This window comes from Photobacterium lipolyticum, assembly GCF_003026475.1.
Taxonomy (GTDB): domain Bacteria; phylum Pseudomonadota; class Gammaproteobacteria; order Enterobacterales; family Vibrionaceae; genus Photobacterium; species Photobacterium lipolyticum.
Genome location: NZ_PYMC01000024.1, coordinates 1 through 57,671 on the forward strand (window position 1 = coordinate 1; position 57,671 = coordinate 57,671).

General features: G+C 45.0%; 55 protein-coding genes and 1 pseudogene (1 of these 56 running past the window's edge). 28 read left to right on the plus strand and 28 right to left on the minus strand.

All coding sequences use genetic code 11. The features are described from left to right. Window positions 1–251 precede the first annotated feature (251 nt). The 7 genes from fbpC to C9I89_RS20710 form a co-directional block, all read right to left on the minus strand. Window positions 252–1,310 (minus strand): ferric ABC transporter ATP-binding protein, encoded by a 1,059-nt coding sequence (gene fbpC / locus C9I89_RS20680; protein ID WP_107285221.1) that lies wholly within the window; start codon window positions 1,308–1,310, stop codon window positions 252–254. 18 nt (window positions 1,311–1,328) lie between these two features. Next, window positions 1,329–3,425: an ABC transporter permease gene (locus C9I89_RS20685; protein WP_107285222.1), complete on the minus strand. Its 2,097-nt coding sequence runs from the start codon at window positions 3,423–3,425 to the stop codon at window positions 1,329–1,331. A gap of 146 nt (window positions 3,426–3,571) precedes the next feature. Then, on the minus strand, window positions 3,572–4,606 hold the full coding sequence (locus C9I89_RS20690; RefSeq protein WP_107285223.1) for an ABC transporter substrate-binding protein: 1,035 nt from the start codon (window positions 4,604–4,606) through the stop codon (window positions 3,572–3,574). Window positions 4,607–4,706: 100 nt separating this feature from the next. Next, on the minus strand, window positions 4,707–6,032 hold the full coding sequence (gene uhpC / locus C9I89_RS20695; protein WP_107285224.1) for an MFS transporter: 1,326 nt from the start codon (window positions 6,030–6,032) through the stop codon (window positions 4,707–4,709). Window positions 6,033–6,179: 147 nt separating this feature from the next. After that, window positions 6,180–7,793 carry an MASE1 domain-containing sensor histidine kinase gene (locus tag C9I89_RS20700; RefSeq protein WP_107285225.1) on the minus strand — a complete coding sequence of 538 codons (1,614 nt, stop codon included), beginning with the start codon at window positions 7,791–7,793 and terminating at the stop codon, window positions 6,180–6,182. 45 nt (window positions 7,794–7,838) lie between these two features. Then, window positions 7,839–8,465 carry a response regulator gene (locus C9I89_RS20705; protein ID WP_107285226.1) on the minus strand — a complete coding sequence of 209 codons (627 nt, stop codon included), beginning with the start codon at window positions 8,463–8,465 and terminating at the stop codon, window positions 7,839–7,841. A 199-nt stretch (window positions 8,466–8,664) separates the two neighbouring features. Continuing rightward, entirely contained in the window at window positions 8,665–9,339 is a 675-nt protein-coding gene (locus tag C9I89_RS20710; protein WP_107285227.1) for a GntR family transcriptional regulator, read from the minus strand. 214 nt (window positions 9,340–9,553) lie between these two features. On the opposite strand from C9I89_RS20710, the gene C9I89_RS20715 reads away from it, so the two are divergent. The 4 genes from C9I89_RS20715 to C9I89_RS20730 are packed head-to-tail and all read left to right on the plus strand — an operon-like array spanning window position 9,554 to window position 13,896. After that, on the plus strand, window positions 9,554–9,898 hold the full coding sequence (locus tag C9I89_RS20715) for a UxaA family hydrolase (protein WP_245905535.1): 345 nt from the start codon (window positions 9,554–9,556) through the stop codon (window positions 9,896–9,898). A gap of 3 nt (window positions 9,899–9,901) precedes the next feature. After that, complete coding sequence (locus tag C9I89_RS20720; RefSeq protein ID WP_245905536.1) at window positions 9,902–11,077, plus strand: UxaA family hydrolase; 1,176 nt, start codon at window positions 9,902–9,904, stop codon at window positions 11,075–11,077. Window positions 11,078–11,126: 49 nt separating this feature from the next. After that, the gene (locus C9I89_RS20725; protein WP_211315287.1) at window positions 11,127–12,242 is read left to right on the plus strand and encodes a mandelate racemase/muconate lactonizing enzyme family protein; all 1,116 of its coding nucleotides are present in this window, start codon (window positions 11,127–11,129) and stop codon (window positions 12,240–12,242) included. 25 nt (window positions 12,243–12,267) lie between these two features. Further along, on the plus strand, window positions 12,268–13,896 hold the full coding sequence (locus C9I89_RS20730) for a BCCT family transporter (RefSeq protein ID WP_107285230.1): 1,629 nt from the start codon (window positions 12,268–12,270) through the stop codon (window positions 13,894–13,896). Between the two features lie 98 nt (window positions 13,897–13,994). Here the strand turns inward: C9I89_RS20730 and C9I89_RS20735 are convergent, their stop codons facing one another. After that, window positions 13,995–15,203 (minus strand): ammonium transporter, encoded by a 1,209-nt coding sequence (locus C9I89_RS20735; RefSeq protein WP_107285231.1) that lies wholly within the window; start codon window positions 15,201–15,203, stop codon window positions 13,995–13,997. 381 nt (window positions 15,204–15,584) lie between these two features. After that, complete coding sequence (locus tag C9I89_RS20740) at window positions 15,585–15,770, minus strand: hypothetical protein (protein WP_107285232.1); 186 nt, start codon at window positions 15,768–15,770, stop codon at window positions 15,585–15,587. Between the two features lie 668 nt (window positions 15,771–16,438). Between C9I89_RS20740 and C9I89_RS20745 the strand changes: the two genes are divergently transcribed. Next, window positions 16,439–16,723, plus strand: coding sequence for a cold shock domain-containing protein (locus C9I89_RS20745; protein ID WP_245905537.1), 285 nt, complete (start codon window positions 16,439–16,441; stop codon window positions 16,721–16,723). Between the two features lie 111 nt (window positions 16,724–16,834). On the opposite strand, the gene C9I89_RS20750 is transcribed toward C9I89_RS20745, so the two are convergent. Beyond that, window positions 16,835–17,191: a YibL family ribosome-associated protein gene (locus C9I89_RS20750; RefSeq protein WP_107285233.1), complete on the minus strand. Its 357-nt coding sequence runs from the start codon at window positions 17,189–17,191 to the stop codon at window positions 16,835–16,837. A 299-nt stretch (window positions 17,192–17,490) separates the two neighbouring features. On the opposite strand from C9I89_RS20750, the gene C9I89_RS20755 reads away from it, so the two are divergent. From C9I89_RS20755 to C9I89_RS20790, 8 genes are all read left to right on the plus strand, one after another. Beyond that, a complete protein-coding gene (locus C9I89_RS20755; RefSeq protein ID WP_107285234.1) occupies window positions 17,491–18,117 on the plus strand; it encodes a bifunctional 4-hydroxy-2-oxoglutarate aldolase/2-dehydro-3-deoxy-phosphogluconate aldolase in 627 nt (208 codons plus the stop codon). A gap of 488 nt (window positions 18,118–18,605) precedes the next feature. After that, window positions 18,606–18,866 carry a chaperone NapD gene (locus C9I89_RS20760; RefSeq protein WP_107285235.1) on the plus strand — a complete coding sequence of 87 codons (261 nt, stop codon included), beginning with the start codon at window positions 18,606–18,608 and terminating at the stop codon, window positions 18,864–18,866. Window position 18,867: 1 nt separating this feature from the next. Beyond that, window positions 18,868–21,354, plus strand: a complete 2,487-nt coding sequence (napA, locus tag C9I89_RS20765) for a nitrate reductase catalytic subunit NapA (RefSeq protein ID WP_107285236.1) — start codon at window positions 18,868–18,870, stop codon at window positions 21,352–21,354. A 17-nt stretch (window positions 21,355–21,371) separates the two neighbouring features. Further along, window positions 21,372–22,136 (plus strand): ferredoxin-type protein NapG, encoded by a 765-nt coding sequence (gene napG / locus C9I89_RS20770; protein WP_107285237.1) that lies wholly within the window; start codon window positions 21,372–21,374, stop codon window positions 22,134–22,136. Beyond that, complete coding sequence (napH, locus tag C9I89_RS20775; protein WP_107285238.1) at window positions 22,136–23,002, plus strand: quinol dehydrogenase ferredoxin subunit NapH; 867 nt, start codon at window positions 22,136–22,138, stop codon at window positions 23,000–23,002. Before napG ends, napH begins: the two co-directional genes overlap by 1 nt. Further along, window positions 22,992–23,426, plus strand: coding sequence for a nitrate reductase cytochrome c-type subunit (locus tag C9I89_RS20780; RefSeq protein ID WP_107285239.1), 435 nt, complete (start codon window positions 22,992–22,994; stop codon window positions 23,424–23,426). Before napH ends, C9I89_RS20780 begins: the two co-directional genes overlap by 11 nt. A gap of 14 nt (window positions 23,427–23,440) precedes the next feature. Further along, window positions 23,441–24,031 carry a cytochrome c-type protein NapC gene (gene napC, locus C9I89_RS20785; protein ID WP_107285274.1) on the plus strand — a complete coding sequence of 197 codons (591 nt, stop codon included), beginning with the start codon at window positions 23,441–23,443 and terminating at the stop codon, window positions 24,029–24,031. Window positions 24,032–24,183: 152 nt separating this feature from the next. Then, window positions 24,184–24,471: a hypothetical protein gene (locus C9I89_RS20790; RefSeq protein ID WP_107285240.1), complete on the plus strand. Its 288-nt coding sequence runs from the start codon at window positions 24,184–24,186 to the stop codon at window positions 24,469–24,471. Window positions 24,472–24,543: 72 nt separating this feature from the next. Here the strand turns inward: C9I89_RS20790 and C9I89_RS20795 are convergent, their stop codons facing one another. Continuing rightward, entirely contained in the window at window positions 24,544–25,269 is a 726-nt protein-coding gene (locus tag C9I89_RS20795; protein ID WP_107285241.1) for a carbonic anhydrase, read from the minus strand. A 797-nt stretch (window positions 25,270–26,066) separates the two neighbouring features. Here C9I89_RS20795 and C9I89_RS20800 point away from each other — a divergent pair. After that, a complete protein-coding gene (locus tag C9I89_RS20800) occupies window positions 26,067–26,942 on the plus strand; it encodes a VirK/YbjX family protein (RefSeq protein ID WP_107285242.1) in 876 nt (291 codons plus the stop codon). Between the two features lie 1,041 nt (window positions 26,943–27,983). On the opposite strand, the pseudogene C9I89_RS22885 reads toward C9I89_RS20800, so the two are convergent. The 6 genes and pseudogenes from C9I89_RS22885 to C9I89_RS20825 form a co-directional block, all read right to left on the minus strand. Continuing rightward, a pseudogene (locus C9I89_RS22885) lies at window positions 27,984–28,250 on the minus strand (site-specific integrase); the annotation flags it as partial. A gap of 164 nt (window positions 28,251–28,414) precedes the next feature. Continuing rightward, window positions 28,415–29,419, minus strand: a complete 1,005-nt coding sequence (locus C9I89_RS20805) for a hypothetical protein (protein WP_107285243.1) — start codon at window positions 29,417–29,419, stop codon at window positions 28,415–28,417. A gap of 38 nt (window positions 29,420–29,457) precedes the next feature. Then, window positions 29,458–29,664: a hypothetical protein gene (locus C9I89_RS20810; protein ID WP_107285244.1), complete on the minus strand. Its 207-nt coding sequence runs from the start codon at window positions 29,662–29,664 to the stop codon at window positions 29,458–29,460. Window positions 29,665–30,015: 351 nt separating this feature from the next. Then, a complete protein-coding gene (locus C9I89_RS20815; RefSeq protein WP_107285245.1) occupies window positions 30,016–30,366 on the minus strand; it encodes a nucleotide pyrophosphohydrolase in 351 nt (116 codons plus the stop codon). Window positions 30,367–30,469: 103 nt separating this feature from the next. Next, window positions 30,470–32,080 carry a hypothetical protein gene (locus C9I89_RS20820; protein WP_107285246.1) on the minus strand — a complete coding sequence of 537 codons (1,611 nt, stop codon included), beginning with the start codon at window positions 32,078–32,080 and terminating at the stop codon, window positions 30,470–30,472. Then, window positions 32,077–32,664, minus strand: a complete 588-nt coding sequence (locus tag C9I89_RS20825) for a phage repressor protein CI (RefSeq protein WP_170107752.1) — start codon at window positions 32,662–32,664, stop codon at window positions 32,077–32,079. Before C9I89_RS20825 ends, C9I89_RS20820 begins: the two co-directional genes overlap by 4 nt. 104 nt (window positions 32,665–32,768) lie before the next feature. On the opposite strand from C9I89_RS20825, the gene C9I89_RS20830 reads away from it, so the two are divergent. Both C9I89_RS20830 and C9I89_RS20835 read left to right on the plus strand, forming a co-directional pair. Continuing rightward, entirely contained in the window at window positions 32,769–32,984 is a 216-nt protein-coding gene (locus C9I89_RS20830) for a hypothetical protein (RefSeq protein WP_107285248.1), read from the plus strand. Between the two features lie 519 nt (window positions 32,985–33,503). Then, window positions 33,504–33,776 (plus strand): hypothetical protein, encoded by a 273-nt coding sequence (locus C9I89_RS20835; protein WP_107285249.1) that lies wholly within the window; start codon window positions 33,504–33,506, stop codon window positions 33,774–33,776. A gap of 188 nt (window positions 33,777–33,964) precedes the next feature. Here C9I89_RS20835 and C9I89_RS20840 read toward each other — a convergent pair whose 3' ends face one another. After that, window positions 33,965–34,987: a lipase family protein gene (locus C9I89_RS20840; protein WP_107285250.1), complete on the minus strand. Its 1,023-nt coding sequence runs from the start codon at window positions 34,985–34,987 to the stop codon at window positions 33,965–33,967. A 505-nt stretch (window positions 34,988–35,492) separates the two neighbouring features. On the opposite strand from C9I89_RS20840, the gene C9I89_RS20850 reads away from it, so the two are divergent. Both C9I89_RS20850 and C9I89_RS20855 read left to right on the plus strand, forming a co-directional pair. Continuing rightward, window positions 35,493–36,299: a hypothetical protein gene (locus tag C9I89_RS20850; protein WP_107285252.1), complete on the plus strand. Its 807-nt coding sequence runs from the start codon at window positions 35,493–35,495 to the stop codon at window positions 36,297–36,299. Between the two features lie 302 nt (window positions 36,300–36,601). Next, entirely contained in the window at window positions 36,602–36,802 is a 201-nt protein-coding gene (locus tag C9I89_RS20855; protein ID WP_107285253.1) for a hypothetical protein, read from the plus strand. 86 nt (window positions 36,803–36,888) lie between these two features. On the opposite strand, the gene C9I89_RS20860 is transcribed toward C9I89_RS20855, so the two are convergent. Both C9I89_RS20860 and C9I89_RS20865 read right to left on the minus strand, forming a co-directional pair. Further along, window positions 36,889–37,311, minus strand: a complete 423-nt coding sequence (locus C9I89_RS20860) for a hypothetical protein (RefSeq protein WP_107285254.1) — start codon at window positions 37,309–37,311, stop codon at window positions 36,889–36,891. 389 nt (window positions 37,312–37,700) lie between these two features. Then, complete coding sequence (locus tag C9I89_RS20865; RefSeq protein ID WP_107285255.1) at window positions 37,701–38,744, minus strand: GMP reductase; 1,044 nt, start codon at window positions 38,742–38,744, stop codon at window positions 37,701–37,703. A 346-nt stretch (window positions 38,745–39,090) separates the two neighbouring features. On the opposite strand from C9I89_RS20865, the gene C9I89_RS20870 reads away from it, so the two are divergent. After that, window positions 39,091–39,453 carry a hypothetical protein gene (locus C9I89_RS20870; protein ID WP_211315288.1) on the plus strand — a complete coding sequence of 121 codons (363 nt, stop codon included), beginning with the start codon at window positions 39,091–39,093 and terminating at the stop codon, window positions 39,451–39,453. 207 nt (window positions 39,454–39,660) lie between these two features. Then, complete coding sequence (locus C9I89_RS20875) at window positions 39,661–40,134, plus strand: hypothetical protein (RefSeq protein ID WP_107285256.1); 474 nt, start codon at window positions 39,661–39,663, stop codon at window positions 40,132–40,134. A gap of 71 nt (window positions 40,135–40,205) precedes the next feature. Here C9I89_RS20875 and C9I89_RS20880 read toward each other — a convergent pair whose 3' ends face one another. Next, window positions 40,206–41,225 carry an AraC family transcriptional regulator gene (locus tag C9I89_RS20880; protein WP_107285257.1) on the minus strand — a complete coding sequence of 340 codons (1,020 nt, stop codon included), beginning with the start codon at window positions 41,223–41,225 and terminating at the stop codon, window positions 40,206–40,208. A gap of 158 nt (window positions 41,226–41,383) precedes the next feature. Here C9I89_RS20880 and C9I89_RS20885 point away from each other — a divergent pair, with 158 nt between their 5' ends. The 4 genes from C9I89_RS20885 (at window position 41,384) to C9I89_RS20900 (ending at window position 44,055) form a co-directional block, all read left to right on the plus strand. Beyond that, window positions 41,384–41,818, plus strand: coding sequence for an MFS transporter (locus C9I89_RS20885; RefSeq protein ID WP_245905539.1), 435 nt, complete (start codon window positions 41,384–41,386; stop codon window positions 41,816–41,818). Further along, window positions 41,811–43,034 carry an HlyD family secretion protein gene (locus C9I89_RS20890; RefSeq protein WP_107285258.1) on the plus strand — a complete coding sequence of 408 codons (1,224 nt, stop codon included), beginning with the start codon at window positions 41,811–41,813 and terminating at the stop codon, window positions 43,032–43,034. The genes C9I89_RS20885 and C9I89_RS20890 overlap by 8 nt, the downstream gene beginning before the upstream one ends. Before the next feature lie 272 nt (window positions 43,035–43,306). Further along, window positions 43,307–43,648 (plus strand): hypothetical protein, encoded by a 342-nt coding sequence (locus C9I89_RS20895; protein ID WP_245905540.1) that lies wholly within the window; start codon window positions 43,307–43,309, stop codon window positions 43,646–43,648. Window positions 43,649–43,857: 209 nt separating this feature from the next. Further along, window positions 43,858–44,055, plus strand: a complete 198-nt coding sequence (locus C9I89_RS20900; protein ID WP_107285260.1) for a hypothetical protein — start codon at window positions 43,858–43,860, stop codon at window positions 44,053–44,055. 111 nt (window positions 44,056–44,166) lie between these two features. On the opposite strand, the gene sstT is transcribed toward C9I89_RS20900, so the two are convergent. The 7 genes from sstT to C9I89_RS20935 form a co-directional block, all read right to left on the minus strand. Beyond that, entirely contained in the window at window positions 44,167–45,414 is a 1,248-nt protein-coding gene (gene sstT / locus C9I89_RS20905; RefSeq protein ID WP_107285261.1) for a serine/threonine transporter SstT, read from the minus strand. A gap of 275 nt (window positions 45,415–45,689) precedes the next feature. Then, entirely contained in the window at window positions 45,690–47,417 is a 1,728-nt protein-coding gene (locus tag C9I89_RS20910) for a BatD family protein (protein WP_107285262.1), read from the minus strand. Window positions 47,418–47,421: 4 nt separating this feature from the next. After that, the gene (locus C9I89_RS20915; RefSeq protein WP_107285263.1) at window positions 47,422–49,236 is read right to left on the minus strand and encodes a VWA domain-containing protein; all 1,815 of its coding nucleotides are present in this window, start codon (window positions 49,234–49,236) and stop codon (window positions 47,422–47,424) included. Continuing rightward, window positions 49,229–50,194, minus strand: coding sequence for a vWA domain-containing protein (locus tag C9I89_RS20920; protein WP_107285264.1), 966 nt, complete (start codon window positions 50,192–50,194; stop codon window positions 49,229–49,231). Before C9I89_RS20920 ends, C9I89_RS20915 begins: the two co-directional genes overlap by 8 nt. Then, a complete protein-coding gene (locus C9I89_RS20925) occupies window positions 50,187–50,732 on the minus strand; it encodes a DUF4381 domain-containing protein (RefSeq protein ID WP_107285265.1) in 546 nt (181 codons plus the stop codon). Before C9I89_RS20925 ends, C9I89_RS20920 begins: the two co-directional genes overlap by 8 nt. Continuing rightward, window positions 50,725–51,711: a DUF58 domain-containing protein gene (locus C9I89_RS20930; protein ID WP_107285266.1), complete on the minus strand. Its 987-nt coding sequence runs from the start codon at window positions 51,709–51,711 to the stop codon at window positions 50,725–50,727. Before C9I89_RS20930 ends, C9I89_RS20925 begins: the two co-directional genes overlap by 8 nt. Further along, window positions 51,708–52,664: an AAA family ATPase gene (locus C9I89_RS20935; protein WP_107285267.1), complete on the minus strand. Its 957-nt coding sequence runs from the start codon at window positions 52,662–52,664 to the stop codon at window positions 51,708–51,710. Before C9I89_RS20935 ends, C9I89_RS20930 begins: the two co-directional genes overlap by 4 nt. A gap of 736 nt (window positions 52,665–53,400) precedes the next feature. Here C9I89_RS20935 and C9I89_RS20945 point away from each other — a divergent pair. From C9I89_RS20945 to phaC, 4 genes are all read left to right on the plus strand, one after another. Then, window positions 53,401–54,141, plus strand: a complete 741-nt coding sequence (locus C9I89_RS20945) for an SDR family oxidoreductase (protein WP_107285269.1) — start codon at window positions 53,401–53,403, stop codon at window positions 54,139–54,141. A gap of 40 nt (window positions 54,142–54,181) precedes the next feature. After that, on the plus strand, window positions 54,182–55,387 hold the full coding sequence (locus C9I89_RS20950) for an acetyl-CoA C-acetyltransferase (protein ID WP_107285270.1): 1,206 nt from the start codon (window positions 54,182–54,184) through the stop codon (window positions 55,385–55,387). A 117-nt stretch (window positions 55,388–55,504) separates the two neighbouring features. Further along, window positions 55,505–55,852 carry a phasin family protein gene (locus tag C9I89_RS20955; protein ID WP_107285271.1) on the plus strand — a complete coding sequence of 116 codons (348 nt, stop codon included), beginning with the start codon at window positions 55,505–55,507 and terminating at the stop codon, window positions 55,850–55,852. A gap of 68 nt (window positions 55,853–55,920) precedes the next feature. Continuing rightward, window positions 55,921–57,671, plus strand: the 5' portion of a protein-coding gene (phaC, locus tag C9I89_RS20960) for a class I poly(R)-hydroxyalkanoic acid synthase (RefSeq protein WP_107285276.1). The gene runs 31 nt beyond the window's last position; the window shows 1,751 of its 1,782 coding nt (coding positions 1–1,751); it begins with the start codon at window positions 55,921–55,923; its stop codon lies off the right edge, out of view.

Sequence of the window (57,671 nt, forward strand, 5' to 3'; positions counted from 1 at the left end):
TTGAGCATGTAAGGACAGGGTATGTGTTCAGCGCAGAGCTGAACATGGGTATGCAGGAGCCGTATACGAGGTCCGTACGTACGGTTCTGTGAGAGGGCTGAGGCGGTAACGCCTCACCCTACTCGATACAGTGTAAATTCGATATACCGTTTGGCATTTATGGCCAACGGTTATGAATGTAATGATTATGGTACTACGGAGCGCCCCTGCGCTAGCAGGGACGGAGTAAAGGAACGTTACTTAGTCAGATATTAACGGGCATCAGCTGGCAGCAGGAAGAGGCCGGTCGGGTTGATCGTCAGGTAGGCATGGTCTGACAGACCGGCATCAAACTGCGAAGAGTTCAGTTGCAGCAATAATTCCTGATCATGCCACATTACTGCCACTTCATACATTGAGCCCATATACACGACATTTTCAACGATACACTGCTGACAAGGCTCGCCCTCGTGTGCCAGTAAAATAGCTTCCGGACGTACACCGATCTGATAATCGCCAGCGGGATTTCCACGGATCACTTCCGGATCCGCCGCAATACGATAGCCATTAATATTCAGCTGTTCGCCGTCGAAACTGCCAGAGAAGATGTTGGCATCCCCCATGAAGTTTGCCATGAACATCGATGCCGGCGACTGGTAGAGATCGCCCGGTGAGCCTTGCTGCATGATCTCGCCATCATTCATTACAATAACGGTATCAGAGACCGCAAACGCTTCGGTCTGATCATGGGTAACGTACAGTGACGTGATATTAAAACGTTGCTGCAACTCACGAATGGTTTCGCGCATACTCCGGCGTAAGTTGGCATCAAGGTTACTCAGCGGTTCATCGAAAAGCAGTACTTTAGGTTTAAGCACCAATGCTCGCGCCAGTGCCACACGCTGCTGCTGCCCACCAGAGATCTGATCAACAAAGCGATCGCCCATGCCTTCCATATCAACCAGCTTTAATGCTTCATCGACCCGGTGCTTAATTTCTGCAGCAGATAGTTTTAGCATTTTCAGGCCATAGCCCACATTGTCATGCAGCGACAGGTGGGGGAACAGTGCATAAGATTGGAATACCATACAAATATCACGCTGCTGGATCGAGGTATTGGTAACATCTTCACCATCAATGAAAATTTGACCGCTGGAAGGCTTTTCCAGCCCTGCTACTAGGCGCAGCACCGTGGTTTTCCCGCAGCCGGATGGCCCTAACAGCGTCACCAAGCTGCCTTTTTTGATCTCCAGATCAAGGTCGCCAATAACCGTATTGTCACCAAAGCGCTTGCAGACATTTTTCAGAACTACAAAGTTGTCGTTTGCCATAAGAATTATCTCCAATCGTTAGTCTTGGTTGTTGGCTCTTGAACGGGATACGCGGGCTTCGCCCACAAGGGAATCGAAAATCAAAATAATGGCCAGCATGACAAAGATCAGTACGGAACCATAGGCGATAGCAATACCGTATTCACCATCTTCAACGCGGTTTAAGATGTACGATGTTGCTACTCGGGTTTCAGGCGTAACCAAGAATATGATGGCACTTACCGTGGTCATTGCGCGGACAAAACTGTAGATCAGCGTTGACAATATTGCCGGGCGCAGCAATGGGATCAGAATATGAGTAATGGTTCTAAAGGAATTGGCACGTAAGCTTAACGATGCTTCATCAAGCGACTTATCTAGCTGGCCTAAGCCCGCGACACCGGCACGAATACCGACGGGCACGTTACGCATTACCATCGAAATAACGACGATAGCGGCAGTACCTGTCAGGTAAACCGGCGCATCGTTGAAGGCAAGAATGTAAGACACACCGGCAACGGTTCCCGGTACGGCAAAACAAAGCATGGTGGCAAATTCGATCACTTTCTTGCCATGGAATTGCTGTCTGACAACGATGTAGGCAATCAATAAGCCGAAGAACGCGGTAAGAGGGGCGGCAACACCTGCATAGGTCATGGTGGTGAGCAGCGACGGCCAAGCGCCTTCACCCATGCCCATCCCGAAGAGGTTAATGTAGTTATCCAGCGTCAGGGTGTAATCGACCCCCCAGTTTACGGTAAAGCTACCGAAGACGATGCTTCCGTAAAGCAAGATGTTGAATGCCATCCATAAATACAACACCCCCGAGACACCATGTTTGAGTGATGGCGGCAACGGCTGAACATCACCCCGGTATGATTTACCTGAAATCGTGACGTAAGAACGCTTACCAATCCAGACATACTGGATAACGAAAATAGCCAGAGAGAACAATAGCAGCACCGCACCTAAAGTACTTGCTGATGCATAATCGAGTTGCGCGCCAGCGATGTAGAAATAGATTTGGGTTGCCAGTACGTCAAAGCTGCCACCCAGAACCAGCGGGTTACTGAAGTCAGCCAGTGACTGAACAAAGATGATCAGAAATGAGTTTGCCAGTGCGGGTTTAAGCAGCGGCATCACGATCTTGAAAAAGGTCTGGTAACGGTTGGCGCGTAAGGTGTATGACGCTTCTTCCAGTGACGGATGCAGTGATTTCATTGCACCATCGAGGATCATAAAAGACATTGGCGAGAATGCCAGTACTTGTGCCATCCAGATCCCGGTGAAACCGTATAACCAGTTGGTGTGTTGTAAACCAAACCAGTCAACCATCAGCTCGGTCATATAACCCGAGCGGCCGAGCATTAAGGTGACCCCTAAACCGACCACAAATGGTGGCGTAACAATCGGTAATATTGAGAAAATCCGGGCAATAAACGCAGAGCGTTTAGCAATGCGGGTGGTGTAAATCGCGAAGACCAAACCAAAGAAGGTCGCGGTAATACCCACTGAGGTACCTAGTGTGATGGAGTTGAGGATGATCTGAACGATCTGAGATCGCGTCAGAATATCGACAAACTGCCACATCACAAAATTACCCATATCATCTTGGAACATCGGCACGAAAATGGCGATGCTTGGGTAAATAATGAAGATGGTGATCAGTGAGACAATACTGACCAGCGCGCCGATGACAAAGACGTCGCCACCTAAGTATTCAAGGCGAGCCAGTGCCAGGGTCATCACACAGCCAAGGGCAATGAATAAGATAATGCTGGCGTAGCCTAAGCCTTGCTCCGTATACCAGGATGAGATCAAGGTAAACAACATGCAAAAACCGGCATAGCTGATATCAAAGTGATGGCGCTGTCTGGCGTATTTGTCTTGTGCCTGAAAAGATCTGATTAATAACACCAGGGGCATGGAAAACCATAGCCACGAAATGTTCATGCTACTCCAGCCCATCGCGTCTTTAAATTCTTGAGACGTCGACTCGAAAACACCGTAATCGAGGGAGAAGGAGGGCAATAACACAAAGGCTCCGAGCAACGCGATGATCCAGTAAAAAATAGGGTCTCGTTGCTCTGAACTTTGGAGCTGTCTTGAGGCTGATTCAGCTGCTAAGTCATTCATTGTTAATTACCAAAATCGAGTTATATATTAATGTATCTACTAATTTCAGGGTGCAGGATGCCCCAAGAAAATTCTTGTTCTATTTAGTATTGCTAGCGTCGGAAATATTGAGCAGCGCCAGGCACTGCTCAATGATTACAGGGGGATTATTCGCCCATCTTAACCACGTTGACCCACTTGTTGATCAGACGCTTACGCTCGTCAGATGAACCATAGGTTTCCATGTCGTAGTTAATTAGTGTCAGTTTGGTTGGATCGAGCGCGTTAGGTGATTGCTCGGCCTGAGTATTGGTCAATATCTGGAAAGACTGGCCTTTTTGCCATGCTAGCTGCTGGCCTTCTTTCGACAGTACCCAGTCAACAAACAGCTTGGCGTTGTCAATATTGCGCGCGCCTTTAATGATGCTGACACCACCAATTTCGTAGCCCGTACCTTCACAAGGTGAGATCAGTTCCAGTGGTGCACCTTTTGATTGCTCCAGAGAATAATCGTGTAAGAAGCCGATACCGATAGCGATTTCGCCACGGGCAGAGTTACGGGAAGGCGTCACACCTGACTTGGTGTATTGAGAAATATTTTTATCAAGATCTTTGAAGTAATTAAATGCCTTATCTTCATCCCAAAGCTGGATGAAAGTAGCGAGTGCGGTATAAGCCGTACCGGAACTTTGTGGATCGGCGATTTGAATTTCTTCTTTGTATTCCGGCTTGGTTAAATCACTCCAGCAACGTGGAATTTCTAAGCCTTTTTCTTCTAAACGCTGGGTATTGACCCCAAAGCCTAAAATTCCCATATAGACCGCAGAAGAATAGTTGCCTTTACGCTTGGCTGGATCTTTGAAGTTTTCCATGATGTTTGAAAGCTGCGGTGATTGATATGCCTGAAGCAAATCCATTTCTCCCGCCTGCGATTGGGGATCTAATGTACCGCCATACCAGACATCAGCACGAGGATTTTTCTTTTCAGCTTCGATTTTCGCAAATGTACTGCCCGAACCGTTGCGAACAAATGAGGTTTTTACATCGTATTTTTCAGAAAAGGCGGTGGTTTCAGCTTCACACATGGCGTTAGTGGCACTGCAATAAACAACCAGGCGTCCTTCTGCCATTACTTGTGGAGCAGCAAATGCCGAGCCGAGTATACAGGCAGCTAACAGACTGCGTTGAGTTCTAGCTTTCATTGTTATTTCCTCTGCTTTTTATTATGAACTCAATGCCGAGATCGATGGTAGGAGGCATTGAGCTATTACCGCAACCCTGCGGTAAATTTATATTCAGTACTTATGCGACAGATACACTGCGCTGTTGTGCTTTAACAAAAGGCAAGATCAGCAGGCCAATCGAGGCCGCGGCGAAGGTAATAATGCTGAAGAAGCCTTCCCAGCTAAATTGTTCGATAACCAGTGACATCGGGTAACTTGCCAGTGCCGCGCCCAAATAACCAAACAGACCGACAAATCCGGTGGCGGTCCCGGCGACATCTTTGTGCGAGCATTCGGCTGCAGCCATGCCAATCATCATCTGTGGCCCGAACACAAAGAAACCGATAGAGAAAAAACAGCCTGATAACACCGCAATATTATCCATTGGGGTGAGCCATAGTGCCGCGACGGAAATAAAGATACCCAGCGCAAAAATCAGGTTCATCGGGGCGCGGTTACCGTGAAAAAATCGGTCGGAGCCCCAGCCGCCAAATAACGACCCGAGAAAACCACCCACTTCAAACATCGACACCGCGGCATTGGCCGAGAACAGACTAAAGCCATGGCGTTCGGTTAAATAAAGGTTGCCCCAGTCGTTAATGGCAATTCGCACCACATACACCAACAAATACGAACTGCAAAGCAGCCAGATGTATTTATTGCCGATGACATACGTTCTTAATATTTGGCGGAACGAAAGCCCGTATCCTTCCTGCTCCTGCATCAGCTCTAATTCATCGTTGCGCCATTGCCCGACCGTCGGTAACCCCATGGTGGAAGGTTTGTCTCGCATCCGAAAGCACAAGATCAAACCGACGAAAATGCCAACTGTGCCCGGGATAATAAAGCCGTACCGCCAGCCCCATGTCATGGTGGCAAAACCGATGATCAGCGGCACTAATGCGCCACCTAAGTTATGGCAGGTATTCCAAATTGACCACCAGAATCCACGTTCAGAACGGGAATACCATGTGGTGAGCAACTTTGCGCAGGGTGGCCAGCCCCAACCCTGAAAAAAAGCATTCAATGTCCACAATACGGCGAACATTGTGAGTGATGAACTTAAGCCAAAAGCAATATTGATGATCCCTGTGGTTATCAAGCCCAATCCCATAAAGTAACTCGGGTTGGACTGGTCGCTGACCATGCCAGAGACAAACTTGGATATACCATAGGTGATATAGAACAGGGTGCCGAGAAACCCGATGTCTGAATGCTCTAAGCCAAGATCGGCCAACATAGCTGGCATGGCAAAGTTAAGACTTTTACGGGTGAAATAAAAAACGCCATAGCCGATATACATCGAAAACATCAAATGCAGTCGCCAGTGTTTATACGTGGCATCTATCTGCTGTTGATCGGTAATCGCTTTTACAGGTTGTTCTGATACTAGAAAACCCATCATTCGGCGCAGTCTCCCTGTTGCAGTATACCCAAGTGACCTCACTCTGAATCCTGTATCTTGAGGCTACTTGGGTATAGATAGTACGGTAAGAATTGGCAGAAAGAATGAGACTGGTTTTTAAATGACTAGGAAAATTTCCTAGTTTGGCTAACTGGGGGTTATTTTTGTGGGCAAGGTAACAATAATACGCGTGCCTTTGTTTGTATTAAGTTCGCTTCCAGCCCGGATATGGGCGTTGTCATTGCTTTCTATTGAAAGATGGCCACCCAGTGCACTGACGCGTTCTTCAATGCCTTTCAAGCCTTGCCCTTTGGTGCGCCAATTTACAGGCAAGCCGCAACCATTGTCACGTAATTCAAGGCTGAAGCTTGTACCGGGCATCAGACTTAGCTGCACTTCGGTTGCCTGTGAGTGTTTAGTGACATTGTTCAGTAGCTCTTGCACGATGCGATACAGGGTGACGGCGGTAATGTCATCAAGCTTATCGGCGGCAATGCCGATATTGATCTTAAAATCGACCTGACGCTCTGCAAACTTCATTTCATGTGCAAGCTGCCGTAGCGCATTTTCTAACCCCAGCTCATCAAGAATATGCGGTCGTAATTGGGTTAATAGCTGCTTGGTTGCGCTGTGTATTCGCATTGATAATGTATTGATGGTATCGGCAATGGTTTTGGTGTTTTCTTCCTGGGTGGTGCGATCGGCCAGCATGGCCTGGATCTGAATCGCGGTAATATTCTGGCCAATTTCATCGTGTAATTCACGAGCGACAGATTTACGAATATCTTCTTCAACCTGAACCAGCTGCCGGGCGAGATCCTGTTTGTTAGTGAGCTCTGCGGCGAGATCCTGATTCGCTTGCTGTAATTTCTGTGCCAGCAAATACTGACGGCTGATAGCGATCCCCAGCCCAAGCCCGACCAGTGCTTGCGTGGTCATGAATATTTGTAGTTCTTGGTCGGTAGCAAACGAGCCCGAGATCTGACGGGCGGTGGTCAGCAAAATACTGTTCATTACGGTGGCTAATACGCCCCCTTGCCAGCCATATTTATAGGCCATGAAAATGTTCGGTAGCAGTATGATCAACAAACCTAAAGGTTCCATTTGATCAAGCAACGTCAGCTCGGCAACCAGTCCGATTGTGAAAAAAGTGATGGCCCACAGTAATGCCGAAGGACGAAGCGTGACTTCCTGGCGTATCAATGCCGGGCTTAGCGGCACCCAGACTTTATGGTGGAGGTAGTCGTAAAGCAGATATAAGAAGGGCGTCAGCAATACTCCGCCAGTAATCGCGGCAATAGCACTGGAAAATGCGTAGTTAAGAGGGAGATCCAGCGGCTTGATCAACAGTAATATCATGCCTCCCAGCAGGATCCCATGCACCAATACCAATGACACCAGCGCCAGTAATTTTTGCCAATAGGTTTTCAGCTGTTGCCAGATATCCGCAAAGGGAATGGCGAGCAGATAGCTTAGAAAAGGGCACAATAAAAGCAAGATGTCTTGTTGTTGATCCCCTATCAGGTAGATCAGCCAACCCGAGATGATCAATTCACTGATGACAAACAATTTCCAGTAACGGCGTGCTGTCAGTACTAATACCGCGAGCTTAAGTCCGGTCGGCAGAAATAACCCGGCTAGCAATAAGTCGGGCGACAGGTAGCTGCTGATGCTCCACAGGCAGAACCAGCTGATGCTGTAGATGACAAGACTAAAGGCATACGGGAAATAGCTGCCGGCAAAAGGGTTGGCTTTATCCATTAGTAATGGAGGCTCTATTCACCGGCCTGATGGAAGCGGTATTCATCATTCTGCCAGTAACTTATGTTGAATGGCGAAGCGGATCAGATCGACGTTATTGGATAGTTCCAGCTTACTGAGAATATTGGCGCGATGAACATGAATGGTTTTATGACTAATGGAAAGCTCGACCCCGACTTCTTTGACATCTTTACCCTGGATTAAGTAGTTGAAGACTTCTTGTTCCCGTTTGGTGAGTGCATTGAGGGCTTGCGGTTGGCTAGGGGCATTACTGAGGTTAAACAAGGCATCGGCACAGAGATAACGATCGCCTCGGGCGACGGTGCGAATAGCGGTCACCAGCTCGCCGGGGCCACATCGCTTTGACAGGTAACCGCATGCTCCAGCTTCGATGGCTTTACTGACAAAAGAGGCCGAATCGTAAATACTCAGGATAATGGCGCGAAAGGCCGGTTTTGATTTGCGGAGTTTTTCTAATAATACCAGACCGCTTTCATCAGGCATGGAGATATCAATGACGGCAACATCAACGTCTGATGTTGACAGTGCGGCAAACGCCTCGCTGGCACAACCGAACTCCCCTCTGACTTCAATGTCATGCTCGACGTTAAGTAACTGAGCAAAACCTGAACGTACCATGATGTGGTCGTCGACTAAGGCTACTGAAATCATTTTTACATCCTATGCTGGTATATCCGCATCGTCGCAAAACTGGCTGCAGCATTCAATTTACTCATGACATGATGTGATGACAATCGCGAAATTTATCAATTACTTTTCTGACAGGGGGCGCGCTGCGCTAAAAGCTACGCCATCCCGGAATCGAGATACGAGATATCCGGGATCCATTATATTCTTAAGCGTTACTTTGCTAGCTAATGTCTAAGCGATCTAAGTGCTGTTGCTTAAATTTATGTCCGATCACCGAATAGGTTGTAATATTTTCATTAGCCAGTTTTGAGGCGGCGGCACTGTTGCCGCTGCAGATAGCGTCAACCAGGGGAAGGTGGCTTCGTGCACTTTCCTCTGGATCATAGTCAGCATGATCAATATTAAAGTAGATCAGCATTTGGTTTGCGACATTGCGATAGATTTGGTGCAGACGCATATTGCCACTAAGTTCGATAATTAATGTGTGCAGCTCCAACTCCAGTTTACTGATCTCCTGACAAGTCACCGCTTCATTCCGGCCAACCTCCAGGTAATAGTCCATCAGATCGTGTAGTCGCGATTTACCTTCATCAGTGATGTTCTCTGCGGCAAGCCATGCAGACCGGGTTTCCAGAGCAACGCGTAAATGATACAGCTCCCATAAATCATTTTCGGTAATATTAATGACCTGCCAGCCCACATAAGGTTTTTGTATCACTAACCCCTCATGGGCCAGAGTATTGAGGGCCATACGTACTGTACTGCGCGATAATTCTAAATCTTTGGCCAACGCACTTTCTACCAGTTTTTCGCCCATCCCATACTTACCATCCAGGATCAGCTTTCGCAGATATGCCGCTGCTTGTTCTTCTAAGCTCTGTTTTACGATTTTCATTATCTTTCCACTTATCCGTAAGTCACGGACTACCTTCTTTGGCTCAATTCTAACGGATTGAGCAACAATTATCATAATGAATAAAGCGTGATGGTTGTCAGACAATCATACAAAAAATCGATAAAAAAGGAAGGGTGTGATTTGCGTCGCATTTATCTTTGGATGACTCATTAGAATTGCCGATTGTCCGACAATGAACAATTACTGAGGATTTATGGACAGACCTTTGATCAAGGCAATTTTACTGTCGCCTGAAGACAACGTGGCAACGCTTCTGGCCGATGCCGCCAAGGGACAGGAAGTGGAAATTATTGATGATACGAATTGCTCTCTGGGCAAAGTGGTCACCCAGCAAGCGATTACTTTTGGCAACAAAATCGCCTTAGCTGCGATTGCAGAGCAAGAGAAGATAAGCAAGGGCAGCTACCCGATTGGAATAACCATTAAAGCGATACCAAAGGGGGAGTTGGTACATGTACAAAATGTTCGCAGTACCCGAGTTGATATCCCTGAGCCGATCATTAAACAGATCATTGAAACCATGCAGATCGAGGAATAACTGATGCAGCACTTTTTAGGTTTTCGTCGCCCTGATGGCCGAGCGGGGATCAGAAACCATGTTCTTATTCTGGCTATTGACGAATGCGCTGAGGGTATTGCCCGTGCCATCAGCCAAAAAGTCCCGGGTACTGTGGTTGTGACCAATTACAACACCTGCATGTATGGCGGCAATGAAGAATTAGTCAGCACTATGGTTGGTGCCGTCCTTAACCCAAATGTCGCAGGGGCCTTGCTGTTGAATATGGGCTGCGGAAGTATCGATCCTGAAGTGCTGGCCAAGCCTATTCGCCATTCAGGAAAACCGGTGCATAGCCTTCCGATCATCAAATCACGGGGAACACGCAGCACGATAAAAATGGGAACGGAATTAGCCAAGGCGCTGACTTTCTATGCAAACAAGATCATTCCCGAGCCAGTTCCAATCAGCGAGCTTGTCGTTGGGATCAAATGCGGCGGCTCTGATACCAGTTCCGGTATTGCCTCTAATCCAACGGTAGGTCGCGTGGCCGATCTGCTGGTTGATAAGGGGGCTACCTGTATTGCCGGCGAATTAATCGAACTGATTGGTTGTGAAGATATCCTGCGCAGCCGTGCCGTTACACCAGTGGTCGCCGATAAGATAGAACGGCTGATCAGCGAAGAAGAAAAACGCTGGCATATCGAGGGTACCAATGTTGAAACCATGAGCATTGGTAACAGTGTCGGCGGACTGACAACCCTTGAAGAAAAAGCGCTGGGTGCACTGCATAAAACGGGAACCCGTCCGATTCAGGATGTACTCAGAATTAACGCAAAAATGACTGAGCGACCGGTAGAACCTGGTATGTATCTTTCTGAGACGACGCATTTATGCGGTGGTTCAGGTATGCATTTCGCCTCGCTTGGTGCGCAGGTGATCCTCTGGACAACCGGAGGGGCTGGTTTTAACAACCCTATCGTGCCTGTTATTCGCGTCAGCGGTAATGCATCCCAAATAACGGAAGATATCGATGTCGATGTCAGCGGGATCATGAATGGTACCGACAGCATTTACTCTAGCGCTACGCGTATTCTTAGCACCTTAGACGAGGTCGTTAATGGTGAGGCCACGGCGATAGAAGATATTGGTTTTGCTTATTGCACCCTCTATCAAAAAGATCAGCGGTTAGAAAAACTCATTTGTATCGAGCCTCAATAATTAAGGGAGCGAGCAGCAACGAACCTCTGGTCACTGCTCATAGTTCATCATGCGTATTACAGATATTGAAGTCATTTGTTTAAGAGTGCCAGCGCCGGATCAGCCGTGCGAATGGGGCGAAGATGCCGTATTGGTCAAAGTCCACACCGATGCGGGGATCACCGGCATTGGCGAAGCAGACAGTTCGCCAGCCGTTGTAAAAGCGTGCATTGAAACTCCGCACTCCAACCTCTATTGCTACGGTTTGCGCGAGTTGCTGATCGGCGAAAGTCCGTTAGAAATTGAACGCTTGTGGAACAAAATGTACTGGGCGTCTAATTATATGGGCCGCCGCGGTGCCGGTATCCATGCCATCAGCGCGATTGATATCGCCCTGTGGGATATTGCAGGCCAATTTTACGGTGTGCCTGTTCATACCTTACTGGGGGGGAAATACCGGGATCAAATCCGTGCCTACGGCACTTTTATTCCGGCTGCACAGCCCGAAAAAAACCGTGAGATTGCCCAAAACCTAGTTAAGCAGGGCTTTACCAGCATTAAATTTGGTGGCGGCGTCTTTGGTGACGATCCTGAGACGGATTACCAGATTGTACGCCATGTCCGTGAAGCCGTAGGCGATGATATAGAGGTTCAGATTGACCTTGCATCGAAATGGCGCACGACCGGCCACGCGGCTCAGATGTGCAAACGGCTAGAAGACTTTAACTTAAACTGGGTTGAAGAGCCTGTGCTGGCTGATGATATGACGGGGTACGCCAAACTATCCCGGCAAATTCAGCCGAAGCTTGCTGGTGGCGAGTCATTGACCACCCGCTATGAATTCAAATCCTTCCTAGAGACGTCGCAAGTCGACATTATCCAGCCTGATATTACTCGTTGCGGTGGTATTACTGAGATGAAGAAGATTTACGATCTTGCCCAATTAAATGGTACTCAGCTCGTTCCTCACGGGTTTAGCACCGGCATATTGCTTGCCGCATCAGTTCATTTTCTTGCTGCATGCGAACACGGTACGTTAATGGAGTATTCACAAAGCAGCAGCCCCCTGTTTACGGATTTGGTAAGCAACCGCTTGTTATTTTCAGAAGGCTATGTACCTGTTCCTGACGCTCCGGGGCTGGGTATCGAGCTCAATCAAGACGTGATCAATAAATATCAAATATAAAGATATAGAAGACGGAATTTTAATTATGAACAGTGAAAGAAAGATAGATAAACCCTTAATGGCAATAAGCATCTCGGTCATACTATTTGTGGTTGTTGGCTTGTCGCTTTATCCGGAACAAGGGAATGCCATTGCCAGTCAACTTTTTAGCACATTAACCAATCAGTTTGGTGAGGTTTTCTTATTATTCGGATTTTTTAGTGTCATATTTCTTGCCAAGATAGCGCTGGGAAAATACGGTGAAATTAAATTAGGCAACGTAGCCCCCGAGTATTCCTCATTTACTTATTTGGCCATGATGGTATGTGCCGGTTTAGGCTCGGCGACGGTGTACTGGGCATTTGTTGAGTGGGGCTATTATTATATGACGCCGCCATTTGATGTTGAACCCTATTCACCAATGGCTGCTGAGTGGGCAACAAGTTATAACATGTTCCACTGGGGGATTTCAGCCTGGTCACTTTACTGTATTGCTTCTTTGCCGGTTGCTTACTCATTCCATGTTAAGAAGAATCCGCAGCTTAAATTAAGCGCCGTCTGTGAAAGCATTCTGGGGCGCTATTACAACCCTGTCGTGGGCAAAATGATTGACACGATTTTCATCTTTAGCTGCGTTGGCGCGATGGGTATCACCTTGGGATTGAGTGTTCCTATGGTTACCGAAGGGCTTGCCTATTTATTCGGTGTTGAAAGCAGTTTTGCCATGAATGTCGGGCTGATGTTGTTCATTACCGCGATATTCTCAATCAGTTCTTATGTCGGGATTGAAAAAGGAATGGCAAAACTCAGTGATATGAACACCAAGTTAGCGATAATCTTCGTCTTGCTGATCCTGATCGTTGGCCCGACGTCATTCATCATTAACCAAATGACCAATGGTTACGGCTTAATGCTGCAGAACTTTATCCGCATGAGTTTATGGACAGATCCGGTTGAAGGTGGTTCATTCCCAACGTCGTGGACAGTCTTTTACTGGGCATACTGGATGACCTATGTTCCGTTTATGGCGCTGTTTGTAACCAAGGTTTCAAAAGGCCGTAAACTAAAAGAAGTTATCGGCAGTATGGTTATTGGTGGCAGTGCCGGTTGCTTTATTTTCTTTGGTGTTCTGGGCAGCTTCAGCATGAATGTTCACCTTACCGAAGTCATTGATGTTACCCGTTCCATTACCGAATATGGTGGCTCAGCTACCGTTATTGCCATACTTGATACGTTGCCTTTAAGCTGGCTGTTTGTCGTAATCTTTGCTGTTATGTCAACCTTGTTCCTGGCAACAACACTTGATTCAGCTTCATTTACCCTGGCCGCGACAGCGTCAAACCAGCTTGATGAAAATGCCAACCCGCCAACAGCACTGCGTTTATTCTGGTGTTTGATTCTGGCTGCCGTACCACTGGCAATGATGTTCATCGATGCGCCGCTAAATACGGTACAGACACTCGCTATAGTGACTTCGCTGCCTCTGATGGTTGTGATCTTTATCATGCTATATGGCTTCAACAAATGGTTAAAAGAAGATTTTGGTAACGAGTCTGCTGCAGCGATTTCGGCTGGAACGGTCAGTCAACCTGTTGCGAGCACAGAAAGCGATGCTAATCATGCGGAAGAATTAGTTGATATGGCCAAGTCGGCGACTGAAGCTTCGCTGAGCTAATCATGATGTAACGTAACCAACATTTGTCTATATAAAAAGCCGCGCGGTAATGCGCGGCTTTCTTTTTCGGGCTCTTTATAAGGAGCGGTCAGCGATTATTAATCTTCGCTGGTCGAGCCAATTTGGTGGATAGACAAATCAGCCCCGTTATATTCTTCTTCGGCAGTTAATCGCAGGCCGACGGTTTGCTTAATCACGCCATAGACAATGAAGGCGCCAACCAACGCAACAATGATACCTGCGATGGTTCCGACTACCTGGCTGGCTAAACTCACACCGCCTAATCCGCCAAAAGCCGAACTACCAAAAATACCGGCTGCAATTCCGCCCCAGGCACCGCAGACCCCGTGTAGTGGCCAGACACCCAGTACATCATCGAGGTGTAATTTGTTTTGAATATAGGTAAAGAGCCAGACAAAGAGCGCACCCGCAATGGCACCGGTGATAAGCGCACCAATTGGGTGCATTAGATCGGAACCCGCACAGACCGCAACCAGGCCAGCCAAAGGACCGTTGTGAATAAAGCCTGGGTCGTTTTTACCGACAAACAGTGACGCGACAATACCGCCGACCATCGCCATTAAGCTGTTGACCGCCACAAGACCGCTGATCCCATCTATGGTTTGTGCCGACATAACGTTGAAGCCAAACCAGCCAATGGTCAGGATCCATGCACCCAGCGCAAGAAACGGAATATTGGACGGGGCAAAAGCAACCAGACGTCCGCCGCGATAACGACCATGACGTAATCCCAGCATGATCACGGCAACCAGCGCTATCCAGCCCCCCACTGCGTGGACAACAACGGATCCTGCGAAATCATGGAAAGGAGCACCAAAAGTGGCGGTTAACCAGTCTTGAAAGCCATAGTTGCTGTTCCATATCACGCCTTCAAAGAACGGATAGACAAGGCCAACAATAAAGAAAGAGGCAACCAGCATAGGGTAGAAGCGGGCACGTTCGGCAATACCGCCCGATACGATGGCGGGGATGGCTGCGGCAAAGGTCATTAGAAAGAAAAATTTAACCAGTTCATAGCCATTGTTGGCACTTAGCTGCTCGGCACTGGCAAAAAAGGTGGTGTCATAGGCGACCCAGTAACCAAAGAAAAAGTAGGCAATGGCTGAAAAGCCAAAGTCAGCAATGATCTTAACCAGCGCATTGACCTGGTTTTTTTGCCGGACGGTACCGACCTCGAGAAAAGCAAAACCGGCATGCATCGCCAGTACCATAATGGCACCCAATAGAATAAATAGGGTGTTTGAACTCTGAATTAATGTTTCTACTGCACTGTTAATGTTTTCCACAAACGTCTCCACATCCTTGGATATATACCAATCACGTTAAATTATTTGCCATTTCAACTTGGCATTATTCCTGTGTGGCAAAGGTAAAGCAGCTTTTATGCCATTGTGACCAATATTGGGGGCAGTGATGGTGCAAATCGATTTATATGCTTTTAGTATATTGTTTTATAAGGTTTTGTAATATTGCATGTTGCACGGTTTTTGTGCGGCAGAAGATGGCGTTTCTATTCAATCGGCGTAGGCTGGAAAGCCTTGAGATATTTTGGTGCAACGGATAATAAGGTTGCACCGATTTAGTGCTTAATAATTAGAGGCTGTTGATCTTTCGACATAAAACCAATGTTGAAAGATAAACAGACCCGACTACAACAGGTAACCATATTATAATGAAGAGACAATTGTGCTCAGATAATTTTCAAGTTCAGCTTCAGTGGTTGGTTGCGCACCCAGCTCAAATGTTATCGGGCTACCGCCATTTAGCATAAACACCGACGTATCACCGTGATCATAGTGAAACCACTTTCCGTTTACGCAAAGATCTGTGTAGCAGTTAGGTAATAATTCCATACATTCACCTCTAACCTGGTTCGCCTTGTTTCGACGGTTTATGTATTGCTGATATCTTGTATCGGCTTATCAAATGCCCTCGGACATCTTTATAAAACCCCAGCTTGAAAAAGCAGACTTTGATCTAGATCAAATGCCGCGTGATGTAATGTAATTTCATTGCTTGTTATTGCATTTCACGAGATGTTATTTTTCGGTGAAAGAATAACCGTAAAATACCCTTCATTGAGTCGTCGGTAGGATGTAAGAGAGTACTTGAAGGTGATTTTTATTTTATCTTTGGGTGTGTGACTTTAACTAATATTGTTAATAATCAGACTAATAGCTGTGTTAACCGTCATTTGAGTGATGGGTGGCAGGTGTTTTCGAAAAAAAAAGTATTTACAGAAAGGCGGTTAGCGTTTACTGTCCACATGTCTGCAACTCAGACCTGATTATATGATTTTTGTAAGAACCCTTCGCACTTCCTGCTTCTCGCCAAAGCCTGCTGTAAAGAAGAACCCCAAAAAATCATGGAAGAGATTTCTTTCCATTGCTTTGTTGTTATAAAAGAAAAACGATATTAAGCAATGAAGAGCTATTGAGTTTAGGTGATCACTCATAGTTGTGAAGAGATAAAGGTCAATGAGTTAAAAAGATACTTGCCATAAAAAGTGACACTCACTGTTATGGCCGGAAATAAACTATTTACTCAATTTGATAGCCACAAACCTACCGCACAAGATGCATGGTTTGGGCATAAGGAAAAAACTATGACTTCAGAAACCGGAATTATCCGTTGTTTTAACCCTAAAGAAAAAAAGGGTTTGATTACCAGCGATTTAGGCGGTGACATTTGCTTTGATATATCTAGTATTAGCAGCAATAACCAGCCAGTATCAGGCAGCCTTGTTGAATTCATCATGGATGACTCATCAAATAAGCTACAAGCGGTTAAAGTTCGCTTTATCTAAATCGGTGTTTAGAAATAGCGGCGTAGAGGAAAGAGAAAAATCATTCGCTTTTATTTGTCAGCCGCTATTTCAAAGCTAAATAACCATTAATCGGTATTTAGCTTTGCGTGATTAAAAGGCTTTCGGAGCAAAACCTGTCACTTTCTTGATACCCATTTGACGACCAAGTGCTGTCATCGGGTGTACAACAACCAATCCTTTGACTGATTTTTTCAACTTACCCATATCAGCCTGCTCGGCTTTAGTCAGCTCACGCTTAAAGGGCAGTGATTTTAGATCCGCGCCTTGGTCGTTCATCTGACGAGTTTGCTGATTTTTCATACTTGCGATCAGCTTAGTCGTTTTTGCTATCTCCAGCTTAGCTTGTCCCGCGATAGCCTTGTCACCACGCTCTTCCGCACCGGCCAATTTACGACGGAACTTATCTAGTTTGTTATTTAGCTGCTGAAGTTCTTGCTTTAAATTCATGTTGTTACCTTAAAATACACGCTCACAACACCGATAGACTCCGACATCATCCGTCGGCGTACTGTGTTGACCTGCCGTTATTATAACAGAAAGTCTATCGCTCTCGTTACTGCAACATGATGTCATCTGGGGGTATTTAGACTTTTATATGATTATTTCGTGTATCCCCAACCCCCTTGAAAGCTGAATCACGTATTTTGAAATTCACTGTATTGGGGTTGATTATGATGGAACGAGAAGGCACAGTGCTCTTGGGCTAGCTTGGGTATACAACATCAAATTAAAAAGGAAGTGATACAATGAGTACCATATCAGAACAACTGGCAGTCATTAAAATTATTCCTGTCATTGCGATTGACCATGCAGAAGATATCATTCCTTTAGGCAAGGCGCTGGCAGATAACGGCTTGCCTGCGGCTGAAATTACCTTTCGCTCAGATGCCGCAGCCGAAGCTATTCGCTTACTTCGCGAAGCTCAGCCAGAAATGCTGATTGGTGCCGGTACAGTGTTAAATCGTGAGCAGGCTATTGCCGCTAAAGATGCCGGGGCAACTTTCATAGTATCGCCCGGTTTCAACCCAAATACAGTCAAGGCCTGCCAAGAAATCGGTATTGATATCATACCGGGGGTGAATAACCCTTCTACTGTTGAAGCAGCCCTGGAAATGGGGCTGACTACGCTAAAATTCTTCCCTGCTGAAGCCTCTGGTGGCATCAACATGTTGAAATCGCTGCTTGCGCCATATACACAGGTTCAGTTCATGCCTACAGGCGGCGTGAATAGTCAAAATGTGAAGGATTACCTGGCGATTGATCGTGTTTTCGCTTGCGGTGGTACATGGATGGTTGATAAGAAGCTCATCAATGAAGGGCGCTGGGATGAAATCGGCCGCTTAGCACGAGAAGCAGCAGACTTGGTCAACTGAATTCGTACACTACGATAGGGCTTCCAGATGGAAGCCTTTTTTTTTCCTCAAAATATATGCCCCTAAATATCAAGAATCGGCTGTTCACTAATGAATATCCCTGATCTTTGTAGCCAAATAGTCAATTAACAACCCTCTCTACTATATGTGTATTCCGCTTAAGCGTTAATTGGATTTATTTACAGAACGCAATACTTTGATATATGGCGACGTTGAAAAATGTGAGCCAGGTGTTGCTTGTTTTTTGATCTATCTCAATTTGGTATTGCATTACTCCTTTCGGGGTATGCATCTTATGGATTATAGGCATAGATTGAGAGTATCCCTATAAAGTATGCGTGGTTAAGTGGCCGGATCGTATTTTGCTTGTGCTTGCTTCATGTATCGACATGTTTTTAGGGAAGTTAGTCTCTTAACTCATGTTTTAAAAAAAGAGGAACGGCTCTTAAAAATAGGAGCCCGCGATGTCTGTTTGGGAGGGCTCATAGATGAGCGATTACCATGTCTGTAGCTTGATTGTGCACGCGTTAGCTGATCAGACTGAATCTGTTAAAAAAGCAATAGAAAATCTGGAAGGGGCAGAAGTACCTGTAAGCAATGAAGTCGGAAAGATGGTGGTGGTGCTCGAAGGTGATAGCAGAGACGGGTTGGTAGGACGTTTCGAAAAAATAAAAACATTGCCCGGCGTGCTGGCTGTGACCTTGGTGTACCACCATATGGATGAGCAATCTGATCTTAAGGAAGCGTAAAATGACAGTCAGTAGACGTAGTTTCTTAAAGGCTAATGCAGCAGCAGCGGCAGCTGCGGCGGCAGGCTTAACCTTACCTGTTTCTATTGCCCAAGCTGCCGGTGAAGACAAGGAAGTCAAGTGGGATAAGGCACCTTGCCGCTTTTGTGGTACAGGCTGTAGCGTACTTGTCGGTACTCAAAATGGCCGGGTAGTGGCATCCCAGGGCGATCCGGACGCGCCGGTTAATAGAGGATTAAACTGTATTAAAGGCTATTTCCTGCCCAAGATCATGTACGGGAAAGATCGTCTTACCCAGCCGCTACTGCGCAAAACCGATGGGGTTTACGATAAAGAGGGTGAGTTCACGCCAGTGAGCTGGGATGAAGCCTTTGATGTCATGGCGGATAAATATAAGCAGGCATTGAAGGAAAAAGGGCCGACGTCTGTCGGAATGTTCGGCTCAGGCCAGTGGACCGTCTGGGAAGGGTATGCGGCTGCCAAGCTGTTTAAAGCCGGTTTCCGTTCAAACAATATTGATCCCAATGCCCGCCACTGTATGGCTTCTGCTGTAGTTGGCTTCGCCCGCACCTTCGGCATGGACGAACCGATGGGTTGCTATGACGATTTAGAGCAAGCCGATGCGTTTGTGCTGTGGGGCTCAAACATGGCAGAGATGCACCCCATCTTGTGGACACGTCTCACCGATCGCCGGTTGTCGTCCGACAAAGTGAAAGTGGCCGTGCTTTCCACCTTTACCCACCGCAGTTATGAGCTGGCTGATAACCCGATCATCTTCACGCCGCAGACGGATCTGGCGATTCTAAACTTTATAGCCCATTACATTATTTCCAACGACAAGGTCAATAAAGCGTTTCTTGGAAAGCATGTCAATATCCGCAAAGGTGAAACGGATATCGGCTATGGCTTGCGTCCGACTCATCCGCTGGAAAAGGCGGCTAAGAATCCGGGCAGCAAAGAATCAACGCCGATGAGTTTTGAAGAGTACGCCACGTTTGTGTCGACATATACCGCCGAATATACCTCAGAATTGTCTGGTGTACCGATCGATCAGCTCAATGAGCTAGCCGAGATGTATGCGGATCCTGACATTAAAGTCGTCTCTTACTGGACCATGGGGTTCAACCAGCACACCCGCGGCGTTTGGGCCAATAACCTGGTTTATAACATTCACCTGTTAACTGGCAAAATATCGAAGCCCGGTTGTGGTCCCTTCTCCCTGACGGGGCAGCCATCGGCATGTGGTACTGCGCGTGAAGTGGGTACCTTTGCCCACCGCCTTCCGGCGGATATGGTGGTGATGAATCCCAAGCACCGTGAAATATGTGAAACCAAGTGGAATATTCCGGCTGGCACCATTCCGCCGAAACCGGGTTACCATGCTGTTCTCCAGGACAGGATGCTAAAGGATCGCAAGCTCAATGCCTATTGGGTGATGTGTAACAACAATATGCAGGCCGGACCGAATCTTAATGAAGATCGCCTGCCGGGCTACCGCGATCCTGCGAACTTTATTGTCACCTCCGAACCGTATCCCACGGTAACGGCCATGGCTTCAGATCTGATTTTACCGACAGCAATGTGGGTTGAAAAAGAAGGTGCCTATGGTAATGCCGAGCGCCGTACCCAGTTCTGGCGACAGCAAATCTCCCCGCCGGGAGAAGCGAAATCAGATCTTTGGCAGCTGATGGAATTTTCCAAGCGTTTCAAGGTAGAGGAAGTCTGGCCGGCAGAGCTGATCGCCAAAAAGCCTGAGCTTAAAGGCAAAACGTTGTTCGATGTGCTGTATAAAAATGGCAATGTCGATGAGTTCAGCCTTGATGAAATTCCAGCCGATCAGCTGAACGATGAGTCCCGTGATTTTGGCTTCTATGTGCAAAAGGGGCTGTTTGAAGAGTATGCCTACTTTGGTCGGGGCCATGCCCATGATCTGGCTCCGTTTGATATGTACCACCAGGCACGTGGCTTACGCTGGCCTGTGGTTGATGGCAAAGAAACCTTATGGCGCTATTCAGAAGGTTACGACCCTTATGTGAACAAAGGAGAGGAATTCGCTTTCTATGGCAAGCCGGATAAAAAAGCAGTGATTTTTGCTCTGCCTTACGAGCCCGCTGCCGAATCACCGGATGATGAATATGATCTCTGGCTATCGACCGGGCGGGTACTTGAACACTGGCATACCGGTTCAATGACGCGCCGGGTGCCTGAACTCTATCGTTCATTCCCAGATGCCGTCGTTTACATGCATCCACTTGATGCGAAAAAACGCGGTCTGCGCCGTGGTGATGCGGTCAAGTTAGTGTCGCGCCGTGGTGAAGTTCTGAGCCACATCGAGACACGCGGCCGAAACAGAGTGCCACAGGGGTTGGTCTTTATGCCATTTTTTGATGCCGGCCAGTTAACCAACAAGTTAACCCTCGATGCAACGGATCCACTTTCAAAAGAAACCGACTTTAAGAAATGTGCGGTGAAAGTGGTTAAGGCATAACTGACGAGTACAGAACGATGAAGACTCCGCGCTTTAGAACTTCTGACAGTCGCAGGCGTTTCTTGCGAGATGCCATGCGAACGGCCATCGGTGCCGGCACTGCAGCAACGGTACTGGGTTTGCAAACCAGGCAAAGCCAGGCTGATGTGGGAGTACCAATACGTCCGCCGGGTGCATTAGACGAGCCTGATTTTCTTCAGGCTTGCCTGCGCTGCGGTTTGTGCGTGCAAGCCTGCCCGTATAACACATTGAAACTGGCGACGTTGGTGTCGCCGGTGGCTACCGGAACACCGTATTTCACGGCCCGGCAGATACCGTGCGAGATGTGTGAAGACATCCCCTGTGTTGTGGCTTGCCCAAGTGGTGCACTCGACCCTGCTATGACCGATATTTATCAGTCAAGGATGGGGACAGCCGTTCTGATCGATCATGAGAACTGCCTGAACTGGCAGGGTCTGCGTTGTGATGTTTGTCATCGCGTGTGCCCGCTGATTGATGAGGCAATTACCTTAGAGGCTATTCGTAATCAGCGAACCGGCTACCACGCCAAGTTTATTCCAACTGTGCATACTGACGCCTGTACCGGTTGTGGTAAATGCGAGGAAGCCTGCGTGCTCGACGAAGCGGCGATCAAGGTGGTTCCGACGGTACTGGCGAAAGGTCTGATGGGGCAGCATTACCGGTTAGGCTGGGAAGAAAAGGCGGAGCACGGTGGCAGTTTGATCTCTGACGATCTGACGTTGCCTGTCCGTAAACCCGACAACGCAGGGGGAGGCCAGTAATGGCGAAACTCTTTGTGAAAAACCATGCGAAAGATGCCGGACAAGCAGCGGTAAAGACGCTGGGCTGGTGGAAAGCACATCGCTTTTTGCTGTTGCGTCGTTGTTGTCAGCTGCTGATCATCGGCTTGTTTATGGTTGGGCCGACACTTGGTGTGTTACGGGGTAACTTATCATCAAGTACGTTGTTTGACACCATACCGATGACCGATCCGCTGATCTTGCTGCAAACCCTGATGGCCGGACATCTGCCAGAGCTTACCGCTCTGCTCGGTGCGCTTATCGTGGTGGTGTTTTACGCCGTGATCGGGCCGCGTGTGTTCTGCGGCTGGGTTTGCCCCATGAATATAGTGACAGATGCTGCCGCATGGCTAAGGCGAAAACTGGGACTTAAGGTCAGTTACAGCTGGCCATCCAGCTTGCGTTACTGGCTGTTGGCGATTCTGCTGCTTGGCAGTGCGATTTCGGGCACTGTGCTATGGAGCTGGGTTGATCCGGTTGCAGCCTTGCACCGCGGATTAATCTTCGGCATGGGAGCCGGTTGGATCCTGATCGCCTTAGTGTTTGTGCTTGATCTACTTCTGGTTGAACACGGCTGGTGTGGTCATTTATGTCCGCTGGGGGCGGCTTACGGGGTGATTGGCCGTAAGAGCTTGCTCCGGGTGACGGCAACTAACCGTGAAGCATGCAACAAGTGTATGGACTGCTTTAACGTGTGTCCGGAGCCTGAAGTATTGCGACAGCCACTAAAAGAAGGCGATCGCCGGGTAATGAGTCAAGACTGTATCAGTTGTGGGCGCTGCATCGATGTCTGTTCTGAAAGGGTATTGGAATTTAAAACAAGAATTGGAGCCAAATATGAAGGGTAAGATTGTTGTGTCTGCACTGCTTGCAGCATTTGTTAGCACAGCGGCATTCGCCGAAGTTACCTCGCTGCGCGGCGATCAAAAAATTGGCGAGAGCAATGAGGTTGTTACTATCAAGCAAGTGCCGAAAAAACAGGATCGTCTGGCGCTTGATTTTGTTAACCAGCCGCCTTTAATCCCGCACTCCACGGATCAGGTTCAGCTAAACCCGAGTAATAACGGATGTTTAGAGTGCCATGATGTGAATAAGTACCGTAAATCAGGGGCGCCTCGCGTGAGTGCGACTCACTATATGGATCGTGATAATAAGGTTTTGGGAGACGTTGCACCACGTCGTTACTTCTGTTTGCAATGCCATGTTACACAGGTTGATGCAACACCATTGGTTGAAAATACCTTTCAGCCTGCTGGTAAATTTGGCGAATAGGAGGTTGTATGGGGATTAAGCTGCCCGGTTTTATTCAGCGCTTCTGGATATGGTTCAGAAAACCTAGCCATTTCGCGATAGGGAGCATACTGACAGTGGGTATTCTGGTTGGGATCATTTTCTGGGGCGGGTTCAATACCGCAATGGAAATGAGCAACCAGGAAGATTTCTGTATCAGCTGCCATGAAATGGAAAACAATGTCTACCAGGAGTATGTAGGTACCATTCACTACAACAACCGCAGTGGTGTGCGGGCAACCTGCCCTGACTGCCATGTGCCGAAAGAGTGGGCACCGAAAATGGTTCGTAAGATCCAGGCAAGTAAGGAGCTGTATGCTAAGGCATTCGGCATTGTAGATACACCGAAGAAGTTTGAAGAGCATAGATTTGAAATGGCATCCCGCGAGTGGGAGAGAATGAAGGCAAATGATTCACAGGAATGTCGCAATTGCCATAATTTCGAATATATGGATTTCACCACCCAGAAGCCGGTTGCTGCCAGGATCCACGATGATGGGGAAAATGAAGGCAAAACATGTATCGACTGCCATAAAGGAATTGCGCATCAGCTACCGAAGGGGCACAAGATTGACAAAGCGATCTAGTTACGTTTGCTGAAACACCAATCCCCAATTGAGTCATCAGTTGGGGTTTTTTCGATGGCATATTTTTTTGTGTGTGATATCTCATGATTTCTTATGTGAAATGGAGGATAATCCACCGGTTTTTTACTTGAAATTATTCTTTAGAGAGAGTCATGAGCAATAATAATTTTGTTAAAATTTGCTTGAAGAATGGCGTTAAAGACCTTTTTGAAACGCCCGAGGCTGAGGTTGAAGACCTTTTCGAAATACCTGCGCGTGGGATTGAATACAATTCAAGTCGAGAGGCTTACATAGATAAAAGTAAGCTTGTTTGGTTTAAGATTGATGAAGTAAAAATGACAATCGCAATGAGCTTTGGTGACATTTGGTCGACGTTACAATTCCCCGATCACGGTAGTGAATTTCAGCGAATCAAAAGCGAGCTTACAAGACCGTCGTAAATGCTGTTTTATATGCTTGATATAGCTCCCTCATCAACGGAGCTATATCATGACTTACGAAGGTTGCAGACGTTATTTCTCGACTACCACACGTGCATTTAACGGTTGTAGTGGACGGTTGTTAGCTCCCATCGCCTCTTTTAGCATTGAAATTCGTTTTGTCGAAGCAGCCACTGGCTCTTGTAGAACAAACCAGCGTACACCCTCACTGCATGGTGGTGTAGTTAAAGAACCATTGAAACGGTAGTAATAATCAGTACTCGGCAACAATTCGCTTGGCTTAACTTCGACATCCAGCTCTACTTCATCGTGTTCCGAAGGAATTTCGGCCAGCAAGTTAGATAAGCTCTTATTGAAGGCAGGATCTGCTTCAAACATTACCGCCACTACAGCCAGGTTACCTTGCTCATTGGCATGAACAAAGTGCGCTTCAAGTGGGTACTGTTTGTTTTTAATATAGTTCTCTGATGGCGTATGGAAATGGAATTGCTTCAGCTCGAAAGACTTCCCATCAACTAACAGCGTGTTTAGCCCTTTAACATTCGCCTGTACAGTATGGCCATTGTTGATCAATTCCGTCACTTCACCCTGATATTGGATATTTAGTGGCGCAAGGTCTACTTCAAGAGGTTGGGTAATGTTAATTGGAGATTGGTTACTTCCCGCTGCACATGTCGGGTAAGTATCTCCCCAGTGCTCTACACCATGCTCGCCTGTATAGCCCCACTTACCTTCAGCCAAGGCCGAAGAAGAGAGCAGAAAACCTAACGCTGCAATAGCCAATTGTGTCTTTTTCATTTTTATACCTTAAGAGTTCAATGTTAAAGCTCATTATAAACTATGAAAAAAAATGCACCTGTCAACAGATTCCATGCAGCAGCTAGGGGTTTCTTCCATTCAGGCTATATTGTAGCCATTGCTTCAGTGTAAGTGGGGGTTCTTACTCATCTAGCGATTGAGAGGGTTGAAGGTAAAAGGCAGCAGCTCACCGACATCAACGGGTGAACTTTTCGCACATGCTTTGTAAATCAATGCTACCAATCGCGTAAATTGGACAAACGTCGTGATGTGGATTCAATATGCGCCTAGCTTATGAAGGTGATTTATTTGGCATTGAAGAACAAGGCTTTTTCTTCAACCGTACCTATGACGTCACTGTGGGTTCATTTTATCTAGCTGCTTCATATAAGTTCTGATCATTTATCAGAACCACTTTTTGGAAACACAAAGAAGGCTATCTGAAGATAGCCTTCTTTGTTATTACTTCCTTAGCGGTGGACTGACTTAGTAACCACTGATAAAAGGAGTTCACGATGTGCTTTGACGGTTTAGCCATTAAGGTGTTGAAAGAGCAGTTTGCTCGGAAAATTCCAAATTAGTCGTTAGGATTTTAATGGAATCAAGAGCTTGAATTGCATAACTATTCATGGCTTCCAATGGGAAGGTCGGTTCTTCGGTCTGAAAATCGTTGTGTATATTACGAACGTTATAATAAATAGACGTCTAAAAAGACAATTAAGAGTCAATTCATACCGCTATTGAACACCGTTCTTTATTAATGTATCCTCTTTTTTTTTTATAAACATATACCTACCATGAATATAGTTAGTACAGCTTTTGAAGCCAACAGTCATAAAAACAAAGGAAAGTCAAAAGCTATAGTTAAGTGCATCATTCGAACTTTGTTACATTATCCATACATAAAAAAGATGGATGAAAATTTTGCTCGTGATGAACGGAAAATGCTATTTAAAAAGCAGCCAAATTTCTTAACAAAGTGCATAACGCCTTACTTACGTAATGGTTTCAGTAGAAAAGAAATTATTGAAATTTTAATTGGGCACTATGACTGGTTTGAAAACAAATTTTCAACGGATGCGCGTCACCAGATCTATGATGATGTATTGACACTCTACAGACTGGAAATTGACGAACAAGACTACCTAATTAACCTGAGTTTTGAGAGAAATTCGAGAAAAGAAGGTGAGCTGACACTTACGCTTACAGACTCGGAAAATAATAAATATTATGTGCTCGCGTTTACTGTTATTGATAACGACATTTATGTTGGTTGTATGCAAGGCGGTGCGAATGATAATGGCTTTAGTCGATTATTTACCAAAGCATTTTATGGCTTGCGTCCAAAATCCTTCATGGTTGAAACATTACGTTTACTTGCTGTTAGTTTAGATATAAAGAATATTTATGCAGTTAAAAATTCAGCGCATGTATATACTGCAAAACGTTATGGCAAAAAGAGCAAAACGATTAACCTAGATTATGATCGTCTGTGGGAAGAGCATAATGCGGAGTCTCATGATGATTATTTCTACATGCTGCCGCTTAAATCTGAACGCAGGGCAATGGAAGATATCAAGCGTCCAAAGCGTAAGATGTACCGCGAACGCTACGCTTGGTTAGATAACTATGACAAAGCGCTTAAGAATACGCTTGATTGCATCTGTAAGTAAAAAAGGCAGTAATGCGAACACTGCCGTTTATAGCAACCATGTGACGTGTAGAAAGCATAAACCGCAAGGAAGCGGTATATAAAGTTGCAAAGATCTCCCTCCGTTTTCGGTTCTGTTTTTTTGTATTCGTGAACAATACGAATGATCCACATATAACGACGAATAGTAGTAATGAGTAGCATCTGAAATCAAGCAACCCCTTTATATTGCACAATCTCAGCATGTTGTAGGTTTTTGCTGGATATGTTACGCAAATTTTAGCATCAAAGTTGGAATTAAAGATCTTAGCTGCTTCTATTTATAGAAAGATAAGGAGGGCATATGTGCAAACTACTCATACAATTTAGCCGCCGACGTACCGAGTGGCTTGTTCAAGAAGATGGCATGCTTTGGATTAGCATGGATGGTAAAGCCATTTTACTGGCATAAGCATTGGTCGTGATTTTTCTGAGTATTGTGGATTTCGTCTAGGCTGTTCAAAACATAATTTTTTCTAATTATCCTACGAGATTGATGAAAATCATCTAGTTATCATGTTTGATTTGCGGGTCAATAAGCGCGGCGTAGAATGAAATAGAGACTTAGGCGATACTCTCATGTATTGCTTTTGGGAGTATCGCTTGCTTTCAAATCCTTGAAAGGTTAGCTACGATACCCAAATTAGCGCTAGTAACAAAATTACTGATGAAGTCGATAGAATCATTGTTGCAAGAGTTGCAATTTCGCCTAGAGTAGAAGGTTTTGACGCTTTTTTTACTTCAGTGGTTTTTTCAGTGTCCAATATTGATAGGAGTGCTGAATTCATTTTCTCTACCTCATGTAATTAAACTTCAAGATACAGAGCGGATCTTACTCTTTATGTGATAAAGATCAAATAAAGTTGGTAACTTAATTACATGATTTTCCGGGGGCTAGTTTGGAAAATCTGATTTGTATGTAAGGAGCCTATTAGTCGTACATCCATCGCTATTGAAACAATAATCCCTTCATTTGACAAATTGGTGGGGTAATCATCGCAGAAAATGCTTATAACAAGGCGTTTAGATGAAGCACCTTGTTCCCGATAACGTCGCCCTTGCCTAAGCTGATGCCATAGAGTGAATACCACAGCTGAAGCAGATCAGTAAGACGCCGGTTATCCCCTTTCTCACCAAGTCACGGCTTATCCTCAATTTCACGCATGGTGAAGCGCTCAAGGGCTAAGGCTTCACCCTTGGTTGCAAACTTTTTACGTAGACGTTTGCCTTGCCGCCCTTGGGGGTAGCATTCGCAAAACCACGTTCCATCTGTTTGTTTTCTAACTGACATAACCAATCATAACTGTATGTTTATACAGTTATTATGTAGGTAATATGAAGTAAATCAATGTTTATTGAAGGGAATAGAAACATCACAGGGAAACAACACGGCATCATCAAATTGCTGCTAGTGGGCAGTGACTGAAGCCTCACCAGCAGCTGGTGTAGTATTTCTTAGAACCAGTTGAGGATATCGGAACTCCAATCAAAAGTTCCATCTCCATCGGTATCGGCTGTAACTTGGAATGTGTCGGCTGTCAGCGCCACCAACGAAGCCTTGGTCTCGCCCGTGCCCGTGATGATAAGTTCGCCGGAGGACGGACCAACGTCGTCATAATATTGCATAAACGGCGTGGTTGATTCGACCTCCACGTAGCCGTAATCGGGGTGATAATACTGGCCCGAAGAACAAGTCATTTCAACCCAAGTTGCTCCTTCAAGCATAGATACAACATAATTTGCTACTTTATACACCTTGCCCGTATCGTTGTCCCGGATCAGGTCGTTTAATGTCAGTGACAGGGTGGAGGAAGAGAAATTAACGTTGGTTGTACCGCTCATTGTGACCGAACTGCTACTCGTCTCCATGGATAGCTGGCTGTAAGACATCTCCATAGCAATAATTTCAAGTGTCGAAAGGTTAACAGAACCTGATATATTGATAGTGCCGTGAACTGTCTCGCCATCTTCACAAAATTGGTCATACTGTTGAGTACCGGTCAAATTGCCGTTTGTATCGTCGAGATTGAGAGTTATAGTTAAGAGGCCTCCACAGTTACCGTCAAATGTTTCTGTTTCCGTGTGAATGGTCCGTGGTTCAGGTGTCGTCTCTGCAGAGGTTGTGAACTTTTCGAACCCTTTCATCATCCGCCAAAAGGACAATAACGCGCTACTTTGTAAGAAGCTCTCCTCTTCATCACTACTGGCAACATCCGTTCTACTCGCTGAGGTGATCTTTATCGCCGGGCCACCCATTAAGGCGCCTATCGTCAACACGGTAGCGTTGTCGGCATTGATGACTGCCATTTCTGTCAAGCCGGTATAGATTATACTTCCGCTATCATCACCGTCTCCACCGCCACCACCGCCACAACTAATAAACGTGACAAGGCCGATGACGAAAATGAATCCAGTTATAAGGTAACGAAGCGGTTGTCTCACCATATTATTCAGTTTCATCTTTACAACTCCTTTTTTCGTGTTATTTGATACGTTTGCTATGCAGCAAAAGCGCCGAAAAGTGTTGCAAGTAGATCAAGTGGGTCAAAGGCTCCAAGCAAATCGTAATCTGGGGAGTAGGAATAAGAAAACAGAGCGAAAAGGTAGATACTTTCTGCTGGCCGCTCTAATAGATAGACCATCAGTCCCCCTAACAAGGCGGATAGCGCGGCTGCCAGTTGATATGTTTTCGCTTTACATGGCATTTTCCATCGCTCTTTTTGTTATTCCACAGCAGTCATACCAGTACACCGTGCGAAGTCTTATCTATGACACACTTAGCAGCCTCTAACTTCTCCGAGGGGGCAGTGTATGAGCAGGATAGACTTCTTCATCCTGTATAACTATGCGGCTTCTTTCTATAACTAGCCAAACTAATAAGTATCATTCATTTGTAACTATAGACCACTCGTTTTGTAAGGTTATAGGGCGTGTATTTATGGCGGGGGGGGGGTAGTTGTTAGCGAGGCTACATAATGGGGGCGAAATGAGAAAGATAAGAGCCGAATTCTGATGATATCGGCAGTAGAGTAATAGCATCAAACCACCACGGTTTTTCACTTAAACTCAGTGTACTTCTTTGCATTCCCAAAGCACTTTTCTATGGGGTACTTCAGAGCATTTTTTTGAAGCTTTTCTTCTGAGGCCTTAAGAAGGTCGACACCAGTGACATCAGCAAGGCGAATGAGATATAAGAAGACATCAGCAAGTTCTTCGTTTAGTGCTGAGGTTTGCTTATTGTTTAAGTTAAAACTTTGCTCATCAGTAAGCCACTGAAATATTTCAGTTAGTTCACCTACTTCACCGGATAGGGCCATGGTTAAGTTCTTTGGTGTATGGAACTGCTCCCAGTCTTGCTCTTTCGCAAATTCAGCTAGTTTAAGCTGCAGCTCTTTTATCTGACTCATTTAGTATACCTCCTTGTGATTGGCCTTTGTAGATGGCATAGATTTCAGATTGCCGGTGACAAATTTGACCTATCTCGAACATATCTTCATGAGCCCTAAATTATTAAATTATCATTGCAGCAGCTTGAGTAAGTAACCCAAACAAGATGTTTCCACTCACACCATACATTGAGTTTGTCGCTAGTTCTTTCAACGCATCAATTGTTTGCGGTGAATCATTTTGTATTAATTCGATGGAATTTTTAAGTTTCTCAATGTCAGAATTACTAATGTTAGAGTTTAACTTACCTTCAATAAATCGGATGGCTTGAATAACATCTTGCTTGCCATCAGCTAGTGTTATTAGCTTATCAAACTGATTAACGCAGCCCAATGCAAGCTGGTTGGTTGTTAATAATTGCTGACTAAGAGTATCTCTAAGGAATTGAATTTCTTCTTTAAGTGAGAGTGTTTCTCTTAAATGCTCTTGCTTATTCGTGTTATTTTGCTCTTTATGTAACTCAAGAAATTCTTTTGTATTCATTACTTCTATGGCTGCATGGCGAAGCTTCATTTCTAATTCTTTTATTTTTAACTTATCGTTAAATAATATTTCTGGGCTTTCTTGTTGGCTAAGAACTAATGAATAATCATTTAAGGTTTTTTCTATGATTTCCTTAGTACCATCTTCGCACTCAATTTCAAGTCTAACAATATTTCCATCTTGATGGATTGAAATGGAATTTGTAATATTTGGGTATTTGTCATTTAGAACTTTTCCGAAATAAGATAGAACTCCAATACCCGCTTGACATTGCTCTTGTGAAAATTTGACAACACGTTTTATTTTTTCATTGTCGATAGTTCTTGATAATTCATCAATATTTAAGAATAGGTTGTCAACAAGTGTTTTAACGTTTTCTGTTAATTCATCCAATGCAAAGTTAATAAGGATGTCATTTCCATGCTCATCAATATTTCTTTCTTCAAAATGAATGTCACTAATATCTGAAACTGATGAAATGATTTTGTCAGATAATTCTGCAACCTTGCCGAAGTTATCATTACACTTCAAAATAATCGTTAGATATGAAGAGATTATTGAATCATCATTAAAAATGTAAAGGAAACGTAAGCTATAATTATTTCTGTTGACTGTAAATGTGATATCTTGCTCAGAATTAACAATGTCAATTTCTTTGTAATCAGAAAGAAGGTTCAAAATTTCATTAAATTGACTTTTGTTTACTATTACATCATCTTTAGTTGAGCTCTTGTCAAAGCCAATTTTATTACAAAGAATATCAAGGCGTTCGCCATCGATATATATACTTTCAATACTATCAAAAAGAAACGTATCAAAGCTTAGATCTAAGTTTGTGTAAGGGATGAATTCGGTCTTAATATTATCCCAATTTGATTGAGTCGCATTTTCTTTGATTTTTCTAAGTGTGCTGAATGTTTTATTATCATAGAACCATGAATGTGAATGCTGATTTACATTCATACTTTTTAGCAATTCTATGAAGGATACAATTTTTTCTTCATATTTCAAGAGGTGTTCAATTTGTATATCAACTTTATCGTCAAACTTAAAATCTAATTTTTTTTCACCAGGTGTGATTCCTGAATTTTCATTAATTTTTTCTATGACAATATGATTGGTATATACTAATAATGTAATTAATTCCTTTATGGCAATTGTGAAATTTATTTCTATATTATTTTTCATCATATAACCATACCTAATACATTTATTTTCTCTATTTCGATATCCCGTTCAAATCCGTTAAAAATTGAAACTACTTTATCACCAGGTATGCGATGCAACTCATTTACAGTCGAGAGGCCATCAAACGAAACAAGGTATTTCCCACTAATCACTTTCTTATTACTCGTATCAACAAACAACTTCTGGCCTTCGTGCTCAACCAGCATCAAGTGCTCAGCCTCTGGCATTCCTTCCAAAAACTTAGCATCAAAGAACATCTTGCCGTTATCAATCAAATCACCGTTCTTTAGCTCGAAGTAGGGCAGTTCGACTTTTCCACTCTCAACACTAGGTTTTCCACTCTCATACATCTCACCTTCACCTAATAATATCCATTTGAGTGATACTCCAGTTGCTAAGTGCACACGAACCACTATTTCAAAAGGGGTTTGGTTTCTCTGATGCCAAGTGGAAATTGTTGCCTTGCTTATACCAAGCGCACTAGCAAGCCCCATGTTCCCTTTAGTATTCAATACTTTTTCAAGTCTTTGAGTGACATCTTTACCACCCTGATATGCAAAAGGGTGAATTTCATGTTGACTGTTCATATCTGAGTGATCTACCATTATTCGACATTCAAAAGGGTGATAATGGTTGGTCGGAAAGGTATCACCCTGATACGAAAGCAAAGTTAACTGTCAAGGATACCACTATGGATACAACATCAATAGTCTTCAATGCTCCACTTTCGCCTTTTGTCACAGTTGAAAAGTTCTCTGAAATAACAGGCATTAAGAAGGCGCAAGTGGAAAAAATGCTCCACGAACGAAAATTACCTATCCGGCCTAAAACGCCGGGCAGGCCAAGAGAAAAACCGCTAATCAATATGGTTGCTCTTATGAAGGAAGCTAACGGTTTGGCTTATTGAGTAAGTCATTTGAATATGGCCCAAGGGGTGGGAGTTCGCAATGTTTGCAAAAGAATGACCTAACGCTGAATTCGTTCGAGATGCGCAAATGCTGTGCAATTAACCGAATAATTGACAAGAGGCAGGCTACTGTAACTTGGTCACTTGGGGGTGAAGGTTTAGCGCTAGTATTGGCAATGGCTCAAGCCCCGACACTTCGCATGATGCCGTATCACTTCTAAGCCAACATTCGATGAAACTGATCAGGTCATCTATAGCGAAGTGTTTTGGGGATCGTCGCGTGAGTACAGCCAGTATGGATGCTAACAATACAAGCCTACGACAATAGTGAAGAAATGCCAGAACATGCTACCGTCAAGCGGTCACTTGGGTATAGACGGTTTGGTCATTAAGGCGTTGAAGGTTCAGTTCAGGGAAATGCTAACCGTTCGGTTTTTATTTGATGGCATATACTTGATTTGTAAGCGAATGATAATTCCAGTAAGTCTTTGCTTGTAATATATTCTTTAGGAGGAAGTTATGATTAACAATAATATTGTAAAAATTAATTTAAAGGACGGGATTAAAGATCTTTTAGAAACGTATAGGGACGGCATTTTCGAAATGTCTGGAGGAGGGATTGAATACAGTTCAAGTCGTGAGGCTTATATAAATAAAAGTCAGCTTGTTTGGTTCAATATTGACGAAGAGAAAATGACAATAGCAATGAGCTTTGGTGATGTTAGATCGACATTACAATTCCCAGACCATGGCGGTGAATTTCAGCGAATCAAAAGAGAGCTTACAAGGTAGTTGATAATGCAGTCTTTTATTAATGATAAGGCCACCGATTATGGTGGCCTTATCATCGCACTTCTCCTCTCCACCTGAGACGCTTTAAAAAGTGAATTTTTCAGTTCTAAAGATCAGGTTGAACGTATAATCACCTGCTGACTTACGCCTGAAGCCAGGCAGCGTTTTTTGTCTGAAAATGAAATGCTTTATAACAAACCCGCGATCGCATCTTCGAATATGTCTGTTAAAGGAATATCATCCATCATACCCATTAATTCTGGGTAACCGACGACATGCTGATATGCTGCCTGCACAAGGTATTCAATAAGAATAGGATTAATGTTGCCTTCTAATGGTGGTGTTTCCGCCTTAATTTGCTTGTATTTTTTACCTTTAGTTTCTGCGATCATTGCACGGATTAAAGCGCGTTGATATAGAAGCGGTTTAACTGATGCTTGTTCAGAAATATATATAGATTTAAGTTTTTTTAATGAATTTGTATTCCAGGCATAAGGCACAATATCTAACGAGTTGGCAATGCGGGTGCATTGATCACCAAGACAATCATCAAAGTAATCGGCAAAGTCAGCATTACCGGCTGTTGGTCCGGCAAACGGAATCGTTGAGATATCGATGTTTTGCGAGAGTTTTACTCCTTGGATGTCCTTCAACCACAGTGCCAGAGTGGAAGACAAGGCGCCGCCTTTACTGTGGCCTGTTACACAGATTTTTGCTTTACCCTCTGGGCCTATCTTTTCATTCAGGAACTGCAGAATCGTTTTATTTTCGCCGGGGATATGGGATTTTGGCTTCAATTTCTGTAAGGTTTTCAGTCCGTAGCTGGTACTTTCGGATATTTTGAGTATGCGGCCTTCAACGGATGCGTAAGGCCACTTCTTCATTGCGCTGACCATGAAATCATTAAACAGCCAGTCTGAAATTGATACTGGATTGGTGCCGCGAATGGCTATCACGTATTCCCCTTCAGCACCTTTCTTCTGTATGACATACATCATGGCATCGTTGAAGATTGTGAAAGGCATGGTATAAACCGCAGGACCCCAGACGACTTCCCAGTCATCTTCCTGAAAAGGCTTCCATGTTTTCAAGGCTTCTTTCATTTTTTTAAGGATGAGCTCAGCATTTTTTTTTGCTGAACCTGTGTGAGTGATGCCATAGTAGCTCATATAGCTGAATGCCAACATGAGTTGTTCTTTTGTATAAGACATAATTCCACCTTTGAATCACATTAGATAAAAACGATTAATTTTTATTGATCGAGAAATTAAGGTATTTGTGATTTGTGTTGGAAAATAGCGTAATTGATAATCTGATATATTCAGATTAATCATTGGCGTAAATAAATATACACAATCACATGTAACCAATATTAGATTTGTTTTCAGGCTAAAAAAAACAGAGTGTTATTTCTGTGATCCGTGGTAACTTAATTTTGAAAATACGGTAAGGAAAAAGGTGTTCAAGATCAAATTAAAAATCGTGGCGCTCATGCCAGTACCTAAAACCTGTTTTGTTTTTCCTTTGATGGTGATCGAGAAGCGGATCTCGCGTGGAGTATGTCAGTACGCGAACAATACGAAAAATCTTACGAGATTCAGACTGGTTGGGGTGATAGTGTGCATATTACTCTGTGAGGCGGCATACATTAAATGGTGTGAAGAATTGATACTATGAATGATTGCTTGAAATAATCTTAAACACGTCAAAGGACTCATGAAGAAACTTACAGCTATTCTGACAATTCTCTCAATTATGTTTATTACCGCATGTAGTTATAAATTGGATGAGAGTAGCATCCCTTCCGAATCTCAGGATGCAATAGATTACATGCAATTGCTCATTGATGATGATATTGAAAAATTTAGAAGTAACTTCAATTCAGAACTTTTTAGTATAGTTACCGAAGAGGATCTACATAGGGTTACTGCATTCATTCCAGGTGGAGAAGTGCTTTCGACCAAGGTAATTAGTTGGAATATTCGCACAGTCAACTCTGTTTGGCATGGAAATTTCGTGCTTGAATATCAGTTCACAAGTGGGTGGGCGGTAGCACAAGTTTCTTTGGGTCGTATAGGTGATAATACGGTTTTAAATGCGTTTAGCTTTACTCCCACAAAGGCATCTCAGGAAGAGTTGAACTCCTTCTTAGCGGTTACTCCAACATTAGATCGTATTCTTATTGTAGTACTCACTTTTGCATCACTAATCTTTATGGTGATCACATGTTATAGCGTTTACAAAACCCCAATGCCTGTAAAAAAATGGAAATGGTATTTACTATCATTCCTAGGCTTTGGTGCTGTTACTATGAATTGGACAACTGGTGTGATCAATTTTCAATTATTAACAGTTCAGTTAGTAGGTTTCGGTGCAGGAACTGGAACTCAATATGCGCCCTGGATGTTTAAATTTACAGTTCCGGTTAGTGCTATGATTTTTTGGATGAGAAGAAAAAAGTACATCGAGCAAGCCAAGGCTTACACTACAAAACAATCGACTGAAGAACAGTCTGCTGATTGATGCGTTAGCCCTAGTTCAACAAATCATTTGTAAAACACTGCACGCTCACGTCTGGGCGTGCACTCTTCACAACGCCATATCTTTTGAGGCTTCCCCAAATCCGCCTGCAGCCACGAAAACGTTGCGCCCAAAAATTGAATACACGGCCTGATATGCCTACAACTATCGCAAAGCTCTAGCCTTGGTGTTTTGACTAACTCTTTATCCGTATCAGTTACTGGCATCACTTTTTTCTCGTTATTGCTGCACATTGATTAATTTACTGTGTGTTCATACAGTAATTTGCGCAAGGAGTACTGTAAATGGCGCATACAATCAACTGGCAAGCCATTGATTTTACAGTTGAAGAACTTGCTGCAAGTACATACGGCGAAGACCGTACTGAAGTAGGGGGGTATTTGGTGGAAATGGTAATGAAAGAGAATAAAGGGCCGCTAGATGCAGAGCCGTTGAAGATGGTTAGAACCCTGCTGGCTGAAGCCGAGATGGCTGGTCGTGAATGAAGTTGAAATGAGAAGGCCAATTAATGGTTGGCCTTTCGATTTTTGGTATGTGTTACGGACGTTATAGTAAATGCGAACAAATTTACTTAGCTTTCTTCTGACTGCCTCAATTTAGTACAAGTTTCTTTGCTAACTACATCTGTAACAAAACCACCATTACCTAGGTACCAAAAACGAACACCAAGATCATTATTTATCTCTTGACTAAACGTTTTGCATGCATATGGGAACATGTCTTTCTCGGCATAAGGCTTGTTTATATCCCAGTACCAATGAGGGTTGGGTAAACGGAACACAATGGTTAACAACGATCTTTCTGCGTCAAATTGGAAGGTTTGGACACCACCACGGAAAGGAGTTGAAGGTACATCATTCAGTGTATTCAATTCTGTCTTATAAACTTCAGGTAAATTCCCTTGGTAATCACTTGGTGGTGGGGTTAATTTAGTCGAGATACAACCACTGAGTAATACTGATGCTGCAGCCAACGATACAATACGGTAAATCATTATTGTCTCTTATTTTTTGTTATTGAACGGCGTGTTATTAAACGGCAAAAACATACACTTAGCAAGTGCGATTTGTTGCATTGACATGTGAGTTCTGTAAATAATCACAAATCTGATGTTGCCAGTACATGATGTCCAATTGATAAAGTTATGAAAAAGGCACATACAAAGACTTGAATTGTTCTGCGTCATTAATTGTCCAGAGAGTGCAGTAGTAGACGAAATTCAACAGAACACAGAGGTGGATTTAAGCAGCGGTAAAGTGAGTTAACCATGCACACCTATAACGGACACGTTTTTTGTCTGTCGCCATTTTGTCGCCACTGGCCGTTTTCAGGCACAAAAAAGGCCACTAAAAAGTGGCCTCTAATTGCTCGGAAATACCGAGTTTACTCTTTACCGTATACGTTGTTTTCCTGCTCCAAAACACGGATGAAAGTCGCTCGCTTCGTAAGCTCTTTCAAGTGCGCCGCGCCAACGTAGGTGCAGGTTGAGCGGATGCCGCCCATGATATCCTGGATGGTATTGTCAACTTCACCACGGAAAGGCAATAGCACGGTTTTACCTTCAGCTGCACGGTAGTTAGCCACACCGCCTGAGTGCTTGTCCATCGCGCTCTGAGATGACATTCCGTAGAATTTCATGAAAGCTTTGCCGTCTTGATGAATAATTTCGCCGCCACTTTCTACATGGCCCGCCAGCATACCGCCGAGCATAACGAAGTCAGCACCGCCACCAAAGGCTTTAGCAACATCGCCGGCACATGCACAACCACCGTCACCGATGATACGGCCGCCCAGTCCGTGTGCTGCATCAGCACATTCAATGATGGCTGAAAGCTGCGGGTAACCAACACCTGTTTTAACACGAGTCGTACAGACAGAGCCCGGACCGATACCGACTTTTACAATATCTGCACCAGCAAGGATCAGTTCTTCAACCATGTCACCAGTTACTACGTTACCCGCGCTGATCACTTTGTCCGGGAATTCAGCACGTACTTTTTGTACGTACTCAACAAGGTGCTCAGAATACCCATTAGCAATATCAATACAGATGAAGATTAAGTCATCTGTCAGTGCCATGATGTCTTTGGTTTTTTGGAAATCGGCTTCTGATGTGCCGGTAGAGACCATTGCATTGTTTAGCACGGTAGCTTCATTGGATTCGATGAAACCAGCCCAGTCTTCAACGGTATAGTGCTTATGTACGGCCGTCATTACCCCGTGTTTCGCAAGGGAAGCGGCCATTTCGAAGCTACCGACTGAATCCATATTTGCAGCAATAATTGGTACGCCAGACCATTGACGACCGCTATGCTTGAATGTAAAATCGCGGGTTAATTCGACTTGAGAGCGGCTTTTCAGGGTTGAACGTTTTGGACGAAACAGTACATCTTTAAAACCCAATTTCAAGTCTTGTTCGATACGCATAGTATTTCCTTAGTATTATCGAATATTGCTCTCAGCCTTCCGGTTATTGGCAGATAACCGATTGCGTCAGATGAGCAGGCACAAAAAAACCGGAGCGTTGGCAGACGCTCCGGTTTTCAGCATTATAGGCCCAGAAAGTTAATTAACAAGTCTAATAATGTATTTTTTTTTGTGCTATTCTCCCTAAGATTGAATCCGCAGCACACTGACTTTTTTGTAAAAATTCCTTCTTTCTCTTCCTGTACTCTTCCATTCTTGCTGGAACATTGCATAATTCCCCCTACCAATAGTATTAAATAATGAAATGGTCGATTTTTTGATCTGATTGGCATCAAGAGCTTGCTAAGTGGATAGGTTTACCTTGTTAAGCAAAAGAAAAATTAAAAAGATATTCCCGCTTGATTTTTACGGGGAAGACGGAAGTTGGCGCTTCATAATTCGGGCCGAACAGCCTGGTGAAATCATCGATGCCATGTATTGGCGGGCATATATTTCATGCCACCGGAAGGATTTTGATTTGTTGCATATAGCAACGGATAAATTTAACTATAAGTACAATTATTCGTCATCCGACTCATCAGAACTTCACTATGGTTTAGGCGGCGCACCGATGCGGGTGAACATGATGGGGCCGATTGTGCCGATCTCAGTGATCTTAAAGAAAATGGCGGTAAAAACAGCCCCGGTTTCGTTTAGAGTAAGTGCTTAGCCAGACGCTGTTCGAGATGGTAATGTAAAGAAATAAAACATAAAAAACGGAGTGTCCGACTTGTGGTCACTCCGTTTTTTATGCTGGCTATAGTCAAGTGGCGATACTCAAACCACTTCAAGATGCAGAAATACAATGATTGAGTTCGCTGTGCAAGTTAAGCTATTGTTAGCAGAATGTACGTGCAGAGACCAAGAGGACATAGGAATGAAGCAAGGACTTATACTGGCTGCAGGGTTAATGTTTCCGGCTATGGCTATGTCATCTTCATTGCCTGACATGGTAGGGCTGTGGCAGTGCGTACCGGAAAAGGTTGCTGCTGCGGGTGAACAAAGCTGGGTGAGGTATGATTTCCGTCCGGATGGCACGATAAAGTCGCAAGAATGGATTCGCTATCAGGAAGAGAAACAGACGAAGTTGGAATATAACCTTTTCGTCGATTACCGCTATAAGCAAACAGGTCAGGATTATGTGCTCAAGCCTGTGCAATTGAGCCGTAAAATTATCACTGATACCTACAATACCAATCCATTTGATTATGATCAGCGTCGTGATGTAACCGGCTACCGTATTTTCTTTAAACCGATCTTACAGAGCGAAAACAAGGCGCAGTTTGATATGTGGTATCACATTACGCCTGCTGAGCATTTTACTATGCAGTGTCAGCGGCAAATAAGCTGAAATCACGGACTAGCTGATTGAATCAAAGAATAGGTCAATTCATCAGCTATCCATACGTTTTAATCAGCCGCTTATGTGCGGCTGCGTTCCAAAAGCCTCTGCTGGTATTGGGCTGGGGTATTTCCGCGATTGCGCTGAAATGCTTTATTAAAACTCTGTACATTGCTGTAACCGAGTGCAGCAGCAATCTCGGTAATGGGCATACCTTCCATCATGTATTTAATCGCGCTGTTGCAAAGCACATAACTGGTGATGCTGGTGAAGTTCCAACCGTATTGATGTAGCCGACGTTGCAGTTGCTGACGGGAAAGTCCAACCCGATCAGCGACAAAATCGATATTGGGTACACCATAGTACCGTGAGTAGTTGACCATTTCGAACATGACTTTTGCCAAATCGTGCGGTTGCGGCATATTGAGGAAATCATCGAGCTGCAGGTTTGACATCAACATGGGGCGGGTGACGTTAAACGCTTTGTTGTTACCATGTTCTAAGATGGATATGTCGACCCAGACTTTGGTCATTGGCGCATTCCATTGTATTTCTGTTCCAAAATAGGATTCAATCAGGCCGTTGCCACAAGGAGGCCCGCTTATTTCCACATTAATAGGCACGTAGTTATCACCCATGTAATGCTTTAAAGCATGGTTGAACATGATGGCCATACGCAAGCTGTCATGAAGCCGGGCACGACCTTTGGCGTAGCGGGTACTGTAACTCCATTTAATGATATTTCCTGATTGCTCTCCGTGAAAAGTGGCACCTGACTGCAAGCAGGAAGTGCCGTAGTTAATGCGGCGAAATGCCAGCGCCAAATCCGGGCTCGATAGAAACCATTCTCCCAAATACCCCATTTTGTCGAATTTTATTTCATTGGCAATATTGATCATGAACGCCGGGTTGCCGGTTAACTTTTCAACGTGTTCCAGCCAGCCGACGACCTCGGAAAAAGGAATGAGAGACATCGGCTCTTTTAAAATTCGAGCGGGAATGCCTAATTGTTCATGATTAATTCCATAGTGTTTTTCCAGCCCGGTTAACAATGGCTGAAGAAAGACTGTTCGGATAAAAGAAATATCAAGTGCTGCCATCATCTACATCTTTTCATGTTTACCACGACTACGGATGATAACGGCGTGGATGGTTTTAATCAAAAAATTGATGATATTGATTTAATCTATCTCATTGTGATGCGAGATATTCCTTTTTAAACACAATGCACCCAATCAAAACTTTGGAGTTGTTCAATTTGAGTCTGGTAAGCATGCCGTTTGTAAATTCAGGGGTAGATACTGCTTTGCATATCGTCGCAGCGGTCGTTTTATTAGGAACGATAGCAGCAGCAGCGATAGGCTTTTGGAAGATCCACGAGTTACCTATTCATAAAGCCTCAACAAAACAACATCATCAGATAGGGTTGATCACTGCACTCACCTGGATCGGATTCGTCTGGCATTGGGTATGGGTGATCGCAGTATTTATCGCCTTTGTGGATGGTGAACAGGCATTACGTCGTATCAGGGATATCTGGAAGGGGGATGATGAGTCAGTCGTTTCGCCGTATTCGCAGCCAGATGATACGACCGAACCTGTTTTGGTTCAGTCAGGCAATGCGGAGCCGTCAGTAAAATCGGCTAAGTCTGTCACAACGCTCAAAGCGAAAGAGGAGGCTGAACATGCTTGAAGGTTTAGCGGTATGGGCACTGTTCATCTCATTATTACGTTTGGTGGGCATGCCGTGGAATAAATTTACCAAAGCATTTGCCTACCTTGGTGGCCTAAGCTGGTTGTTATTTGTCTGGGTCGGGCTTATCACCTTTGCCCCGATGGATCTGTCGGGGGGCTCTGTAGTGCAATCGCCCCATATCCAGTTGCGTCCGGGATCCAGCAGTATTAAAGGGCATGTAAGAGCGATACACGTCAGCCCTAATGAGAAAGTCGCAAAAGATCAGCTGATCTATGAGCTGGATGATGAGCCGTATGTCATTGCGCTGAATAAGGCGGAAGCCAAGTTGGACTCGGTCAATGTTGCACTAATAATTGCACAAGAAGATGTTCGCATCTCTAAAGCGTCTTATGAAGCCGCATTAAAAGATATTGAAATATCGAAGAATCAACTTGTGGCTGCAGAAGAAGATCTGAAATGGAAAAAAACGACGCTGAATCGCTATGCCGAGCAAAATAGAGTGGTGATGCACACCATCACAGAAAGCATGATGGATGAGCAACGCACTGCGGTTGAGGTGGCTAAAGCTCAGCAAACCACACTGGTTTCTCAGTATGAAAAAGCCATGCTGGCAGCGAATAAAGCTAACTTGGCGTTTGAGAAGTCACAGCTTGTGGTTAACAGCCGTGCGGTCGATGTAACCAGCGAGAAAGAGAATGTTGCTCAGGCGCAATGGAATGTTGATCACACCAAGGTTTATGCCCCAACAGACGGTTACCTGACGAACTTTATTATGCGTGAAGGCCAATATGTGGGGGTGATGCCGCGTATTCAGATGTACACCAACGAAAAGTATGTATTGATGCGAGTTAATCACCAGGCGATCCGTCATGTGAAAGCGGGCCAGATGGCGGAGTTCACCTCTGCGGTATACCCGGGCAAGGTGTTCAGTGCTGAAGTGGAAGGTGTTATTGAGGCAACGGGGGAAGCGCAGGGTAACTTGTTAGCTCGTGACGATAATGTTCGTCAGACTACCGGGGTGAACGCTGCAAATAAACACCACTTCGTACGCTTAAAACTTGATGAATCAATGGACTATGACATTCCGGTAGGCTCGGTTGGTTTAGCCTGGATCAGTGCGGAGAAGCCTATTCCCTTCTTTAACTTCCTGGATATTATTCGCGGAATTATCATTCGTATGAAGTCTCAAATCTACTACGTTTGGTCTATGTGATTTCTGTAACCGTTACCTGATAATAAGGCGGCTATCCTGCCGCCTGCTTTTTCTCGGGGATCAGTCTTGACGCTGGCTGCTAGCCATCGAAATCGTTCAGCATACATCCCACATCCTACGAATCGGACTCTTTAAAGGATAATACCGTTCTGGTTAATAAGCCGGATAGCTCAGTATGGTTGATAGATTTGACAGACTGCTGACCCAAATCTGACATAGCCAGAATACTCAAAGATACAATGTTCACTATCAATAACAACACAAAGCAGCTTATGAAATTACTAATCTCTTGTTTATTAATGGTGTCATTTGTTCTGCCTTCGTTTGCCTGGGCAAAGAAAGGCCATCACGGCGGTCATCATCATGATGTCGTTATCGTGAAGCACAAAAAGAAGCGTCACCATCACGACGATCATCACCATCACGACGATCACCACTATCATCAGAATGTTGTTGTGGTAAATCAACCTCAACACCATTATCACCGCTCTCGGTTACCTGAGATTGCAACTTTTGCGGTGATCGCGGGGGTTTCTTATGCCATTGTTGAAAATGTGTTTTATAAGAAATCGGGCGATAATTACGTTTACACAGAGAGACCCGCAAATCGCTAGCATCGACTAATCATGATGGCTGTTTCTCTATGTGAAACCATGTTTGCAAAGGCGGCAATGTCTTGTTCCAGTAACGAGTACATCCGCCTTTTTTTCAGCTGGCCTTATCGATCGGCCAATAAATTGTTAGTTTTGAGACAGATGGCAGTATGCCGCTTCACCCGTTTCCGATAGTATGAATCATTAAGAAACTTATAAGAGATGAATCGGTGTTGAAATATATAGTTACAGTACTGTTCGGCATCTGCATTGGGATTTACATCGGTGTGGCTTATAAAGATCAGATCGTAGACGCGATTAACTCCAGTCCAAGAGAACAGATTCTAGATTTGTTCGAAGGTGTTAAAGGACAAGTATCTGACACAGCGGATGAACTAGCCGAGAAACTGGAAGAGCTGCAGAGTTAAATGTTCGAGTAATACCAATTTTAAGCTGAGTGATAATATCGTATAAAAAAAAGCGGCAACCGATTGGTTGCCGCTTTAAATATTAGGGGGGAATAGTGCTAACCAGAGAATTTAAACTCTAGTTTGCGCCGTTTGTGCCGTTACCATTTTTGCTTCAGCGGCCTTACAGGCAGCTGCAGTGAAGATAACATCTGTAGAGCTGTTAAGAGCTGTTTCAGCTGAATCTTGAATTACACCAATGATGAAGCCAACCGCTACAACCTGCATTGCAACTTCGTTTGGAATACCAAACAGGCTACAAGCTAGTGGAATAAGTAACAGAGAGCCACCGGCAACGCCAGATGCACCGCACGCTGATACTGCTGCAACAACACTTAGTAATACCGCAGTCGCGATATCGACCTGAACACCCATAGTATGTACTGCAGCAAGAGTCAGTACGGTAATGGTGATTGCAGCACCTGCCATGTTGATGGTGGCACCTAGCGGGATAGACACTGAATACGTATCTTCATGCAGATCCAGATCTTTACATAGCTGCATGTTCACGGGAATGTTGGCCGCTGAACTACGGGTAAAGAAAGCGGTGATACCACTTTCACGTATGCACTTAAACACTAGCGGGTACGGGTTTTCTTGGGTTTTTACATAAACAATGATTGGGTTTATCACAAATGCAATGACAGCCATTGAACCTAGCAGTACAGCTAGCAAATGTGCGTAACCAGCCAGTGCGGCAAAACCAGTTTCTGCGAACGTATTGGAAACCAGTCCGAAGATACCGATTGGCGCCAGACGAATAACAAAGCGAACGATCGACGTTACGCCTTCAGACATGTCGTGAAATACTTGTTTGGTTGCGTCACTTGCTTTGTGAAGCGCAAAACCAAGCGCGATAGCCCATGCCAGAATACCGATAAAGTTACCGGTCATTAGCGCGTTGACTGGGTTGTCTACGATCTTAAATAGCAAGGTATTCAGTACTTCTGCAATGCCTTCAGGTGGCGTTGCATTCGCGCTTCCAGCAACAAGAGTTAAAGTGGTTGGAAAAAGGAAACTCATTACTACTGCTGTAAGTGCTGCCATGAATGTGCCGAAAAGATACAGCATAATGATTGGCTTCATGTTGGTGTGGGCACCTTTCTTCTGATTAGCAATCGAAGAGGCAACCAGAATGAAAACCAGGATCGGAGCGACGGCTTTCAGTGCACTAACAAACAATCCACCTAAGAAACCAACAGAAATTGCTGACTCAGGTGCTATAGACGCAAGGAGGATACCTGCGATGATACCAACGAGAATTTGGACGACCAAACTTCCGTTAGCGACTCGGGCTAAAAAAGGTTGTGTTTGATTCATAATACATCCTGCATAATTTTTATATATGTATTGGAGCGTTATATTTCGCTTCAGGAACATTTTTTAACAGGATCTGCGATAGATTACCAGATATCTTTTTAGAAACTATTATGTCACATCTGTTTAACCTTATTTTTTGTGACAGCCGAGCAATATCACAAAACGGGCTTGGTTCAGCTTTGTGGTGTTAGCATTACTCATAAATAACTGATGCTATTTGTTAAAAAAGCTCATACCTCGGTATGAGCTTTTTTCATTTAGCTATTGAATGATTTTTACCCTTTGGGTGGCACCAATGATTGCAATGCTGGTGGCTTAATTGTGTGAGATTTGTTTTTTTGTGCCTGTTGCACTTGTTGCAAAAGAGCGAGCAGTGCGGCTTTATCCCATGCGCCTTTTTCTTTGCCGTAAGTGGCAGCCATCATCGCGGCAACCTCTTTCTCTAATTGGCTGATGAGTTCATTGTTCAAATGCTGTTTCGGCCATTGCTGGTAATAGGTTTGCACCCGGAGCGGTTGTCCGGCTTTTACTGCTGCAATCAGCTGTTCAACGGGGTTCGCAACTGTCGGCACCTGAGCCGATGTGGTTGCAGATTTTGCTGTTGGAGCATTTTTCTTTGCCCTTAGCCATAGCATCAGGGTGATTAGCCATAAAGTGGCAAACAAGGCTGTCGTCCATGGCCACCATCCGCTACTTGTCACTACTTTGACTTCGGTCGGGGTGGCGTTTTCTGCGGGACGGGGATCTGACAACGCCGGTACCAGTGGCATGCTGATAGTATTGCTGGTATCACCTGGCAGTACATTAATGGACAAACCATCGAGCTTGCTGGTTTCTTGCTGGCCTGTGGTTGTATTCCACCAGTTTATCGACAGGGCTGGTAAGGTTAACTGACCGTGCTCTCGGGGAATAATCACCTGTTTGACTGTCATGCTGGTGAAGCCATCGTTACTGCTGTAAACCGGTTTCTCGTCATACACCCGAACGGAACCCGGATATTGCAGCGATAAATTGGGCATGCTGCTTTGGGCCGCATTTTTAATGCGTAAAGTAATAATACGGGTTAAAGGCTCACCAACACGTACTTCACTTGATTGTGGAAGAGAATTGCTCTGTGGCTGAGAGTTGACTTGTGGTTGCCATTCCTGTTCAAGCTGTAGCTCCGGGGTAGGAAGCCATAAGCCCTGATAACCAGCAGGCTTGCCTTTCACATCAAGTGACAGGTTTTGAGCTTGTTTATCGACCGGGAGACTTAAGCTGGATCCAAAACCTCGGCTGCCTTTTATTACGCTGCCTTTAAATTTTGCTCCTTCCAGCAAGATCGAACCGACTTTATTGGCGGTGATTTGATAATAACGGGTGATCACGATATAGCGGCGGCCATTAATAACGGTTTCAGCTTGCCTGTCATCACCGTCTTGGACAACATCCAGTCCGTTGCCCTGAGGAGCAATTAAAGCGGCCTGATCTATCTGTTCGCCAATGCGGATTTGCACCCGGTAGCGCAGACTTTCGCCGACATAGAGCTGCTCTTTATCGATCTCGGTATCAAGTTTGATATCCGGCTCGGCGGAATTCGTCGAGCTGTTTTTGCTGCTCTTTAAGGACTGAATAACGATTGGATCGGTCGTTGAGCTGCCAATGCGAAAACTAGGGATGGTAAATTCCCCGATCGCGTTGGTAGCCATTGCCACTTTCCATTCCGTGTTGCGGGTGATCACACCATTGATCATTGCGGTGTTAGTACTGACGCTTGGGCGTCCATAAGTGAAGCTATTGGCTAATGGAGATAAATCCAGTGCATTTGTGTTGACATTTGCATCTACAGATACCGTCAGTTGAAAGACTTCGTTCACCCCGACAATATTCTTCGATACCGTCGCCACAGCCTGTGCTGCCGAAGCAATGGCAGGCATGAAACCGGCGATAATCAGCATTGTTGCCCACAGGAATGCAGTTGTTGGGCGTTTTGACAGAGACAAAATATTCATTTTCCTTTTCATCGTATCACCATGAATTCTCGGTAGACTGTGGTGCTTGTTTCTGACGAGCCTGTAATAGTAGTTGAGCACGGATCAAACCGCTGGTGTCATCGGGTACTTGTTCCAGCTTCTTAAGGATCGGGTCACTGGCTGACAGCGGGTTCGTATTATCATCATTGGCCGCAACAGGCTGAGACGGTTGCTCGGTGTTTTCAGAGTCCTCGGAAGATGATTGCTGCCCGACGGATTGCTGAGTTGATTGTTGCTGGTTGGGATCTTGTGGTTGATCCTGTCCCTGCTGTTGCTCGGGATTTTGTGATTGCTCTGGATTTGTTTGCGAATCAGCATTGTCAGCGGATTGTTGTTTATCGGCGCTATCCTGTTGAGAGCTGTCACGATTATTCTCAGAATTGTGCTGATCCTCTGACTGACTGTCGTTTTGCTGCGAATCTGATGCTTGCTCTTTCTTCTCTGAGCTATTCTGCTCAGATTGTTGCTGTTGTTCTTTTTCTTTCTGCTCTTTGGCCTTTTTGACGACATCGAGATTTTTTTGTGCATCGGCATGCTCCGGATTGCTCGCCAGCAAATCCTGGTAGGTATTGATAGCTTCATCTAACTGTCCTGCCTGGGCGTAAGCGTTACCAAGGTTATAGCGAGAAGTCGGATCGGTAAGCGGTGCTAAGGTTTCGATGGCTTGCTGATAGTCACCGGCTTTGTACTGAGCAATGCCTTTCCATTGAGGATCCGAAAATTGCTCGGCAGCTGCAACATAATCATTTTGCTGGAAGGATTGGTATCCTTGTTGATCGCTGTTTTCCCATGGTGAGGCAAAAGCGTGGTCAACGGGCATCAATACCAGCATGGCTGCAATCACTACACCACGACGGAATCCAAGCAGCGCAAACAGCATCAGTGGGATCAATAACCAAAAGCCGCCATTAATACGCTCTTCCAGCTCTTTCTCTTTATCCTTATTGGCTTGTTCTCTCGGTGTGGCCGTAGAAGCAATGATGGCATCGACATCCCGGTTGCTTGTTTGTGATAACTGTAGATTACCGCCAGTTGATCGCACGAGGGGTAATAAGTTATCCAATTCAACCCGAGCGATAACCGGTTTTCCCTGACCATCGTTGAGCAGTCTGCCATCCGTCAGTTTTATTGGTGCCCCTTGTTGAGTGCCTACGGCAAGAATCGATAAACGGTATGCCTGATCATCGAGTAAATCCATCACCTGTTCCGATTCTCTCTTACTCATGCCATCTGTGACCATAATAATGTCACCGCCAGCGTGTCCCGCTTGCTTTAATAAGCTGATCGCTTCTCTTATTCCCGCAGCGGCATCACTGCCCTGAATTGGCATGATCTCCGGCGACAGGTTGGGGATCAGCGTTTTCAATGTACTGCTGTCTTCGGTCAGCGGGCTGACCATATAACCGTCGGCCGCATAAACGACCAGACCGGTACTGCCTTCTTTCCAGCCGGGCAGCATATCCAGTGCTTTAAAGCGTGCCTGGGTTAAGCGGTTCGGGGTTATGTCAGTGGCGTACATTGAACGTGACATGTCCATGACTAAAACCCGTGCACCTGACAGACTGTAAGCGGGCATGGTTGTTTTCTGCCAGCTTGGTCCGGCTAGGGCAATGATTGCCAGTAACCATCCGATCCCTAGCAACCAGAAAGGTTTAGCGGTTGTTTTACCACGCTCAAATCCGAGCTGTTTAGCCAGATGCGGTGCAATCAATCCCGAATGGTGAGCTTTGCCTTTTAACCACGGCAGAAGCAGTGCCAATGGCAGTATGGTGAGCAACCAGTATGGGTGGAGAAATGTGAAATCAACCATGACGTCTCCTCATCATTGCGATAACAACGGAAAGGATCAAAACGACGATTAACGGGAAACGGAATAACTCGTCACGAGGACGCCAGGTTTGTTGCGCAGTATTAATAGGTTCCATTTGATCGATTAACTGATAAATATTTTTTAGCTCTTGCGGGTTACGGGCACGGAAATACTGACCACCCGTCATGTCGGCGATTTTGGTTAAGGCTCTTTCGTCGAGATCCTGTGAGGGATTGACTTTACGGGGCGAGAAAAAACTGCGTTGAAGCATCTCCTCTGCACCCACACCGACGGTATAAATGGTCACACCGCTTTTTGCCGCCAGTTTTGCCGCTTCTAATGGTTCGATAACGCCAGCAGTATTGGCTCCGTCGCTGAGTAAAATGATCACCCGCTGCGGTGCTTCGCTGTCAATAAAGGTTTTGGTGGCAATGCCTAAGCCTTCACCGATAGCGGTACTTTGACCAATCAAACCTAAGACGGTCCGGCCCAGTTGCTGTTGAACGGTATTGCGGTCAAAGGTCAGCGGTGTCTGCAGATAGGCATGATCGGCAAACAGTACCAAGCCAAGCCGGTCACCTTTTCGGTTCTCGATAAAGTCAGACAGCACCTCTTTTACCGCGGTTAAGCGGTCAATACTCTCGCCGTCAGTGGTCACCATATCCTGGATCGACATCGATCCCGACAGATCGACGGCCAGCAGCATATCCCGGTGATCCGGTTGTATCTCGATAGGATCGCCATACCAGACCGGGCGGGCGAGTGCAGCAACCAGACAGATCCAGCTAATGACCATCATGACTTTGCGCCAGATAGTTTTCGGCTGCTGTTGCCCGATCCCTTCGGGCAGTTTAGGCAGCTTAATGGCGGCGGGCTTGATGACGGGGTTGCTAAAACGATAGACCAGCCAGGCCAGAGGAAGTAGTGCCCAGGCCCAAACCCAGATGAATTCAAACATCCCGGCTCTCCTTGTTGTAGCCAGATGAGCCACTGCCGGATAAATGGCTATCTAAGGAGTAAGCCGTTTTTTTCGGTGGCAGCGCTTTTGTGAGCCAGACAGATGCAAGCCGTTTACACTGTTTGAAGTCGTCACCGTTGATCCCTTGTGGGGAAAACAGTCCTTGTTGCCATAGTGCGGCATGATCCTGAAAGCCTCGGTGTTTAGCCGGCAACTGATGATCAAGAAATACCAGCCAGCTTTCACCGGTTAACGCTGCGACTTGGGGGCGAGGGAAATAACTCAGAGCCGCTTGGCGTAACAAGTCATTGATATCGCTCAGACGATCTGTCTGGCGAAGGGCTTTGAGTTGTAGCAAGGCTTCTTTACGTGCTTGCTGAGTTTTGCGGTATTGTTTTAGCTGACGAGCAACAACAAATACAACACCAATGATAAAGAGAATGCATAGCCACCATCCCCAAGCCAGCGGCCAAATGCCCGGAATAGCTTGAAGATGAATATCGGCAAGAGGAAGAGGAGCAAGAGTTTGATCAGCCATAATGAATGCGTTGACCTCCTAACTGCTGTAGTAAAGGTATAGCTGAAGATAAGTCATGGAGTGGGATCGCAAGTGTTCGTGTCATCTCCTTGATAAAGCATTGGTGCGCTGCATACTGCTGGCTGAGTTTCTCTCGGGTTTTCTTTGAGGAAAAATCAAGCCAGAGTGATTGCTTGCTATCAGCAACATTTTCATTACCCCTGAATGCAGTTTGGCCTTGCTCTAAGGGATCATGAATCCTCACAAATTGGATCCGGTTGTGGTAGCGCAACTGGCTCAGGCGACGTTTATCACCATCTTCCAGCTGATAGAAATCACTGATAATGACGATTTCACTGCCTTTCGGGCATAGGTGGTGCAAGTGCTTGAGAGCGGCGGAAAATGGAAGTGGGTATCCGTTTGCTTCTTGTGCAGTCGTACTCTTTTGTTCGCTTGCACTTTTTTGCTCACCGAAAGTCTGATGTGCTCCGATTAATGCGTTGATAACACGGAGCGGTCCTTGCTGTCGTGCAGTCGGTTTGCACTCTATAAGTTGATTGCCGTCATAAATGATGGCGCCGACTCGATCTTTTTCACGTACCGCAAGCCAACTTAATAAGCTGGCAAAGTGCGCAGCCTGAACCGATTTCAACATCAGTTGCGAGCCAAATTTCATGCTGTCACTGATATCTATCAGTAACATGACGGGCTGTTCACGTTCTTCGGTAAATATCTTGGTGTGGGTTTTCCCTGTTCGCGCTGTTACCCGCCAGTCAATCGCACGGATATCATCGCCGGCCTGATATGGGCGAACTTCTGAGAAGTTCATTCCTCGGCCTTTCTGGCGACTCATGTGCTGGCCATTAAGTTGTGACCAGACACTTTGCGCCGGTGGCAGCCAGCGTACGGCTTGGTTTTTATATTGCAGCAACTCTGCCAGCGATAGATTTAGCCCATCGCTGTGGGCGGGCAGGGAAGCGGTCATTTCGCTTTGTGTCATGCGCAGGCAACCTGAGCGATTAGCTGACTCACCACGGAATCTGCCGCAATACCTTCGGCCTGTGCTTCATAGCTGAGTAACAGGCGATGACGCAATACCGGGTAGGCCATTTGCTGAACATCTTCAGGAGTAACAAAGTCACGGCCATTCAACCAGGCATTTGCCCGGGCACAGCGATCTAAAGCCAGGGAAGCCCTTGGGCTAACTCCCATCTGTAACCAACTCGCCAGTTGTCTGCTGTAGCGTTCAGGCTGGCGTGTCGCCATGGTCAGGCGAATAATGTAATGCTCGACATCTTCTGCCATATGGATGTTTAACACATCGGTTCGGGCTGCAAAGATTTCTGCTTGGCTGATTTGTACAGGCTCTGATTTTACAATCCCCAAGGCTTCGCCGCGGTTTAAGCGCAGAATTTCCAGTTCACTGGCTTCATCCGGGTAGTTCACATTGAGCTGCAGTAAGAAACGATCGAGCTGTGCTTCAGGTAAAGGATAGGTGCCTTCCTGCTCAATAGGGTTCTGGGTTGCCATCACCAGAAATAGTTCAGGTAATGAATAGGTTTTGCGACCAGCTGTGATCTGTTTTTCTGCCATCGCTTCTAGCATCGCAGCTTGTACTTTCGCGGGGGCACGGTTGATCTCATCGGCCAGTAATAGCGAATTGAAAATCGGACCTGGCTGGAAAGTGAATTCAGCGGTTTCCGGACGGAAGATATCCGTCCCCGTCAGATCGGAAGGCAGCAGATCTGGTGTAAATTGAATTCGGTGAAAACTGCCTTCAATGCAATCAGACAGCACTTTGACTGCACGGGTCTTAGCAAGGCCTGGGGGGCCTTCTACCAGAATATGCCCATCAGCAAGCAAGGCAATCAATAACTGTTTTACGAGATCAGGCTGTCCAATTACCTGGCTTTCCAGATAAGTTTTAAGGCGTTGAAAAGTTGTTGCTAACATAGATTGGTTATGTCCTTGGAATACAAACAGTCAAACAGGAAATAATGAAAGTCAGACTAAGAAAAAACAATTAAGTTCACGCAGCATGATTTTTATAATATTCAGCGATTCGTGTCCAGTGATGGTTCGATCATGCTGAAACATGATGCCACCTTGCTGAATTATAGCGCCTTCATGTGCTCATCCCTCAACAAGTGCTGTCTGGTTAATGATCTACTCCTTTATCGACCACCTTGTGGCCTGGATTCCCTTTTTATCATAAACCAGCATGAGTTTAGTTTTACCTCGATGTTATTAATGAATAAAAATTGGGCATCGGTGCATATGGGGTATGGAAAAATGCTGCCAGATGTTCGTTATACCTTTTACTTCTTCATTGGTACAAATGCGTATCTTATTAATTAACATTTAATCAGTGGGGCATCATAAGCATTGCGCATATGGTGCGGGTGTATCTTATGGCTAATAGAACAAATATTTGTGATTCTATTCAGGTATATTGGTAAGACCACCAATACTGTATGTTGATATTCATATGTGTCTGTGTTCTTATGTTTGTTGTGCAACAAATAGAGCATGCAAGTGTCATGTTAAATCGCCAAGATGGAAACATATTCAGATAAATAGCTTAATTGCTATCTGAATTGATATTCGTATTGATAACGTGGGTGTTAACAATAAATCTTTTGATTTCAGTGGCATAGTTATTTGTAGTGATAGGATGGAGTCTGGTTTAATGAGTAAGAAAGTATTAGTAACTGGTGCAAATGGTGGAATGGGTTCTGCGATTACAGAAGCTTTGGTAAAGAAAGGCTATCGTGTAATAGCTTCGTATTATCCTAAAATTGAAGCTGAAGCGAAGGAATGGTTCAAACAGAATAACTATTCAGATGATCAGGTTCGCTTGTTCCCGCTTGATGTTACAGACACTGCCTATTGCAAAGAGGCGATTGCAACATTGTTGCAAGAAGAAGGCTACATAGATGTGCTGGTTAATAATGCTGGAATTACACGTGACACCACCTTCAAACGTATGTCGGTTGAGCAATGGAACGATGTGATAAATACGAACTTGAACAGTCTTTATAACGTGACTCATCCGCTGTTCGGTGCCATGTGTGAACATGGTAATGCCCGCATTATCAATATCACTTCTGTCAATGGCCTGAAAGGTCAGTTTGGTCAGACAAACTACTCTGCAGCCAAAGCTGGCATGATTGGTTTTACAAAAGCCCTAGCCGCAGAAGGTGCACGATCAGGCGTTACAGTAAATGCGATAGCCCCTGGTTATACTGGCACAGCAATGGTTGAAGCGATTAAACCAGAAATACTTGAAGGTATTAAAGCTGAAGTTCCAATGAAACGTCTGGCTCGCCCTGCTGAAATTGCAGCCGCAGTGACTTTCCTGGCAAGTGACGAAGCCGCATATATTACCGGTGAAACTTTATCAGTTAACGGCGGCTTATACATGCGCTAAGCCTGTATTAATACGTTTGAAGAATGGACGCAAAAAGATCATGACTAAAGTATTTATTGTTGCCGCTAAACGTACACCGATTGGTAGCTTTAACGGTGCTCTTAAAACGGTTTCCCCTGCAAACCTTGCTGCTGTGGCGATTAAAGCCGCTTTGCTACAGGCAGACGTAGCAGCTGATGCAATCGATGAAGTTGTACTCGGTAACGTAGTTGGTGCTGGACAGGGCATGGGGCCGGGGCGCCAGGCCGCTATTTATGCTGGTATCCCAAATGAAGTTCCCGCCTATAGCCTGAATATGGTGTGTGGTAGTGGTATGAAAGCCGTAATGGATGCTGCAGCACATATTAAAGCGGGCGATGCCGAGCTGGTGGTTGCAGCTGGCTCGGAATCTATGTCACAAATTCCTTTCGCTGTCTCATCGCGAATTCGTGATGGTCAGAAAATGGGCAGCATGGAATTGACAGACCTATTGATTGCTGATGGTTTGACTGATGTTTTCAACGACTATCACATGGGTATGACCGCAGAAAATGTGGTTGAAAAAATAGGCCTGACTCGTGAACAACAAGACAACTTTGCTTTAGCTAGTCAGCAAAAAGCTGTGGCAGCCATTGAAGAAGGTAGGTTTGTTGATGAAATCGCACCTGTTGAAGTGACGGTTCGTCGTAAAACCAGCTTAGTCGATACCGATGAATACCCTAAAGCCGATGCCACTATTGAAGGTCTGTCGAAGCTACGTCCAGCCTTTAAGAAGGAAGGCTCAGTAACGGCGGGCAATGCGTCAGGTATCAATGATGCTGGTAGCGCAATTATCGTAGCTTCTGAAGCTGCAGTTGAGCAATATGGCCTGACTCCTCTGGCAGAAATTCGAAGCTATGCACAAGCTGGCGTTGCGCCAGAGGTAATGGGGCTAGGCCCTGTTCCTGCTGTTGTAAAAGCCTTGGATAAAGCTGATTTGGATATTCAGTCCGTCGGCCTGTTTGAATTTAATGAAGCGTTTGCTGGCCAGGCGTTGGGTGTGTTGCATGAAGTGGCTAAAAAATTAAACACTTCGGTTGAAGACCTTGCCGAACGTACTAATGTTAATGGTGGTGCGATTGCATTAGGTCACCCTCTGGGCGCATCAGGTAACCGCATTATTGTCAGCCTTCTACACGAAATGCGTCGTCGCGGAACGGAATATGGCCTGGCCACACTTTGTGTGGGTGGCGGTATGGGTACTGCCATCGTATTGAAGAAGGTTTAACTCTCAGTTGCTCCAGATAAAGAGCAGTTGTTCCCAGATTGTACTTGCCTGAGTTAAAAGCTAATCCCTGGCTAGGTACTTCGTTAATTACTTTTTGTTATTTAAGGAATTAAGATTATGTATACGGAAATGTTTAAATCTTTCTCAGAGCAAACAGAAAAGACACTTGCACCATACGTTAAGTTTAACAAATTATTTACTAAGAATGTCGAAGATCTTACCGAACTTCAACTTGCAGCTGTACGTGCTTACAGCGACCTTGGTTTATCTCAGCTTAAAGCTGTGGGTGAAGTGAAAGATCTTGAATCGTTGACAGCATTCAATAGCCAGCAGCTAGAAACGTTAACTAAACTTTCCCAGCAGCTAATGGATGACAGCAACAAATTTTCTGCAGTTGCTCAAACGTTTAAAAATGATGTTGAAGAACTTGTTGCTGAAAATGTAAAGCAAGTGAATCCTGTTTAAGTGATATGACCACTCTGCCGCCCCTTTCTCAGGGCGGCATTATTAGCCCAGGTACAGAGGTCATTGTAATGAACTATAACTTCTTTTCTGACTATTTTGCCAAGCTCCAGGACATAAACCAGCTATGGTGGAAAGAAAATTCTGGCAAAACAGTCTATAACAGCCCTCTTAGTCAAGCGCTAAACGAAGTAAGCATTGATGATACAAAACAGCTGATTGAGAAAGCATCCGCACAACCTGCCGCCCTTGCAAAAGTGCAAATGGACTGGTGGGAAAATCAAATGAAAATTTGGCAGAATGTCGCTACGAACGGTGGCGAAGGCAACGATCTAGTTAAGCCTGAAAAAGATGACAAGCGTTTCAGTGATCCGGCATGGGCAAACGAAGCGTTTTATAACTATATTAAGCAGTCTTATTTGCTTTTCAGTAATACGATGAGAGACAGCATCGATTCGATTGAAGGGTTAGATGAGAAAGCTAAAGAGCGACTAGGTTTCTTTTCGCGCCAGGCAATTAATGCCCTTTCGCCGACCAACTTTATAACAACCAACCCGGAGCTCGCAAAGCTTACCGTTGAAACAAATGGCGAGAACCTAGTTAGAGGCATGGAATTGCTACATGAAGACATGAAGGCAAGTGCCGATGTTCTCAAAATTCGCATGACAAATGATAATGCCTTTAAGCTGGGTGATAATGTTGCGAATACTGCGGGTGATGTGGTGTTTAAGAATGAGTTATTCGAGCTGATTCAATATAAGCCACTGACTGAAAAAGTGAATCAAACACCGCTGCTTATTGTTCCTCCATTCATTAATAAATATTACATCTTGGATCTTCGCGAGAAGAATTCGATGATGCGTTGGTTGGTAGAGCAAGGTCACTCGGTGTTCATAATGTCATGGCGTAACCCTGACGCAACGATGGTTGATATTGATTTTGAGCATTATGTACTTGATGGTGCCGTAAAAGCGATTGATATTGTCGCAGATATTACGGGTGAGAAGCAAATTAACGCGGCTGGTTACTGTATTGGTGGTACCTTGCTGGCGACAGCATTAGCGTATTATTCAGCTAAGCGTATGCGTAATCGAGTAAAGTCCGCTTCACTCTTTACGACATTACTGGACTTTTCACAGCCAGGTGAAATTGGTGCTTACATCAATGATCCAATTGTCACTGCAATTGAAGCGCAAAATGAAGCTAAGGGTTACATGGACGGCCGTTCACTTAGCGTAACCTTCAGCCTGTTGCGTGAAAATAGCTTATATTGGAATTACTACATCAATAATTACCTTAAAGGTAATAGCCCTATTGATTTTGACCTCTTATATTGGAATGGTGATAGTACCAATGTGTCAGTAGCTTGCCATAGTACGTTGCTACGCAAGTTTTATCTGGAGAACAAACTGGTCGATCCTAAGGGTTATAAAGTGGGTGGCGTATATATTGATCTGACTAAAGTTAAAGTTCCGACCTATTTTATCTCGACCCAAGAAGATCATATTGCCCTTTGGCAGGGGACTTACCGAGGAGCTCAAAATCTGAGTGGTAAATCAACGTTTGTACTTGGTGAATCCGGTCATATTGCAGGTATTGTTAATCATCCGGATAAAAACAAATATGGCTTCTGGACCAATGAGAATAAGGTTGAAGATGCTGAAGAATGGTTAAATGGAGCAAACCGTCAGGATGGGTCCTGGTGGACTCACTGGAATAGTTGGTTAGCGGACTTTAATGCAGATGAACAGATTGATGCTCGAATATCAGGAAACGCCAATTATCCTGTGATAGCAGCGGCACCAGGTTCATATGTGTTACA

Bases quoted from the DNA above. Each gene is read 5' to 3' on its own strand.
- C9I89_RS20750 (WP_107285233.1), bottom strand. From the start codon at position 17,191: ATGAATTTAAAGCAAGAACTTCAGCAGCTAAATAACAAACTAGATAAG.
- C9I89_RS20895 (WP_245905540.1), top strand. From the start codon at position 43,307: ATGAAATTACTAATCTCTTGTTTATTAATGGTGTCATTTGTTCTGCCT.
- fbpC (WP_107285221.1), bottom strand. From the start codon at position 1,310: ATGGCAAACGACAACTTTGTAGTTCTGAAAAATGTCTGCAAGCGCTTT.
- C9I89_RS20890 (WP_107285258.1), top strand. From the start codon at position 41,811: ATGCTTGAAGGTTTAGCGGTATGGGCACTGTTCATCTCATTATTACGT.
- C9I89_RS20820 (WP_107285246.1), bottom strand. From the start codon at position 32,080: ATGATGAAAAATAATATAGAAATAAATTTCACAATTGCCATAAAGGAA.
- C9I89_RS20745 (WP_245905537.1), top strand. From the start codon at position 16,439: ATGGCCGGAAATAAACTATTTACTCAATTTGATAGCCACAAACCTACC.
- C9I89_RS20910 (WP_107285262.1), bottom strand. From the start codon at position 47,417: ATGAAAAGGAAAATGAATATTTTGTCTCTGTCAAAACGCCCAACAACT.
- C9I89_RS20930 (WP_107285266.1), bottom strand. From the start codon at position 51,711: ATGACACAAAGCGAAATGACCGCTTCCCTGCCCGCCCACAGCGATGGG.
- C9I89_RS20705 (WP_107285226.1), bottom strand. From the start codon at position 8,465: ATGATTTCAGTAGCCTTAGTCGACGACCACATCATGGTACGTTCAGGT.
- C9I89_RS20955 (WP_107285271.1), top strand. From the start codon at position 55,505: ATGTATACGGAAATGTTTAAATCTTTCTCAGAGCAAACAGAAAAGACA.
- C9I89_RS20945 (WP_107285269.1), top strand. From the start codon at position 53,401: ATGAGTAAGAAAGTATTAGTAACTGGTGCAAATGGTGGAATGGGTTCT.
- C9I89_RS20880 (WP_107285257.1), bottom strand. From the start codon at position 41,225: ATGGCAGCACTTGATATTTCTTTTATCCGAACAGTCTTTCTTCAGCCA.
- C9I89_RS20755 (WP_107285234.1), top strand. From the start codon at position 17,491: ATGAGTACCATATCAGAACAACTGGCAGTCATTAAAATTATTCCTGTC.
- C9I89_RS20920 (WP_107285264.1), bottom strand. From the start codon at position 50,194: ATGTTTGAATTCATCTGGGTTTGGGCCTGGGCACTACTTCCTCTGGCC.
- C9I89_RS20830 (WP_107285248.1), top strand. From the start codon at position 32,769: ATGGATACAACATCAATAGTCTTCAATGCTCCACTTTCGCCTTTTGTC.
- C9I89_RS20795 (WP_107285241.1), bottom strand. From the start codon at position 25,269: ATGAAAAAGACACAATTGGCTATTGCAGCGTTAGGTTTTCTGCTCTCT.
- C9I89_RS20700 (WP_107285225.1), bottom strand. From the start codon at position 7,793: ATGGATAAAGCCAACCCTTTTGCCGGCAGCTATTTCCCGTATGCCTTT.
- sstT (WP_107285261.1), bottom strand. From the start codon at position 45,414: ATGAATCAAACACAACCTTTTTTAGCCCGAGTCGCTAACGGAAGTTTG.
- C9I89_RS20725 (WP_211315287.1), top strand. From the start codon at position 11,127: ATGCGTATTACAGATATTGAAGTCATTTGTTTAAGAGTGCCAGCGCCG.
- C9I89_RS20800 (WP_107285242.1), top strand. From the start codon at position 26,067: ATGAATATAGTTAGTACAGCTTTTGAAGCCAACAGTCATAAAAACAAA.
- C9I89_RS20875 (WP_107285256.1), top strand. From the start codon at position 39,661: ATGAAGCAAGGACTTATACTGGCTGCAGGGTTAATGTTTCCGGCTATG.
- C9I89_RS20835 (WP_107285249.1), top strand. From the start codon at position 33,504: ATGATTAACAATAATATTGTAAAAATTAATTTAAAGGACGGGATTAAA.
- C9I89_RS20740 (WP_107285232.1), bottom strand. From the start codon at position 15,770: ATGGAATTATTACCTAACTGCTACACAGATCTTTGCGTAAACGGAAAG.
- C9I89_RS20690 (WP_107285223.1), bottom strand. From the start codon at position 4,606: ATGAAAGCTAGAACTCAACGCAGTCTGTTAGCTGCCTGTATACTCGGC.
- C9I89_RS20855 (WP_107285253.1), top strand. From the start codon at position 36,602: ATGGCGCATACAATCAACTGGCAAGCCATTGATTTTACAGTTGAAGAA.
- napA (WP_107285236.1), top strand. From the start codon at position 18,868: ATGACAGTCAGTAGACGTAGTTTCTTAAAGGCTAATGCAGCAGCAGCG.
- C9I89_RS20840 (WP_107285250.1), bottom strand. From the start codon at position 34,987: ATGTCTTATACAAAAGAACAACTCATGTTGGCATTCAGCTATATGAGC.
- C9I89_RS20935 (WP_107285267.1), bottom strand. From the start codon at position 52,664: ATGTTAGCAACAACTTTTCAACGCCTTAAAACTTATCTGGAAAGCCAG.
- C9I89_RS20810 (WP_107285244.1), bottom strand. From the start codon at position 29,664: ATGCCATGTAAAGCGAAAACATATCAACTGGCAGCCGCGCTATCCGCC.
- C9I89_RS20815 (WP_107285245.1), bottom strand. From the start codon at position 30,366: ATGAGTCAGATAAAAGAGCTGCAGCTTAAACTAGCTGAATTTGCGAAA.
- C9I89_RS20850 (WP_107285252.1), top strand. From the start codon at position 35,493: ATGAAGAAACTTACAGCTATTCTGACAATTCTCTCAATTATGTTTATT.
- uhpC (WP_107285224.1), bottom strand. From the start codon at position 6,032: ATGATGGGTTTTCTAGTATCAGAACAACCTGTAAAAGCGATTACCGAT.
- C9I89_RS20685 (WP_107285222.1), bottom strand. From the start codon at position 3,425: ATGAATGACTTAGCAGCTGAATCAGCCTCAAGACAGCTCCAAAGTTCA.
- napG (WP_107285237.1), top strand. From the start codon at position 21,372: ATGAAGACTCCGCGCTTTAGAACTTCTGACAGTCGCAGGCGTTTCTTG.
- C9I89_RS20925 (WP_107285265.1), bottom strand. From the start codon at position 50,732: ATGGCTGATCAAACTCTTGCTCCTCTTCCTCTTGCCGATATTCATCTT.
- C9I89_RS20715 (WP_245905535.1), top strand. From the start codon at position 9,554: ATGGACAGACCTTTGATCAAGGCAATTTTACTGTCGCCTGAAGACAAC.
- C9I89_RS20780 (WP_107285239.1), top strand. From the start codon at position 22,992: ATGAAGGGTAAGATTGTTGTGTCTGCACTGCTTGCAGCATTTGTTAGC.
- napH (WP_107285238.1), top strand. From the start codon at position 22,136: ATGGCGAAACTCTTTGTGAAAAACCATGCGAAAGATGCCGGACAAGCA.
- C9I89_RS20825 (WP_170107752.1), bottom strand. From the start codon at position 32,664: ATGAACAGTCAACATGAAATTCACCCTTTTGCATATCAGGGTGGTAAA.
- C9I89_RS20760 (WP_107285235.1), top strand. From the start codon at position 18,606: ATGAGCGATTACCATGTCTGTAGCTTGATTGTGCACGCGTTAGCTGAT.
- C9I89_RS20790 (WP_107285240.1), top strand. From the start codon at position 24,184: ATGAGCAATAATAATTTTGTTAAAATTTGCTTGAAGAATGGCGTTAAA.
- C9I89_RS20860 (WP_107285254.1), bottom strand. From the start codon at position 37,311: ATGATTTACCGTATTGTATCGTTGGCTGCAGCATCAGTATTACTCAGT.
- C9I89_RS20720 (WP_245905536.1), top strand. From the start codon at position 9,902: ATGCAGCACTTTTTAGGTTTTCGTCGCCCTGATGGCCGAGCGGGGATC.
- C9I89_RS20865 (WP_107285255.1), bottom strand. From the start codon at position 38,744: ATGCGTATCGAACAAGACTTGAAATTGGGTTTTAAAGATGTACTGTTT.
- C9I89_RS20805 (WP_107285243.1), bottom strand. From the start codon at position 29,419: ATGAAACTGAATAATATGGTGAGACAACCGCTTCGTTACCTTATAACT.
- C9I89_RS20950 (WP_107285270.1), top strand. From the start codon at position 54,182: ATGACTAAAGTATTTATTGTTGCCGCTAAACGTACACCGATTGGTAGC.
- C9I89_RS20730 (WP_107285230.1), top strand. From the start codon at position 12,268: ATGAACAGTGAAAGAAAGATAGATAAACCCTTAATGGCAATAAGCATC.
- C9I89_RS20710 (WP_107285227.1), bottom strand. From the start codon at position 9,339: ATGAAAATCGTAAAACAGAGCTTAGAAGAACAAGCAGCGGCATATCTG.
- C9I89_RS20915 (WP_107285263.1), bottom strand. From the start codon at position 49,236: ATGGTTGATTTCACATTTCTCCACCCATACTGGTTGCTCACCATACTG.